Raw genomic sequence first — 57,671 nt, forward strand, 5'->3', positions numbered from 1 at the left:
TTGATTATTTGATAACAAATGTTGAAGGAGTTAGGGTAACAGAAGAGTGGATAGTTGAGACTTATTCAGAAAGAAACTGGGTAGAAGTTTTCAACCCGTGAAGCTAAGGGGTGGTTAGGATTAAGTGAATACCAAGTCCGAGAAAAAAAGAGTTTAGAAAGGCATTTTATTCTGGTCTTTTGTGCTTATACTTTTATCCTTTGGCATAAGTTAACTGGAGGATTAAGAAGGCGTTGGGCAAATAAACCGTTGGATACATTTCCTGAAGCTAAGACAGCCATTTCGTACAGCTATATCTTGAGGACACGAATTCTGAGGTCTCCTCAGAATCGTGAGATGTCCGTATCGTTTTGTCGAATGGCTGAACCAAAATCGGCACGTATTTGCAGCTTATAAAGCCAGTTGTGGCTTTGTTTGGGCTTAATTTTTGTTTAAGTCCCGTTAATTCCTGTCTGTGCCAAAACTTGTAGCAGTTTTAGCTTTAACTGAACTTGAGTAGCAGGATCGATTTTTTTACAGTGTTCGATTCTTTGCTTGCTGAGTTGAGCAGCTTCGATATAAGCAAATAAACTCAAACATCTAAGCGATCTAGGCGATCTAGGCGATCGCTAATTAAACTGCCTAAATCTCCTAAATTAGCTGTATCTCCCTCTAATAAAGCTCTTACGGTTTCTAGAGCAAATAAAGGATTGCCTCCACTATCGGTATAGATACGTTGCAGATTTTCGCTGGCTGGAACTTTTGAGGTGCTGTTGTCTTGACGAAGAAAGACTTTAATCAAATCAGCAATCTCTGAAAGTTCTAAGGGTTTTAACTCAATCCATTCGATTCTTTTATCTCGACGTAAGGCTTCAAGAGATTTTGACCCAGGTTGATTTTGTTTTAACTCATGAGGACGGGCAGTACAGATAAATTTAATTGGAGAGCGATATAGCGATCGCATAGCATAATGCAACAAAGCAATAGAAGCCTCATCGAGCCATTGCAGGTCATCAAAAATCAAGATTGGTGCGTACCCGCAGATTTTATTTCTACTCTAGAAGCATCTTCAGAGGGGATAATTCTCTATCTACATGGTGGGGGCTATCTTTTTGGCTCTCGCAATACTCATCGCCGTATATATAGCTAGCGATCTTTCGGCTGCTGCCCAAACCCAAGTTTTGCTAATTGACTATCGATTAGCTCCAGAACATCCCTTTCCTTCAGCTTTAGAAGATGGTTTAACATCCTACCGTTGGTTAATTGAGAAATGTAACTTTAATCCGACACAAATAGCTCTAGCTGGTGATTCTGCGGGAGGAAATTTAGCATTAAGCATAATGTTGTCATTAAAAAAAGACTGCCAACCTTTTCCTGCTTGTGCTTTGTTGATGTCTCCTTTCACAGATTTTGCGAGAAAAGGACGCTCTTTACAAACTCTGGCAGCACTAGATCCTTTTGTATCTCCAGAACTTCTAAAAATAGTAGTCAATTCCTATCTCCCAGAAGGAGATTGTCTCAATCCCATTGTCTCGCCAATTTATGCCGATTTATCCGCTCTGCCTCCTTTATTGATTCACGTGGGAAGTCAAGAGATTTTACTCGATGATTCTCTCAGATTGGCTAGTAAAGCAGCAGCAGACAATGTACCCATAGAATTAAAAGTTTGGCAGGATATGATTCACTGTTTCCAATTATTTGCTCCTCATCTTGCGAATGGTAGAAAAGCTATATCTGAAGCAGGAGCTTTTCTGATGGAGCATTTGCCGTTAAAAGAGGAAGACTAAAAGATAGTATCTCAACTCATTATTTATTTGGAGAACACTATAGATAGATAAATGGATATTTTTTGAGCAAGTCTCGAACACCTTGATGAGTTGTAGAAATTATTCGCTCGGCAATCGCGCAATCGCGCAATCGCGCTTATAGCTTCGCTCCTTTATTTTCAATGCTGTTTAGAAACGCTTGCTTAAAACTACACAGATAATTACCCCTACTGCAAAACTCAGCGTTGTCACCGTCAAAGGTTCACTCAACAAGATCGCCGATGCCAAAATAGTCAGAAAAGGTTGAATCAGTTGTAGCTGACTAACACGAGCAATTCCTCCCGCAGACAGACCTTGATACCAAGCCATAAAACCTAAAAACATACTAAAAACACTGACGTAAAAAAAACCCAGCCAGGCATTTAGAGAAATAGAATCAAATGAAGCAGGGGCATATTTTAAGACAACAGGTAATAAAACTGGTAGGGAAAGCACCAGCGACCAACAGATAACTTGCCATGCAGCAAAAGTACGAGCTAAAATAGCTCCTTCGGCATATCCGATAGCAGCCGTTGCAACTGCTCCAAACAGAGCTAAATCTGCTAGGTTAATCGCTCCCGTGCCAGATATCAAAGCAAAGCTAATCACCAATCCGCTTCCCATCAGTGCAAAAATCCAGAAAGCTCTAGAAACTTTTTCTCCACCTCGCCAAACACCACAAATAGCAGTACCCAATGGTAGAAGTCCCACAATAACTGCTCCGTGAGAAGCAGAAGCATCCCGCATTGCGATCGCAGATAACCAGGGAAATCCGATGACTACTCCCCCAACAACCACAGCAAATCTTGGCAAAAATCTCCAAGGAGGTATGGTTTGACGAGTTAAAATTAACAAAATCAGTGATAAACTTCCTGCGACAACTGCTCGACCAAGACCAACAAAAATTGGCTCTAATTCTGAAACGGCAAGACGAGTGGCTGGCAAGGTGAGACTAAAAATTAGTATTCCTAAAGAACCATAACCCCAACCTGTCAAATCTTTTTGAGATTTTGAAGAGAGCTTCATTTATATTTATGCTTTATCTAATACTGGTTAGCTAATAGTTATAGTTTCGATTATATGCCTATAACTATTATGTTATATTTATCTATTGAGAGAATTTTTAAAAAGCTTAGATAACTACATCTAAGAAAATAAAAATCCTCAATTATTTCGATAATTTTAGTTGTTATTTGTGCGTAAAATTTGATTTTTTAGTAATAAAAATTACTTTTTATATTTTCTTTTAGAGTGTAGACTAGCTATATATCCGCCATAATATTTACTAAATATCCAAAAAATTTTAACGAAAACAAATATTTTATCTTGCTCAATTTCTATTTTTTGACTGGCAAAACTATTTTCTTGACGAAGTGTTTTCATCTCGATCTCCTTGAAAGATAAAATTAATTTACTTTTTTCTTGTCAGATAAAATTATTTCTTAGCTATCTTAAACATAATTAGTTAATTGACTGCCATTTCAAATCTACTCTTACTATCTCTTAGATAATTAAAAATAAGAAGGTACAAAACTTTTAAAATGTAGCTAGTACAGTTAGTATAATTATCAACTGTTCTATTAAAAATCAATCAAAACCGTACCAGTAAGACTGGGAAAAGATAGCGTAATATAACCGTAGACTTAAAGAAGAAGGCAAAGTGAAATTTCCTATCGACCGTCAAGCAGTAAAACCAGTTTATTTACAAATTAGCGATCGCTTTAGTCGTTTAATTAAATCTGGAACTTTGCCAACAGGCGATCGTCTTCCCTCAATTCGAGCTTTGGCAAAAAATATTCAGGTTAATAAATTAACTGTTATTGAGGCTTACAATGTTTTAGAAGCCGATGGTTTAATTCATGCTCGTCCAGGTTCGGGATACTTTGTTAATCCAGAATCTTTAATTTCTTCTCAGATAAAATCCAATTTTGCTCCTATTCAAGAAGTAATTATTCCCGAACAGCAAAATGTTTCTTTTTTCAATGTTTATCAACTTTCAGTACAGGCAAAAAGTCAGCCAGGAGTAATTGATTTTAGCAGTGGATTTCCCATAGCTTCTGGTTTAAAAGATTTACAACGTCACGCCAGACGAGCTATGAAACAGGTGACAGAAAGTCTATTTAATTATGATTTTCCTCAAGGACAGTCTATTTTGCGCCTGCAAATTGCCAAGATGCTAATTCAATTGGGATTAGAGGTTTCTGCCGATAATTTAATTATTACCAACGGCTCAAAACAAGGGTTATCTCTAGTAATGAATCATTATCTGCAAGCAGGAGATTGGATCGTTACCGAAAGTCCTACATATTATGGAACTCTGGACATTGTTGACGATATTGGCGCGAGAATTATTGGGATTCCGATGCAGGGTTCGGGAATGAATCTAGAACTTTTAGAACAATATCTACAAAGTCATCGTCCCAAACTAATTTATACTGTTTCCACTTTACAAAACCCTACTGGTATTACCACAACACTTCAGCATCGCCAGCAATTAATAGCTTTAGCCGAAAAATATGGTTGTTTAATTTTAGAAGATAACTCCTTTGAAGGTTTAAATTTTGAACCTGTCCCTCCTCCGATTAAATCCTTAGATCGCAGTGATTCAGTTATCTATACGGGTACATTTTCTAAAACTTTGATGCCTGGTTTAAGAGTTGGTTACTTATTAGCAACAGGAAAATATTATCGCCCTTTATTAAAACAAAAACTGTTTCACGATCTTCACGTTTCCACAGTTTCCCAGGCAATTGTCAGCGAGTATCTTGCTTCTGGAGATTATCGCCGTCGTCTCAACCATTTACGGACTAGTAATTTGTGCAGTCGTAACGCTATGCTGCACGCGTTAGAACGCTATTTTCCCGAAGAAGCTACCTGGACGATACCTAATGGAGGCTTATTTCTTTGGGTACAGCTACCTTCTGAAATTTCTTTGGTGTCAATTACTTATCAGGCTCGCTCAGAAAATGTACTTATTTACCCTGGGATGTCATTTTTTCCTGGTCAAAAAGGTTACAACTCTTTGCGTCTAAACTTTTCCCTCGCTCCTGAAGTAATCGACCGAGGAATTGCCATTTTAGGCAGATTGTTAAAGCAACATCTCCAATAATTTTATAGCGTTGGTGATTTGATGTATTACCTACAAAATGTTTCTGTTCGTCTATCACGGATACCGCTTCGCACGACCGAAGGAAGTCCTTTAGGATATAGCTCTAAGCTCTAAGCTCTAAGCTTTAGGCTCTCTTTTGGTGTTGAAGGGATAGAAGATATAGATAACTCTTGCTGTGTCTGAGGTTCGGGCTGCCCTAAAAGACTAGCTTTGCGTTGCAACACCTTTACTAGACTTTCTTTTGCGATCGCCTGTTGCGCAAAAAATCCTTACTTCTTCCCGATTGTTCCTTAAAACATATAAAGCAATACAGAAAATCGAGAGGAAAATGATCGTGATGACATTTGAAAATGCGGTTAACTTCACTGTGGGAGATGCTTCACGTTCAGTAGCAATAGGCGACTTGGATGGTGATGGCAATTCCGATCTTGCTACTGCTAACGGTCTTGATGACAATGTATCAGTGCTGTTGGGAGATGGCAGTGGTGGTTTTGCGACTCAATCTACCTTTGCTGTGGGAGATACTCCAGCTTCAGTAGTAGTAGGCGACTTGGATGGTGATGGCAACTTGGACCTCGTTACTGCTAACGATATTGATGACAATGTATCAGTGCTGTTGGGAGATGGCAGTGGCGGTTTTGCGACTCAATCTACCTTCGCTGTGGGAGATACTCCAATTTCAGTAGTAGTAGGCGACTTGGATGGTGATGGCAACTTGGACCTCGTTACTGCTAACGCTATTGATAACAATGTATCAGTGCTGTTGGGAGATGGCAGTGGTGGTTTTGCGACTCAATCTACCTTCGCTGTGGGAGATGGTCCAGTTTCAGTAGCCATAGGCGACTTTGATGGTGATGGCAACTCCGATCTCGCTACTAATAGCTTTTTAGATGACACTGTATCAGTGCTGTTGGGAGATGGCAGTGGTGGTTTTGCGACTCAATCTATCTTCGCTGTGGGAGATTTTCCAATTTCAGTAGCCGTAGGCGACTTGGATGGTGATGGTAACTCCGACCTCGCTACTACTAACCAATCGGATAACAATATATCAGTGCTGTTGGGAGATGGCAGTGGTGGTTTTGCGACTCAATCTACCTTCGCTGTGGGAGATTTTCCAATTTCAGTAGCCGTAGGCGACTTGGATGGTGATGGTAACTCCGACCTCGCTACTGCTAACCGATTGGATAACAATATATCAGTGCTGTTGGGAGATGGCAGTGGTGGTTTTGCGACTCAATCTACCTTCGCTGTGGGAGATGTTCCATTTTCAGTAGCCGTAGGCGACTTGGATGGTGATGGTAACTCCGACCTCGTTACTGCTAACCTGTTTGGTGACAATGTATCAGTATTAATCAACGCTTCCAATAGCGATCCTACAGTAGCTAATCCCATCGTCGAGCGAATTGCAGATCCTTTTAATAGCTTCTCCTTCACCGTTCCCGCTAACACCTTTAATGATGTCGATGGAGACACCTTAACCTTGACTGCTAACCTCGAAAATGGAGAGCCCCTCCCAGACTTTTTGAGCTTCGACGGGATCGCGGGTACCTTCAGTGGTTTTGCCACTGGAGACGAGCTAGGCACCATCACTGTTTCCGTCAACGCTGATGATGGTCAAGGTGGCACTCCTGCCATAGATACCTTTGACCTGACAGTTGAATTTGCCAACACTCCTATTACCACCAACGAGCTCAACGGGAATGGGGCTAACAACAACATTAATGGTACCTCTGCTAACGACCTGATTCAAGGTCTGGGGGGCAATGACGTTCTCATCGGCAATGGTGGGGATGACATTCTCAATGGTGGTAGCGGTGCTGATGACCTCCGAGGCAGTAGAGGCAACGATTTGCTGAGTGGAGATAATGGTACCGATCTCTTGCGGGGAGAAGGCAACAATGATATTCTGCTGGGGGGTGGCGATCGCGATACCCTTGACGGAGGTAACGGCAACGATACTCTTGACGGAGGTAGCGGTAACGATGAACTCTTTGGCGATAGGGGGGATGACCTCCTCTTTGGTGGCAATGGCATCGATAGTCTCCGTGGTGATGGTGGTAGGGACCAGTTCCTTTTAATTCCAGACAGTGGAGAGGACAGAATTCTTGATTTTAACAATGGCACCGATACCTTAGCCTTACCAACGGGTATTACCTTCAGCGACCTCGGTATTAGCGATAATTCTTCTGGAGATGTCTCGATTAGTTTCAATGGTCAACTTTTGGCAACTGTAGAGAATACTGCTGCTGCTGCCCTCGATTCGGCAGACTTTATTAATCTTTAGTCGAGTTAATCGCCAAATGTAGAACGCAATGATAAATGATATCAGATTAGATTCATTCTCTCTTTGGGATAGCTATGTGAAATAACTAGGAAGCAAGTTGAAGTTTATCTATCAAGTCTTTTTGTGATTGAGTTACTGTTTTTTTAGTATTATTTATAACGAATTGATGTCCGCAGTTTTTACACTCATTTTTGGCTTTATTATTATTGATTGTCCCATTTTTTCTAAGAGAATTACTGCCACATTTAGGGCAAAAATCAAGAATGATTTTTAAAGAACCTTTAATTCATAAATAGAATAAAGATTTTAATAAATAAACCATCAAGCAATCGCGCCTTAAAATTAAATTTTGTGGGCATAATATCATCCACTATCAATAAATCCAAGATTTTGACCCAAAGCCGTTATCAAGTACAGAAGTATTAATATCTTAAGAGATCGCTGATTTTTCACTACATGGGAATCACTACTAAGCTTTCAATGCGCTTAATTGTTCTTTCTGGTGTCACACAAAATCTCAACCATCAAAATAGTTTTGCTACAATCCATTCTCAACTAGATTGCTCAAACATTAAAATTTTAGTCTAAACTCCAGTTAAGAAGAGTAAAATATGAAAATCAAAAAAATCATACCTTGATTCACCAACGCCCAATAATTTTATTAATTGATAATTGCCGTTATGCTCTAATTAGATAATTTGGCAATCATTTCGGTACGGGAAGAAACTTTCAACTTACGAAACATCCTTTTTAAGGCTTTTTTAACCGAATTTTCTGTAATCCAAAGATTTTTGCCAATTTCTGCATTGGTTAGTCCTTGTGCAACTAATTCAGCGATTTGTACTTCACGAGGGGTTATTAATTTGATATTGGAAGAAGTTAACTCGATCTTTTGGGATTGTATTTTGGCGAAACAAATTGATAAATGCAGACACAAAGCACTCATCTCTGCAATGTTTTGACTGTTAAAAGACTCCGAATTGCGATCGCGAGTTAGACCCAAAGCACCTATGAGATTACCATCGTTGACAATAGGGCCTACCATTACATGACCATGATCGAAACGAGGACAAAGAGTTCTCCATTTCTCTGTTGATAGTAATACTCCTTCGTGGATTGGTGCATGATGCTCCATGAGGTAACGTATCACAGGATTGCGATCTAACAACGAAGCCAATTGAAACGTCTGGGATTTTTTAATGATATAGGGAAGCCGATCTAACAAAAAAAGCTGATAGCGTTTTGCAGCAAAATATGACCCGATTTGACCAATAACATCAAGATGTAATTGTTTCTCGCTTTCCGTTTTAGCGATCGCTTCAAATAAAGATTTTAAAGAATCTTTCATCACTACTTGTCAAAAAGTGTACCCTTTCGAGGTCTATTCACCGCTACTAATGATTTTTATCATAGCCATAGTTGAATTACAGACAGATTAAAAATTATGTCTCAGTACGCACATCCCGAAACACTGGTTGATACTCAATGGTTATCAGAACATCTTGACGACCCTAATATTCGCATTATTGAAATGGCTCTCGATTCTCAACTTTATGATGATGGTCATATTCCAGGGGCGATTTTCTGGAACTTCACTACACCACTACTACCCGATTTCCGCACTAATTTTGACATTACTGCTATCGAAAAATTACTAGGAAGTTTTGGTATTAGTAATGATAATATCGTAGTCCTAGTTCATCGTGATACTCCTAGCTCTGGCTGGATATTTTGGTTATTCAAAGTTTTTGGACACGCTGATGTTCGGATTTTAAATGGTGGTAGTCAGAAGTGGCTCGAAGATGGTTATCCCTTGACTACAGAAAAAAAAGTTGTCACACCCACTGATTATCATGTGAATACTCTCGATGAAAGCTTGCGAGCATTATCCCAAGAAGTTCAAGACTCCATCGAAAAAAGCGATCGTATCTTACTAGATGTTCGTATGCCTCAAGAATATCATGGCGAATTATATCTTTTAGAACCACCCAAAGAAAATGAGCGTGCGGGACATATCCCAGGTGCAATTAATCTTTACTACGAATTGGCTCACAATGATGATGGGACTTTTAAAACTTGCAGTGAATTACAAAAAATATATCAAGAAAAGGGTATTACTCCCGATAAAACCATTATTCCTTACTGTGCAGTAGGAGGACGTTCTGGTCATACTTGGTTTATTTTAAAATATCTATTGGGCTATCCCCAGGTAAAAAATTACGACGGCTCATGGAATGAATGGAGTCGTTTGCCTAATTCACCCATAGAAAAATGATTAAAGATCGAGAGCGATACTGAGAACAATCAAGAATGTTGAATTTCGTTTCTTGGGGTAAGTTAGTCACTAATTCTACTAATCCGCGATCGCAACTCAATCCATTGATTGGCTTCTGTAATTGTAGATAGCTTGCTTACAGGATAGTTATTAGTGGTTGCTGTGGGTGTGTTATGGGTTTCAGGTAAGCGTAAATCTTGCAGTGTGGCAATATTTTTCATTATTTGGGTAAAGACCAAACTCAAAAATTAGAGCGCACTAACGGAATTGTGAGACAGCAAGCTGGACGGTGGCATCGGAGACAGAATAAATTTGCCAAAGTCTGGGAACAGACGGAAGGAACGGTAAGATTAGTAGTCAGTTATTTTAACTGGATTTGGGTTCATAGCCGAAAGAAAAATACTGCTGCGATGCGGACAGGATTAGCGAGCGCACCCTGGAGTTGGAATGACTTGATTACCTATCCCACACTTTGCTGATGCACTACCTCTATAAGCAATTCTAAATTATCATTCAGGATTTAGTAGTAAAATCAAATGTCAATTGTTTGATACAGTTTTTGATTTAAACAGTCTGGCAAAATTGCTCTTTAGTTAAGCGATCGCTTGTGAAATTGTCATATTTTTCTGATTCTTCGTTAATCTATATTAAGACCAATTATTTTTATTCTGAAATTATAATATTTTTTACAATATTTATCTTAGTCAATCCCATTAAAGATTTGCGCTGTAAAAAGTAAATGATATAAGAGATTAAGAATTGTTCACTGATAAATAGTCGCTGGTTAATAACTAATGCTTTCACAAATAGTTCGCCCCATGGTTACGACTCAAATTCGCCTATTGGCTAAAAGTAAAGCGACACGAGCAACTTTAGTGACAACTATTGCCAGATGGCTCGGTTTTTTGGGAGTCCAAGCTAAAGTTACTCAACTTAATGCTGCTGGAGACAAAATTAAAGTATCAATAACGGTTGGTCAACCTGATAGCAGTGAAGATAGTGACTGGCAACAAATTTTGCAAAATCTCAGTCGTAATACCTCAGAAACAGAAGAATCACTCATCAATTCTGCTTCAATTCCCGCGAATCAAGAAACCAAGTATCAGCGCATTTTGGCATATGCTATTCAAATGAGTAATCCCAATGATGCTACGGATTGGGAACAAATTTATCCCCATTTACAGTTACTAGGGTTAGAAGAATCAATGTTGTTAGGAGTTAAATCTGCTTTAAAAGTACCTCAATCTTTAGATCGCTTAGTTAAAGATTTAGATGCTGATGTCGCAGCAGTCGCACTTTCGCAAACCGCCAGTATTGCCTTATTAGATCGCAAAGTTAATGCCGAAGAATATCAAGTGCTACAAACTCTTTTAGAAGCAATGGTCAATAAGTTTCAATAATTTAGGGAATAGGTAACATTTGGCAACAATCAACAATCAACAAAAAAATACTTTTTTTTCGGCGTTGCCGATCTAAGTAAGGGTGTTTTCAACTTATGTATGTGCGAACTGACATTATTTCTCTTTCTTCAATGGTTCAGATAAAATTTAGTGGCTGATACGAAAGAATAAGAATTCAAGCCCAATTATGCCCTTAAACTAGTAACAGATAATCAGGCTGATTCGCAAGTTTTAATCAAAAGATGTACAGATTGTTCTTTTTCCTAAATCTGAGATTCAGTTACAGCATCTGACTTTTTTTTGAACACTTCACGGAATACACGATGTACGAGGCTTGAAGAAACATACAGCAATGTAAATCCAATTAGAGGATGAAATACCTCTAGGTGGAGAGGAGTTTTGAGATGAATGCTACAAAATTGTAGTCCCAGCAGCACTGGTAAACTGGCAGCCAGAGAGCGAATTCTGTTTGAGAAGGGCGCGATCGCAGATACTACCAGTAAGATTAAAGATAGCCCACTGTACCCCCGCACCAGCGAAACATGGATATTCCACCAGCCAGGATTGTTGAAGTAGGCAATCCCAACCGTTAACAATTGAGCAATTAAGCAGAGGTTAAAAATAACTGAAGTCGCGTAAAAGCTGATTTGTATCCAGTTGGGGGAAGTGCGATCGCCAGAGAGTTCCGAATTTATAGTCACGATAAACTGTCCTCCTTGATTTGAAACAGTGTTTGTATGGCATGTGATATTGCTTTATTTACGAAGTCGAGTCCCGCTTTCTCTGGCGAACCAACATTAAAAGGCGGGCAATTGCCAAAGGTTGCATCGGGTAAGAGCCTCATTCCATCATCAGTTGCGATCGCGTCTAGTGTTTTCCAAATTCGATGGATTTCGACATTGGGAAGCGAACTAAAAACTTGCTGCGGTCTGACAATATCAAGTGCAGTCATGCCTGGATATATTACTAAGCCAATGATGTGCTTTTGTGAGTCAGTCAGAAATTGATTCTCCTAAATATGTTTACAACCGTGGCAATCAAATCTATCCTTTATACTAGGAGGAAAAATTTACCACGCCTAGTACCCAAATGGGTACTCTTTGAGGCAAAACCATTACTTCCTTACAGCTTTTCTTCCAAAAAATTCAACAGAAGTAATTTCTCTAGCTCCTGCCAGCTTCTTCACCTCTGGTGCGTCCGCTAATTCAAAGGGTCGTAAAATTAATCTTGACGTTTGGAGTGTGGGACGAGATTTCATTGTCTGTAAATATATCCTTAACTTACATTCAGAGATTTATCAGGAAATTTTCGATTCCAGTGAAGCTTGATATGTTCTTCTATATTCATTGCTTGCCAATCAGTTTGAAAAGTCCTGAGAACCGAGCAAACATCCAAAATTGTTGAATTTGGTAATTCTTGAGGCTTAATATCCGATGATATCTGTGATAGATACTTTTTTGCGATGCCAGGAAATAGTTCTAATTCTGCTGTTGTGATTTCATCAAACAAACGCACAAAACATTCTGCTAATCTTAGTTGTTGATGCGCCTCTTTAATTACCTGTTTGCTTTTAGATTTAGCATGAGCTTTCTGGCGACCTTCTATAATGTTCATGCCTGGAAATAAAGCACCATTAGCTACACATCCCCAAAATCCTTGATGCAGATTCAATTTACTCTCAACAATAAAGTGAGATAAATCATGAGAAATGAGGAATTTTTTACCTACGCCCTGAAACTGTAGTTTAACGCGATCTCTTCCAGTAACTACAATCGAATAATCGCAGTTTTTGTGTTTGGTAAATATAACCTGCATAACTAGGAAATTGGTAGAAGATAAGACAACTTACAATTTTGGCGTTGGTGATTTTGACGATCGCCCACGGCACGAAGAAACCTTGTGTTTTCCGAACGCGCCAGAAGACATAAAATAAATAATGCATTACCAGTCCTCGTTCCTTGTTCCTCGTTCCTCGTTCCTTAGTTGACCTACAGGAGTTGCATTATGAAAGTGAGTGTAGTCTATGTAGTGATGACCTTCGGGGGTTTGATGAACAATATCTGCAAAGCGATGTGACCACAAAATTTCATTAGCACTATAACAATAAGGTGCATGGAGAGGCTGACATACGGTTTCGTCGATACCATTCAAAGAAACTACTAGCATGGCTCTTGTTTTAACCAAAGATTCTGATGTAGCTTGCCAAAGAGGGCTATTTTCATCAATGGGGTGCATTACAGTCCAACTGAGGGTAAATCTGGGTGTTTGGTTGCGTAGTAATTTCAGCAGGTAAAACCGACGCATATATTCCCCTTCGATGCTAACTTCATCTCGCATTAGATAAACGCGAACTTCTGCTTCTATAATTTGATTACGACGTTGATTGGCTGTTCTGAGTGCCAAAGTAGGAACACCGTTATAATCCGAGATAGTTGCTACCTGACTAAAGATTACTTTTGCGGTTGGCTGAGAAAACTTGGTAAAAGCCAATCCAGTCATCAAGGCAATGCCGACAATCCCCACTAAAGCTTCTGTGGTTACCAAAATATCTGCATAGGCAGTAGTAGGATACATCGCCCCATAACCAATAGAAGTTAGGGTTTGCACGCTAAAGAAAAAAGCATCACCAAAAGAGCCTGAAGTCGCATTTTCAATACAGTCTCCTCCTATTAAATAGCCCAAAGCAAAGATCCCGTTCACTGTGATGTATGATAAAACCGTCAGTACAAAAAATCCCCACCAGGGGACAGTTAGTAGTAGATAATAAGGTTCTTGCCAATAAGTATGCCAGGCATCTGCGTTAGGAATTTCAAAGCGTCCATTACGAAAATTAATCCAAAATTTGTGATTTCGGCGATCGCTTCTATTGTTCATGACCGACGAAACTCTACGCTTGGGATTGATAGAAGGTAACATAGATGTTGGTAATGTAATGTCTGAAACCGCCAATGATGATGTTCGCAGTTATCAGTTATTCATTATCCATTATTAAAGATCGACTATTAGTTATCAAGCTGTGATTTTACTATCTGCTGTTCACTGTTCCCTGTTAAAAATTATTCAGTTTTCAAAGTAAAGAAAGTTACCTTACGAGCGTAGTTAATTCGGTATTGGCACATCACTAAAGCCACTATACCTCCTCTTTTGAGAGCCAGCTAAGTAAACCCAAAGAGTTAGCACTACCAAAAAAATGCGCCCCCAAAATATTAAGCTGCGCCAAGATTAAAAGTAAATCGGCGATTTGTACTACCTGTTCGCGGTCATAAACGGCAATTCCTTGAGGACGAGCGATCGCATCGGCTACTAGAGATACCAAGCTAATTTCTGATGCGAAGAAAGCTAAAAATAGACCCAATAAACTAACAAATAAACCTAACCGCAGAATCCGAATAATCTCTTCTCTACTAGGTTGCACCTTAGAATCAAATTTTTGTAGTGTTTTTGCCAATGTGCGGTATCGTAAAGCCCAATAAACCCTAAATCCTAATGCCACTAGACTCAACACTGCGAAGACAATACCGACATTAACTCCATTACTATTAATGTTGGCTGAATTACGGCTAAAACCTACTAAAAATAAGATGACACCAGAAATAGTACCAAGTAAAAGGTGAATCCAATAGCTAATACGACTTAAAAAGCGAAAAGTATCAGCAAATCTTTGTTTACTGGGTAATTGATTTTTTGGGGTTGATTTTACTGATTCATGCATATTTTTACTTTTTTGCGATCGCAATAGAGCGGATGATCGGAAATTACTTGAGAGAAAGAAAAGAATAACTAATGAGTGCAATCTTTTTCTTTCCTTCCTCTTTTTTATGAGACGAAAGCCCTGTGAGGATTACTCTAGTAAACCGTCATCTTCAGCAGAAGTATAAATGCTATCTACAACTAAGACAGGCTTTTCACTGTATTCAGCTTCTATTTCTTCCTGTATGTCTAAGTCCCAAGTAAGATCGTAGTCTCTTTCAAATTCAGCTTTGATATAAGGACGAACTGTACCAGTAACTACTACTTTTTCATCTTCTGTAGGTATCGGCTCTCCTGTAGCATTAATAATTAACAAATCATCGCCACCAATTAGTTGGTCTTCTTTGAGGGTAAAAGTATAGTCGCTTCTAATCTCATCGACTTCCCCTTCAACAGCAACCTCTTGAGCATAGTAAAGAGTAGGGTCTTCAGAGATATCTTCTAACCCTGGAGATAAGACCATGGATTGAGCGAAAATGACTGGCTGATTTTCATAATCTACATAAAGTTCGGGGTCTAAATCTAGTCCATATTCACTTTCTACATCAGCTAAAACTAGCATTCCCGTTTCTCCTGTCACCTGTAATTCCAGATCGTCTGATGGTGCTATTGGTAATTCTTCTCCTGACACGTTAATTACTAGGACTCGATCTCCTTCCAGAAAGCCTTCTTCTTCCATTACAAAAGAAACACCTGGTTCGACTTCTTCGACTTCACCTCTGACAGTTACTTCCTCGCCAACGGTAACGTCTTCTGATTCGGAGATTTCTTCTATATTGGTATTTCCTTCTACTTCTTGAGCTCGTAGTTGAGAGGTTTCTAATGTAGTACCTATTGTGGCTAAAGATAAAAGTAAAGCACCTATTCCCAAGCTGTTAAACTTCATTTGATATCTTGACATTGTAATTTTGCTCCTCGTAACCAAAAAATCTTCAATAAAAACTGTTTTATATTTAAATAATTATCAATGTTCTAGTACTAATTACCTCTATCTAAAGAAAGAAGTCTTAGAATACAAATTTTGATAGATAATTATTAGAGTTCAAAACAGTAACTATTTAACAATAATCTCTTATTTACTAATTTTATCTATCTAACTAAAGATGTAAAAAAACAAAATAATCAGCATTAAACAATTTGAAAATTGGTATCATTTTCCAGAAATAGCGAGTGCTAAACGATGTCCAAAATGCACTTATCGAAGAAATTCAACCCATAGCCCAAAAGATTTGCTTAGACACATACCATCAACCCCCTCGCGAAGTTGATGGTTTTGAGTAGCTATCAAATTCTTTGACCAAAAATACTAATTTTTTTGGCATTATGCACCGCTTATCGAACTCACGTTTATCTAAGATTTATCTTGTAAATTATCGAGAAATCGCTTTTCAGTTGGGGTAACATTTTCTGAAGAATCGGCTTTTTCTGCTAGGTTATTAAGTTTTTGGCTGGCTTTCACTTTGGCACTATCTATCAATTGATTGCCATTGTCATTTTTGCCAAATTGCTTTTTTGCACCTGTGTCTTTGACTACTTCCTGAGCAGCCTTTTTAGTAGTATCGACATTATTTGATTTTACTGTAGCTGCAAAGACAGAATCGAGAGGAGTAAATAAGATCGTACAAAAGACAAATGCGATCGCTACAGCTCGAAATAGTCTAATTTTCATATTATTAATTAAATGCTAATGTTAGATTTTTTTGTAGCTTTTTAGCTATTTCTTGTAGTTGACGCACTCGTTCTTCTGTAGGAGGATGGGTACGAAATAGAGCTTGTAAACCACCACCAGAAAAAGGATTCATAATTAATACTGGCTCAAAAGCGGGATTACCGTTCATGGGTATTTGCTTCCCAATTGACTCCAGCTTTTGTAGCGCACTAGCTAAAGCCAAAGGATTACCAGTAATTTCGGCTGCGCCACGATCTGCGGAAAATTCGCGAGTACGAGAGATTGCCATCTGAATGATAGATGCGGAGATAGGTGCAAGAATAACTAAAATTAAAACACCAAGAGGATTGCCTCCCTGACGATTATCCCGATTTACAGGACCGTATAATGCGCCAAAACTCAGCATTCTACCCAAAAAAGTAACAGCACCGCCCAATGTACCAGCTACAGCTTGAGTTAGAGTATCGCGATTTTTGATGTGAGTTAATTCGTGAGCAATTACCCCAGCTAACTCATCTCGATCTAATGTTTGCATAATCCCCTGAGTAACCGCTACAGCAGCATGATCGGCATCTCTACCAGTAGCAAAAGCATTAGGGGTTTGAGTGGGAACAACACATAGTTTAGGCATGGGCAAATCTGCTTTGTTTGCTAAACTTGCAACCATATCGTAAAGTTCTGGTGCTTGCTCGCGGGTAATGGGTTGAGCGTTGTAAGCAGCTAAAGCAGCTTTATCGGAATAAAACCAAGAACCAAAGCTACTAATAGCAGCCAAAATTAAACCAATAAACGCACCTTGCTCGTTACCAGTTGCCCAATAACCACCTAAGACTAATATTCCACTTAGTAACCCTAGAAGGGCAGCAGTTTTTATTTGATTACCTCTAAACATAAGATTAATTAGATTCGATGCTGTAAAAATTTTCTTCAATTTGTGTTATTAAACAATAGTTTCCGATATTTATGTATCTAGCTAAAGCTATATATTCTAGAAAACAATTAAGCAAACAAAATTAACTTTTATCTATCTGTAAGTCGATCTGAGGTAGATAAAATAATAATTAAAAATATTAGTTAGAAAACAAAATGGAAGCGATCGCTATTCCCAAGGGATTTAAAGTAACTCCAGAACAGTTTGAACAGCTAGCTTACGCCGAACAATTAGCAAGATTAGAGTTAACTGCAAACGGAGAATTAATTGTCATGAGTCCTACTGGTGGTACAGCAGGTAGAAAAAATCGTCGTTTGACACAACAAATGGGAATTTGGACAGATCGAGATGGTACTGGAGAAGCTTTTGATTCTTCTACGGTGTTTGTTTTACCAAACGGTGCAAGAAGAAGTCCCGATGTCAGCTGGATTAGTTTAGACAAATGGAATCAATTAACTCCACAACAACAAGATGGTTTTCCTCCCATTGCGCCTGATTTTGCTATCGAACTTGTTAGTCCCAGCGATATTAAGAATCAAAGATATGAGGATCTGCAAGCCAAGATGCAAGAGTATTTAGATAACGGAGTTAGACTAGGCTGGCTAATTGAACCAGAAGCTAAAATAGTAGAAATATATCGTCCAGGACAAGCTGTAGAAATATTAAACAGTCCTCAAACACTATCGGGAGAAGATATATTACCTGGATTTACTTTAGATTTAACTGAAATTTTTGCCGTTTAATAACAAAATAAAAACTCAGAACTATCTAAAACTATTTAAATTGCAAACTAAGTATTAGAGTGTGCATAAAGAAGACGAAACCGCTCACAATTCAAAAGCATATTCTCGCTTACCTCATAATCTTCTTTTTCTGCTTCACGGGAAAAGAAATCCCAGTGAGCCTTTCGCCAATACTCTAAGCTCAAATCCCCTTCACCCTCTGCTGTGGCAAATTCTTCGTCAACATCTTGGTAGCGTCGAATCGTAATTTCGTAAGTTTCGATGATACAAATCGGATTTCCGTCGCCATCTAAAATAATGCTCAACCCCGCCTCATCCAAGATATTTTCCCCAAGATAGCGACTACAGGTTGCTGTTTTAATCCCATTTAGTACTAATTTGCCTAATCGATCGGCTATTTGAGGACTGTCACCAAAGCTCCAAGCATCAGGTAAAAGACTAAATCGATGAGAGTGATTTTTAGGCAATGTTGTTAAATATGCTTGCCATAATAGCTGAAGTTTTTGTTGGTCTGGCATCTAAAACTGGAAGATAACGAATCGTACAATATAGTTCAAGTCGATTGATTCATAATAATAAAAAAGACATTAGTTCAAGAATCATGGAAGCGTTCACCGAAGATGCGATTGTACCACTCACTATTCCCAAGGGATTTAAAGTAACTCCAGAACAGTTTGAACAGCTAGCTTACGCTGAACAAGTAGCACGATTAGAGTTAACTGCAAACGGAGAATTAATTGTCATGAGTCCTACTGGTGGAACAGCAGGTAAAAAAAATAGTAGACTAACCCAAAGGTTGAGAAATTGGGCAGATCGAGACGGTACTGGAGAAGTCTTCGATTCTTCTACGGTGTTTGTTTTATCCAGTGGCGCAAGAAGAAGTCCTGACGTTAGCTGGATTAAACTGGACAGATGGAATCAATTGACTCAACAACAACAAGATGGGTTTCCGCCTATTTGCCCAGATTTTGTTATCGAACTTGTTAGTCCCAGTGATATTAAGAATCAAAGATATGAGGATCTGCAAGCTAAGATGCGCGAGTATCTAGACAATGGAGTTAGACTAGGCTGGCTCATTGAACCATCAGCTAAGATAGTAGAAATATATCGTCCAGGACAAGCTGTAGAAATATTAAACAATCCTCAAACACTATCAGGAAAAGATATATTACCTGGATTTACTTTAGATTTGACTGAAATTTTTGCTGCTTAATTTTAAAGAATCATGTCACTAAAATTCTTGCAAGTAGAAGACTTATTTCACCTCGAACAAATCGGACGCTATTTTGGTGGGGCGTATAGTTTTTCTCCAGATGGCAAAATATTAGCTTATGTAGTCCAAAGAGCCAAAGCAACCACTAAAAATCACAAACAAGATTTTCTGTGGGGAAACGATCGCGCTGATATTTGGTTATTAGATTTAGCCACATTTGAGCCTGTTAATCTTACCAAAGGAATAGAAGAAGATGTTGGTTATTGGTCGCCAGCTTGGTCGCCCGATGGCAAACGATTAGCGATGTTATCTACCAAGGGAGGCAATGTTACTCTTTGGGTTTGGGATAAAGCTACGGGTAATTTACAACAGCTTACTCAAAGAGGAATTAATTTTGAAGATGTGGGCGATCGCCCTTATGCTTGGATTGACAATGAAGAGATTATCTGTACTGTTTTGCCCGAAAATGAAAAACCCTTGGGAATGATTATCGAAACAGATGCACCACAAAAAGCATGGCAAGGATCGCAAAAAACTAACAGAGGAGAAGAAGTAACCGTTAGCGTTTTACAAAGTGGTGTTGCTGTGGATGTAGCTAAGCGCGATCGCAAAACTACTATAGTAATTAATGTAACTAAAAATGCTACAAAAACTCTAATTACAGCTAATACCCAAGAATATACCCTCTCACCTCATAAAGATTGGCTGGCTTGTTTGGAAACAGTAGATATTCGTCAACCACAAGCACATTTACCCCTCAACTTTGAGCTAGCTTTTAGATATGCCGTTAAGCTTATTTCTTGGCAAGAGCGATCGCAAAAAAGATTAGAAGTCAACAATGATGTATCGGCTGGTTCTTTGTGTTGGTCACAGAATAGCGAACAGCTAGCTTTTATCGGCTATGAGTCAGAACGAGCAAGCCCGCCCCAGATTTATATTTACAATTGCAACGATAATACGGTACAAACTTGGGGAAGTAAAAAACTCAATGCTGCGCCTTTAATTAGAAATAAACCCCGTTTACTTTGGACGGTAGAAGGTAAATTACTGGTTTATGCTGCACAGACAGAAGAGGCTCAACCCAGTCCCCAAGATCGCTATGATTGGTGGTTAATAGCATCTGATGGCGAAGAAACTTGCTTAACCGCAGATATGAAAACATCCCCAACAGAATTATTGTCAGAAATAGGAAGTAAATCTTTTGTCGGACTTGCTGAAGGTAATCTGTGGCGCATAAGTTTTGAAGGTAATGCTCCAGAAAATATTACCACTGAACTAGAAGCATCCATTACTGCAATTGTATATCCAGGAGATACTAGAAGGGGCGATACTCAAGTAGTTTCTACGAAACAAGAATTTACCAAGATTATAGTTAGTGCTGAGGTAGAGGAACAAACCGAATTTTATCAAATCGACTTGGTAGAAGACACTTGGAAACTTTTAGAGAAACCCGCAGCAAAAGCCCAGGTAGCAGCTTATGAATCCCAAACAGATACAGTAATTTTTACCGCTAACGATGACACGGGTACTTATCTTTGGTCTTCTTGTAACTCTAAAAGCAATTGTTTTTTAGAAACTAATACCTTTCTCCGTGAGATTAAGCCAGGTATACTACGTCAAATCGAATATATCAGCTTAGATGGGGAAAAACTCCAGGCACAGCTAATTTTACCGCCAGACTATGACTCAGAACGCACTTATCCTGTAATAACAGAAGTTTATCCAGGTTGGGTTATTAGCCCTACCACTCATCCTTCTCACGAACTGAACTTTCCTAGTCCCTACAATTTTCAACTAGCAGCAGCCCAAGGTTATGTATTTCTTCAACCAAGTATTCCCCTCAAACCAGAAGGAGAAGCAGACGATCCGATGCTGAAATTACTCAATGGAGTATTACCCGCAGTGGAAAAAGCGATCGCTCTGGGAATTGCCGATCCCGAAAGACTTTATTTAATGGGTCAAAGTTTTGGTGGTTACGCTGTTTATGGTCTAATTACCCAAACCCATCGCTTCAAAGCAGCAGTATCCTTAGCTGGGCTTGCAAATCTGGTAAGTTTATATGGCGCATTCGATCCTAGATTTCGCTATCGGGAAGATGCCCACGAAGATTTCTTTGCAGGCGTAATCATAGAATCCGCTCAAGTAGCTATGGGTAATCCACCTTGGAAGGATTTGGGGCGTTACCTCCGCAACAGCCCAATTTTTGCCGTAGATCGCGTTGAAACTCCCTTGATGATTATTCAAGGGGATATGGATCATGTCCCCATCCAGCAAGGAGAAGAATTTTTTGCCAGCCTCTATCGTCAGGGGAAAAGAGCCGAATTTGTCCGTTATTGGGGTGAAGGTCATGCTATTGCCAGTCCCGCCAATATTAAAGATATGTGGGAGCGTATTTTTGCCTGGTTTAAATAGTTTTCACCAAATAACATAAATTCAAAGGGAACAGGGAATAGATAATACAATTTTGTCGCTCTTCAAACTCTGATTACAAAAATGCTGTTGACTTTTTCCTTTTTCCTTTTTCCTCCTTCTCTAATTCCTCATTCCTCTAAAGTTGCCATTGGAAGAAATTGACCATATTACCTAAGATGCGATGTCTAATAAGAGAGCGTTTTTGCCAGTCTTGATAGGTAACACGTTGACTCTGGGCGAAACCTGCTTCAAAAGTATTTTTAATTCCCTTGACTAGTTCTGGCTGTGCGCTGCATAGATCTAACTCTTCGTTGTGACAGAAGCTACGAGGATCGAAGTTGGCACTTCCTGTAGTTGCCCAGCGATCGTCTATTAACAGTAATTTAGCATGGGTCATACTGGGTTGAAACTCAAAAATTTCCACCCCACCTTTCAATAATTTACCGTAGTGTTCGTAGGAAGCATAGTACACGGGTTTTTTATCACTGCGCTTGCTGGTAGTCAGAATGCGAACATCCACACCATTTTGTTTTGCTGCTACTAATAAGTCTATAGAGTTATCGTCAGGTAAAAAATAGGGGCTGGCTAGCCAAATTCGCTTACGGGCAGCAATAATACTATTGTATTTAAAAGCTCTAATAGGAGAAAAGCGAATTCTGGGATTTGCTCCTGGTATGACTAACATCAAATTTTGCTCTTTATTTTCATCTTGAGAAGTCTGAAATTTAGGCTTGCTTAAATTAGCGATACCATCGCCAAAAGTCCAGTGTTGAGAAAATACCCCTTCTAAAATGCTGATAATTTCTCCTTCTAGACGCATTTCCACATCTAACCAAGGCTGAGTATCATCGTCTTTTTCTTTACCATCCCAAAGATCGGAAATACCTGCACCACCTACTAAACCAAACTTACTATCTATTAAGATTAGTTTACGGTGGGTACATCTGGCTATGGCAATATATTTTGAAGTGATAGATTAAAAGCCAAAATTTATCAGAAAAAATTAAGAGTAATTATTTTGAATAGTAGTCACAATAAAAAAGAAGCAAGACAATTACATTCAAGAATAAAACTATGGTTGCTACTGAACTAGCTGCTCGCGATCTTTCATCATTACTGGGTAAAGAAGCGGAAGATTTATTGACATATAAAGCTAAAGTACCAAAAGATACCTTACATCTACCAGGAAAAGATTTTGTAGAACGCATTTTTGTCTATAGCGATCGCAAATAGTTCCTAAATTCTCTTCTTGGTGCGCGTTCCCTTGCGCGATGCGTAGCGAGTCCTTTAGGGCCTGTCGCCGACGCGGGGTCGCACCGCTTTTCTGGGCTTTTGTCCTTAACAAATCATCAAACTTTTTACACCATCTATTCTTTGCACGGAGGCATAGCTGCGGGAGTAGTTTCTCTCCTAGTAGCGATCGCACCAAAAAAATAACGCTCAAATCAATCAGCAACAGCATTTTATCTTATTTCGACCGTTTAAAATGTTTAAGTACCGCTAAAAGCAATCATAGACTGAGTTTCACGGCATCAAAAAAAATGGACAAATAATTTGTCAAACATCTAAAATTGGACACTAAATTTGTCAATAACGCTTTTAGAGGAATTTTAGAGGAAAAATGGCATATAATCTTTATTACTAGAAGAATTCAGCGATTCACAATTAGAGTCAAATAATTTGTCAAGACGACAAATAATGTGGCAATCGACATCTACTTGTACAATAACGAATTATTTGTTAATGATGGCAAATTGTTAGTTAATGTCTTCAACTTGAGGAATGGCGATCGCGCTAACTCGATATTGTTGAGCATATTCCACAATTGCCTTGGCTATTAATCGGTCTACATATTCACCTAAATTGGACTCACCTTTTTGATTATTGGCAGAGCATTTTTGGGCTTTATGGCGTAGGTGCGATCGAGTCTGCTTTTGTTGTCTTTGGCGGTTGAGTAATCTGTAGTCTTTGCCTAGTAGTTGTTTAATACTGCGAAATGCGATCGCTTATCTCTAGCAAAAAACTCATCAAGTTATTAGGATTAGCGGTTTCTACATCTTGAACGGAAAGATCTGAGTTACAAACTACTCTAATCGTTCCATATATTGTGAATCTCTTGGCGAAATGCGAGATCGGCTTCTAGTTCCGCTTTTATTGTCAGGATTGCCCTACGCTGTCTTGCTTGCTTGACGATTCGCTCCATTGTTTCGGTGGTAGCATCTGCGCTAATCTATCTACATCTATCCCTATCTTAATTATCAGTCACCACATCTAAAGCTTGATAGTCAAAGAAATCGTTTACAATAAGACTGCGGTTAGGAGTGGTTTCATGGCAAATGTAGAGCATCTGACAAAGCTCAAACAAGGTTTAGAATCTTGGCAAAAGTGGCGGAGGGAAAAGAGTAACATTGAATTAGATTTTCAAGACGCAAACCTTAGTGGTTTAGACATTCAAGCTGCTAGTCTGACAAAAGCTAATTTAGTCAAAGCCGATTTAACCGATGCTGAATTAACCGCAGTAGATTTAGCGGGAGCAAATCTAGAGCAAGCAGAATTGATTAACGCTTGTTTGAGTGATGCTAATTTGAGCAATAGTATTCTACGCCAGGCTTATTTAATAGATGCAGAGCTAACTCATGCTAATTTGATCGGTGCTGACTTACGTGAAGCTAGTTGTCAGCGAGTCAATTTTAGTGATGCTAATTTGATTGGAACTTCGATGAGAAAAGCTAATCTAAATCAAGCTAATTTAATTGGTGCAAAATTACATCGAACAAACTTGAGCGAAGCTGAATTGATTGAAGCTCATGGGAATGAAGCCGATTTTAGTTATGCTAACTTGTATGATACTGAATTATTGGGATTTGTTGGTTACAAAGCTAATTTTTATCGAGTAAAAGCAATTTTTAGTCATTTTTATAAAGCTTACTTGTGTCAGGCTAATTTTTCAGAAGCGCAATTAAAACAAGCTGATTTACGTTGGGTAAATTTAGATGGTGCCAATCTGAGCCATAGTAATTTAGAACAAGCTAAACTGCGAGGGACAAACTTTACTAATGCTGACTTAAAACACGCTAACTTAGCAGGGGCGAACTTAAGAGGAGCAAATCTGACAAAAGCGGATTTGAGAGGAGCTAATTTAACTGATGCAGATATCGAAGATACCATTTTTCATCGAGCAAGGTTACAGGGTACGATTATGCCTGATGGTAGTAAACATAATTAATACCTCATTAAATAGGTAACTAAATCTAATTAAGCCAGATTACAACAATAAAATCAGATTAGAGGCTTTTGAGCCGAATTGATAGCAAATTATCGAAATGATTGAGCAACAGCAAGCTAATCAAACTCTGGGAGAATGGGCGTATATTGCGATCGCAAACCAGTATAATAGATATAATCAGTACGAAAAGGAAGTCTTAAAAGATAAAGATCCAGAACATTTACATAAAATGAGGGTAGGAATGCGCCGTTTACGGAGTATTATTGCTTGTTTTGCTCTTGCTGTTGATTTACCGACTAATGTTACTCCGACAAGTATTGGTAAAGTAGCAAAAATTTTAGGCAAATTAAGAGATATCGATGTTTTACAAGAAACTTTAGTTACCCAATATCAACCCCATATACCTAAAAGCGAACAAAAAAGCTTAGAAATTGTGTTCAAAAAGCTCAAGAAACAGCGCAAATCTGCTTTCAAAGCTGTGAGTAAAACTCTCAAGGGTAAAAGCTATTCAAAGCTTCAGAATAACTTTCAGTTATGGTTAGACAATCCTAAATATCAGTCAATAGCAGCACTCGATGTTAAGCAAATTTTACCCGATCTTTTATTACCTCAAATAAGTTATCTACTATTGCATCCTGGTTGGTTAATTGGTTTAGATATAACTGATGGAGCGATCGCTTTTTTTGATATTAAAAAGATTACTATGGAGAACGATATTTCTTTAACTCAGGAAAAAATATTGCATGATTTACGCAAAGTTGCTAAACAAACTCGCTACAACATGGAGCTTTTTCAAGAGCTTTATTGCCCAACCTACAGCAACTATTTAGAAGAAATCAAAGAAATTCAAATTGTCTTGGGCATGATTCAAGACTATTTTATTTTAGAACAATTTTTACAACAAATACTGAAGCAAAAGATCGCGCAAACTATGCCTACTTTAAATGAAATATTAAGAGAAAAGCGTCAACAACAATGGCAAAAATGGCAGACAAAACAAGAGGATTTTTTAAATATTTTTAAACGTCAAGATTTAAGAACAGTGGTTCAATATCCTCTAAATGGTATGTATTTTTAATTTTAAGATACTTTAGTAGTTCACTGACTGCGATCGCATTTCTGATATTTAAGGCGATCGCATTTTGATTTAAGAGCGCAATTTTCCAGATATTGTTTTAATTTTAAAATCAATCTTCATCCCCAAAATGTTCTTGTAATTTATTAATTAATTCCAAACCACGCTCTACTGAACCACGATTTGCTCTTAACTTGAACCTAGTTTCTGCATCATATTCTGTCAAAGCAATAGTAGCTAATTCTTCCATTAACTTATTAACACTAATATTTTTTGATTTAGCTAATTCTTTTAAGCGTTCGTGTTTTTCATCGGTTAATCTGACATTGATTGCAGCCATACTTAAATAATCTCCTGTGGTTTTTTAATCTGAATTTTAGGGAATTTTAATTGACTTCGCTGAAAATCTTTAACATTATGCGTAACAATAAATTTGGCATTACCTGCAACAGCTAATTCTACTAAATAGTTATCTTTTTCATCTTGTAAATTCGGTCGCCATAGATAATAAATTTTAACCCACTGACAAATACTTAATAAAGCGTCTAAGAGTTCATTAATTTCTGATTCTGTATAGATTGACTTATCTAAAATTTCTTTCCTACTAATAACATCTTCGTATTCAGTAAATAGAGTGTTGTTTATCAAAGGATAAAATTCTTTCTTTAAGCATAACTCTATTAATTTACGGTTAGCACTATACTGTTTAGCAATCAGTGCGCCGATCAGAACATTAGTATCTATTACTATTTTAGTTTTCATTTATTATCCATATAAAATGGCATAATAGTATTATATATGGTATCACTTACTTGGTTTGTGATTATTCTTTATCGATCGTGTAAGTGCGATCGCTTTTATTGAAGAGTTTGATTGGTTAACGCGACCTCATTTTTATACCTCATAATCAACAAAGTCCCCCTTATTAAGGGGGATTTAGGGGGATCGAACAATGAATATTAGAGCAATCATAGAATGGGATGAAGAATCACAAGCCTATTCCGCAACTTGTCCAGAATTAAATTTTGTTTCCTCTTTTGGCGAGACTAAACAAGAAGCAATAAGAAATAGTTTAGAAAATAGCATTGTATAAAGTTTTACTAAATCATAGTCACCTTTTAAAAATCCCTTATAGTATTTAACTACTAAATAATAAATCATCATTATCTAAACCGAATGAGTAGACAAGAGTATTTTTTTGTGAATCATCAAGGTGAGTGTTCAAAACCAAGCTGGAGTGAGGTTAAAAACTTAGATTCGACCAATAAACCATATATGTTAGTACCTGATAATAATGTATGTATTCACGTATCTGATTTTAATATTTCTAAGAAACAAGACAAAACCAAAAGAATTAAAGCTAGAAATTTTAAAAATTATGTATTTCAATCGAATATTACTGTAAATCCAACTTGGGGTTTATTGGAAAGAGCTAGTAAACCAGGAACACTGAATTTGAATATTGAAAAGCTAAATGACTTTGAAGATGCTTTCTGGAGACAGATGAACCACTATACTGGCAATCAAACAATTTCATCCATATCTAAATCAATAGACGTTTTAAAATTTGTACTTTATCCTTTGTATGCTTATTTGCTAAAGATCAAGCTAATTCTTCTTGAAAGAGGAGATAGCTCGAAAAAAAATGCAGAAACAAGTTTAAATGAGCTTTATGATTTTATAGAAGAAATGAAAATATATTTATTAATTCCGTGGCAATTCGCTGTTGCAATATTTGGGGGACATAACCAACTTAATAAGTTTATAAAACCTCGTAAAGGTCAAGATATATTCCAAGCTATATGGGGAGCAGCTTGGGACTTGTTTTATTTACAAACGATTCACGAATACAACGGAACTAGAAAAATAAAAGAGACTTATCCTCAGTATATCTTTGCTACAGATGACGAACGTTGTGCAACTATAGGTAAAACATTAAAAGTAATAGCAGCTATTCATTATGGTGATGTAACGTATAATCAGACTCTAATAAGTTATGATTTTCCTCACTGGAGACAAAAAGATAGTTTTTTACTTGAAATGTCTCAGGAAATTAACAAAGGTATATTGAAGAGAATTGTAAGAAGAAATAATTTATCAGAAAAGGACTTTCAACTTGAATTAAATACTATCATTAATAACTCAAGTCAGCAGATTTCCGAACTCACACAAGAAATAAAAGCTGTAGCAAAAAAAGGATTTGGCTGAAAATGATAATCTTAATCTGGAAACTTCAAATATTTTAGTGTCTTTACTTTGCGCCTTTGCGTCTCTGCGCGAGATCAACTCTAAATTTCGGTTATCCCAACCCACCAAAACCTACACTCTCCATCCATAAAGCGTTACAGTCGAAAGATACGATATAAACTGAAATATCTTCATATATGACTAACGCAACCATTACAGAAAATCCCCTATTAATCGGTAAAGGCTTACCTCCTTTCGATAAAGTGAAGCCCTCCCATGTAGTTCCTGCGATAACTGAAATACTGAAGCAATTAGAAACAGATTTAACTAACCTCGAAAAAGATGTAACTCCCACTTGGGATGGTTTAGTTGAACCCCTAACAGCAATGGAAGAGAAGTTAGGCTGGAGTTGGGGGATAGTAGGGCATTTAATGGGTGTAAAAAATAGTCCCGAACTCAGAGAAGCTTATGAGACAATGCAGCCTGAGATAGTGAAATTTTACAATCAGCTTTCCCAAAGTAAACCTCTTTACGAAGCATTTAAAGCATTACGCAATAGTGCAGACTGGGATAAGTTTGAACCAGCACAACAACGTATTATCGAATCTTCCCTCAGAGACTTTGAATTGTCTGGAGTGGGTTTAGAAGGAGAAACCAAAGAGAAATTTAACCAGATACAGTTAGAGTTAGCAGAGTTATCCACTAAGTTTTCTAATAATGTCCTTGATGCGACAAAAGCTTTTAAATTAAAACTAACCGATAAAAAGGATGTTGAGGGTTTACCTGAAAGTGCGTTGGGTTTAATGGCGCAAACTGCAAAAGCCGAGGGAAAAGAAACTGCGACTCTTGAAGATGGCCCTTGGGTAGTTACTTTAGATTATCCTAGTTACATTCCCTTTATGAAGTATGCAACCAGTAGTGAGTTAAGGGAAAAACTCTACAAAGCTTTTCTCTCTCGTGCTTCTAGTGGAGAATTAGATAACAAACCTAACATAGATCGTATTTTAGAATTAAGAAAGGAAAAAGCCAACATTCTCGGTTTCGATACCTTTGCCGAACTCAGTTTAGCTCGTAAAATGGCACCTAGCGTCGAAGCAGTAGATAAACTCTCTGAAGAATTGCGGGTTGCTTCTTACGATGCTGCGATGAAAGAGTTTGCAGAATTAAAAACTTTTTCTGGCAAAAAAGATCTCAAACATTGGGATACTACCTATTGGGCAGAGAAGCAAAAAGAAGCTAAATTTGACTTTAAAGCCGAAGAATTGCGCCCCTATTTCCCATTACCTCAAGTTTTAGAAGGTTTATTTGGTTTAGCTAAACGCATCTTTGGAGTTACAATTACTGCTGCTGATGGCGAAGCACCAGTATGGCATGAAGACGTACGCTTCTTCCAAATTAAAGATGAACAGGATGAAGTGATTGCCAACTTCTACCTCGATCCCTATTCTCGCCCCGCAGAAAAACGCGGTGGCGCATGGATGAATGATTGTGTAGGTAGAGCGAAAATGACTGTGGAAGGTAAAACTACTACTCGTCTTCCTGTAGCTTATCTCATTTGTAACCAAACCCCTCCTGTAGATGAGAAACCTAGCCTAATGACTTTTGGTGAAGTAACTACTCTTTTCCATGAATTCGGTCACGGTTTACAACATATGCTGACTACAATCGACCATGTAGGAGCAGCAGGGATTAACAATGTGGAATGGGATGCGGTAGAATTACCAAGTCAGTTTATGGAAAACTGGTGTTACGATCGCTCTACTCTTTTCGGTATGGCAAAACACTACGAAACTGGGGAAACTTTACCCGAAGAGTATTATCAAAAACTGGTAGCAGCGAAAAACTATATGAGTGGCTCTGCAACTCTGCGTCAGTTACACTTTGGCATAGTAGATATAGAGTTGCATCATAACTATCAACCAGGAGGTGATGAAACTCCTAACGATCTTCGCAACCGAATTGCTGAGAATACCACTGTTCTAAAACCTTTACCTGAAGATAACTTCTTATGTGCTTTTGGACATATCTTTGCAGGTGGTTACGCAGCAGGTTACTACAGCTATAAATGGGCAGAAGTCTTAAGCGCGGATGCGTTTGCAGCCTTTGAAGAAGTAGGCTTAGAAAATGAATCTGCCGTGGCTACTGTAGGTAGAAAATATCGCAACACAATTCTTTCTTTAGGTGGTAGTTTGCACCCTATGGAAGTATTTAAACAATTCCGAGGACGCGAACCTCAAACCGAACCATTATTGAGACATAGTGGGTTAGTAGCTACTGCATCTTAAAACAGCAATCATTTCTTTAATAAGAGGGGATTTCCTTAATTTTTTAAACTCCCCTCACTGGCTACAATTACTCTGAGGCTTTCTAAAGCAGTTTTGAGGCGAGATCGTATATATGTTTTTAGGAGATCGCGCACCGCGTCATCCCAGTTAATTTATGAGTGGGATGCAATACTGTTCGATAAGCCTTATTTGCTTATTAGTAGGGAGATAATTACTCCTCACTTTCCCACTTAAAGAGTAATAATCGTTAACCGAACAGTATTAAGACTCTTATGTCCTCCTAACTGGCTAAAGGAGCAAGCTTATCTTTAAATCTGTATCAATTATTAGCTTATATGACTAAAGAAATTATGGAAGAAGGAATAAAAATCTGGAAAAAGATTACTAGAGTTAATGTGTCTAATTAAGGGTAAGAGAGCTATTTATCCTGGATAATTCTAACTCTTGCTTTTTCTGTTCCCTTAACCTGACAATAATAATTCATAACTGAATTATCTTGTTTCTTTGTACAAAAGCTTGAAAAACCAGAAATCCTAACATCAGTATCCAAATTGTTACTTGTCCACTTACAAATAAAGCTATCCCAGGAGAATTTAGGAAGAGCAATCTATCAAAAAATAAAATTGAAAAAGTTGCGATTCCTAATAAGATGCCACTCAGAGTCCTAGATGTTCGATCTAGAGTAGTTTGTTTAGTAAGGCGAAATAACGTCACCATTGGCAATATAATCAGTATGTCATCGTACATTCTATGGTATGCCCAAAATCTAGATACTAATGAAGCAATTCCAATCAAGAGCCACAAATCAACAAAACGATGAAAATACAACCAGACAGCAAAAATCGCCAAGATTAGAATTGAAGACTCGAAGTTGAATTCCGACATTCCTACCGAATCCAAAAAACTATGAATATCACCATATCCGCCCATCATACCTGCACTGTCTTTCGAGCCTAATACAGCTCCGATTGTTCCACGTTCTAACCATTCTAAATGAAGCATCACAATATTGGAGTCTTGAAAAGCTGTCGCCAACAAAGCCAATAAAGTATAAATAATAACAGTAATAATAGCTATCAACCGACCTTGAGGAACAAACATCGGAATTAACAAAAATGGGACAGTTATTGTTGGCTTGACCAGTGCAACTGCAATTAGAAAACCTGCTAGGAGGCTCAATTGCCATCTATTTTGTTGCTTTTGTGAGTATTCACCAATAAGCACTAATCCCGAAACTAAGAAGGCTAAAGTGTGGATAGTAAGCTGACCTTTAAGAATATTAATGTGGGTAGCATTGGTGGCTAAAATCATCAATCCCACAAATGCCTTTTCTTTAAAATCGTATGCTTTACTAGCTCCTACTAGCAGATATACTAAACCAACTAGCCCAGCCAGGCTAGTAATTACCCACAAGCAGCGAACAAATACCCACGATGAATAGGTTAAAAAAGGCCACAGAATTACATGGCTAGCAGGTGGATAGACTCCCCCCTTTGGTAACTGACTATAACTGTATACGTTTCCTCCAGAAAACCAAAGCTGAACCTCATTGTAACGTAGCATCAAGTCAATCCCAGGGTTATGACCTTTAAGTAATAACAAACATGCAAATACGTAAGGAAGGCTAAAAATTGCTTTTTCAGCCATCTCAGCGATCAATATCCAAAGGATGGGCTTATCCCATCTTATCCATAGCTTTGAAGCTAACTGAATTGGCTTGTTAAAAATCACGATAAAAATCTCATTCGAGGACAGTTTGATAGAGGAATAGTAATGCGATCTCGCCTTGTGAATTCCCAGTTGGATTAGGGAAGCAGCAATTTTATCAGGAATTTGACGAAATTACGAATAGTTATATTTTCAGTTACATGAAATAAGGGGATTTTCACCTGAGATTACCTATCTCTTTAATTTCTCGGTTGCACCACTCCCAAAATTCAGTTAGTTTAAGAAAGCGATTTCACCATTTACTTATATTTGCTGACGCTGCTTGTTCCCAAAATGTCCCCAATAAATTAATTATTTTCATTTCCTTAAAGCGATCGCAAAATATGATAACTTAATTAAAACTCCGTGAGGAAATTAGCATTTTTTCCGCTCACAGCATCATCTCAAACCAATCTTAAATGATAGTATTATCTATTGGCAGTCATGGATAAAAAATTATGGCAGAAACTTTAATGTTTAACGCTCTGCGGGAAGCCACAGACGAAGAGATGGCAAGAGATAACACCGTATTCGTCTTGGGAGAAGATGTCGGACATTATGGTGGCTCTTATAAAGTTACTAAAGGCTTATACGAAAAATATGGTGAATTTAGAGTTTTAGATACTCCTATCGCGGAAAATAGTTTTAGTGGCTTGGCAGTAGGAGCAGCTATGACAGGTTTACGCCCAATCATAGAAGGGATGAATATGGGCTTTTTACTGCTTGCTTTTAATCAAATCGCCAATAATGCAGGAATGTTACGTTACACCTCTGGCGGAAACTTTAAAATCCCGATGGTTATTCGAGGACCTGGTGGTGTTGGTAGACAGTTGGGCGCAGAACACTCTCAAAGATTAGAAGCTTATTTTCATGCTGTACCTGGGCTAAAAATTGTGGCTTGCTCCACAGCTTATAATGCCAAAGGTCTTTTAAAAGCAGCAATTAGAGATGAAAATCCCGTACTCTTTTTTGAACACGTCTTACTCTACAACTTAAAAGACGATTTACCAGAAGAGGAATACATCTTACCCCTAGATAAAGCTGAAGTAGTCCGCAAAGGAAAAGATGTCACTGTTTTGACCTATTCTCGGATGCGTCACCATTGCACTCAAGCAGCAAAAAATCTCGAAAAACAAGGCTACGATCCAGAAATTATCGATCTGATTTCTTTAAAACCCTTTGATATGGAAACTATTAGAGAGTCGGTAAAGAAAACTCACCGTGTAATTATTGTGGAAGAATGTATGAAAACAGGCGGTATTGGGGCAGAATTAGTGGCTTTAGTTAGCGAACAGCTATTTGATGAATTGGATGCTCCTGTAGTGCGTTTATCTTCTCAAGATATTCCCACTCCTTACAACGGAAAATTAGAAGCTTTAACTATTGTGCAGCCTCAACAAATTGTCGAAGCAATACACAAAGTAGTTGATTCTCAAATTTGAGAACTTGAAATAGGTGCTAAGTTAAACAATTGAGAGGAGACAAGAAAGTAAGTTTCTTAGTCTTCTTTTTTGATTTATTATCTTTGTCACCATTATCCAATTGAATAATCAGCCACTCATCTTGGAATCGAAATTAAGTTCTAGTAATTCCCAATAGAAACCACAAATTACTTAGTACTACTTTTCATCCCTCATCCTTACAGTCAGAATTAATATTAGCTTTACGGTAGCTGATTCAGATTTTTCAACTACGCTAAGAATAAAAAACTGCTCTCACTGATACAAATACGACAGTGTGTCTTTTGATTCTCAAATTTGTTAATGATAGGTTTCTATATTGATTGGAAAACGACGCAATAAGCTCTTGAGCCGATTGTATGTGGTCAATTATTTAACCTGAAAAATAACAAGCTGATAGTGAAGCAACAATTACAAACTGGAATTATTTGTAGCCTCTTGGTTTCATCGTTGTTCACAAATGTTGGTAGCAAAGCCTGCGCCGTAGAAAACAAAACATTATCCGATGAATTCCCTGCAACTACGGTGAGAGAATGGCGAGAAAGGGAAAGCTTACCATATCAGCGATCGCAATTACCACAGTTAAATAATAATTCTCTTGTTATCAATCAAATCGAAGTCAGATCGATAACAGAAGGAATCGAAATTATCTTAAACACCTCCGATGGTGCGATACCTCAAAGTATTACTTCCACAACAGACAATAGCCTGATTATCGACATTCCTAATGCTCAATTAGAGTTACCAGAAAAAGAATTCGTCCAAGAAAATCCTGTTGATGGCATTGCTTCAATTACAGCCACGAATCTGGATATCAGTACGGTTCGGGTCATTATAACAGGCATTACAGCAACACCTACAGGAGAAATAAGACAAACTTCTCAAGGTCTAACTATCAACGCGACACCACCTGCAACCGTAGCAGATACTGTAACCCCAGCAGACCAAGTAATTGATATTATTGTCACGGCAGAAAAAAAGCCAGAAAACTTACAGGATGTTCCTATCAGTGTTACCGCTATTACTGAACAGGAAGCAGAAGACGGAGATATTACCTCTTTTAGAGACGTTGCCGAAAACACCCCCAATTTTACTACCTATACTCCCAGTCGAAACTTTGTTAATTACAGTATTCGAGGTTCGAGCAATTTTAACTTTTTCGCCCGCGACCCCGTAGCTTTTTACATAGATGATGTTCCTTATGATTACGTTAACTTTTTGGGAGTAGAAGTATTTGATATCGAGCGAGTAGAAACATTACGGGGTCCTCAATCTACTTTATACGGTAAAAACGCCAGAGCAGGGGTAGTTAATGTTATTACCAAACCACCAAGCGACGAATTTGAATTTAATGGAAATATTGGCTATGGTAATTTCGATAATTTCGACGTACAAGCTAGATTAAGTAGTCCTATCGTCGAAGATAAACTAGCTTTTTCCCTTTCAGGGAGCTATGAAAACAGAGATGGTTATACCGAAAACACTTTTCTCGATACAGATATTGATTCTCAGTCAGGATTTACTACCAGAGGTAAATTACTTTGGACTCCTACGGATAATTTAAGTATTGCTTTTAACGCTTCTGTAGATGGTTATGATGATGGAGCGCAACCTTTTGTTATTTTACAATCAGACGATCCTTTTGAAACAGAGCAAGACTTTCAAGGTTTTAACGATCTTAATAACGATACTCAATCAATTAGAGTCGATTACGAACATTCCGCCTTTCGTTTGACTTCAATTACTGCAAGACGTTTTTCCGATAGTAATTTTGAGTATGACTCTGATGGCGGTATTTCAGCTATAGCAGCCGTTTTTGCTGTAGATGTAAATTCAACAGTGCTTAGCCAAGAGATTCGCTTACAATCTCCTGAAGAAAGTGAAAGGTTTGAGTGGATTTTTGGTGGATACTACGAATCTAGAGATTTTAATGTGGATGAATTTCGTTTTATTACCTCCTCTAGTGGGGATTTTACCGAAGCAGAAATTGATGAAGATACTTTTGCACTTTTTGGTCAGGCTAGTTACAAACCAGTCGATGCTTTAACCTTAACTGTAGGATTGCGTTACGAACTTTTTGATTCGATCTTAGATAAGAGGGATGCTAACGAATTTCTAGGAACTGCTACTAACCTAAGTTTTGAAGATGTAGAACAAGATGATGAGATTTTGTTACCTCGTTTCACTGCCCAATATGATTTTAATCCTAACTTAATGGTTTATGGCTCGATCGCCAGAGGTTATAATCCCGCAGGGGTAAATTATCAAGCAACGGTAGAAGAGGTATTGAGGTACGATACGGAAACTTCTACTAACTACGAAATCGGTTTAAAGTCTTCTTGGTTTAGCGATCGCATAAATCTCAATTTAGCTGCTTTTTATAGTCCTGTTGAAGATTTTCAGTTACTCGTCTCTGATGATTCTGGGTTTTCTCGTCAAATTGGCAATGCTGATGCTGATATTACTGGTTTTGAAGTAGAGTTGAGAGCAACTCCTTTTGATGGATTTGATGTAATTGCTGGTTTCGGTTATGTGGATGCTACTTTCGATGAATTTGAAAACCCTTTCCGCAATGAACAAATTGATGGTAATCGTCTGCCTTATTCCCCAGACTATACTTATAACTTAGCCCTACAGTATCGTGCTAATCCTGGTATTTTCACTAGACTAGAATTACAGGGATTTGGTACGACGGTTTTTGATAATGCCAATGACTTTGAACAAGAACCTTTTGTCTTGGTAAATGCTCGTCTTGGCTACGAACGAGATAATTATGGCATTTACTTTTTTGCCAATAATATTTTTGATGTGGAGTATCTGGCAACTGCATTTAATTTTGGTGCTTTAGGAGACATTGCTAGTTTTGGCGCGCCTGCTACAGTAGGTTTTCAAGTGAGGAGTAAATTTTAATTCAAAATTATCAAGAAAAATCAAAGTACGACAATCAGTCTTTTGATTTCCCGATTTTCAAATGATAAATTCTTATTTGTCAAATTTAGCATTGATACAGCTACGAAATTTCTCTAAAGGTTCAGCAATATCAATTGGAGCAGGTGAATAACTTATTCATTGAACTGGTGGTAAAAAAACTCTAACGAAAGTCGTACTTTTGGCGTTCAGGTGAAATCAAAATTCTGATTATGAATAAATGGGGATTACTCGCTAGCTTATATGTTGCTCAATTTTTACCCATAGCTTTCTTTGGACAAACTTTACCCATATTTTTGCGACAACAGGGCATTTCTTTAGAATTGATTGGCTTAACCAGTTTACTTAGTTTACCCTGGACATTCAAAGTCCTCTGGTCGCCGTTGATAGACCGCTATGGCTGGACGAAGTGGGGACATTATAAGTTTTGGATTGTCCTGATGCAAAGCCTAATGGGAATAGCAATTATAGTTTGTGCTTTTCTCGATCTAGAAACAAATTTTATACTTTTACTTGCAGGAATGCTAATTGCCATTACCTTTGCTGCAACTCAAGACATCGCTACCGATGCTTTGGCGATTGAAATACTCAAACCTTCAGAAAGAGGGTTAGGCAATAGTATTCAAGGTGCTGGTGGTTATTTAGGTTCAATTTTAGGCGGTGGTGTAATTCTCATCTTGTTAGATACTTGGGGCTGGACTAAAAGCTTGTTAGTTATGGCGTTGGTAGTTTTCTTGTTGATTTTTCCAGTCCTGTTTCATCGAGAAAACCTTAGCATCCCCAAAACAGATTATAAAATTAATTTTTCTACCCTAGGAGGCTTTTTTAAGCAATCTGGAATGATGGGATGGATAATAATTCTACTTGTTTATATGATGGGCGTTACCATTACTAGCACCATGTCTCGTCCCTTACTGGTAGATTTAGGAATGTCTATGACAGAAATTGGTGTAATGAATGGCATTGTCTCTTTTAGTGGAGGTTTTGTTGGCTCTATTTTAGGGGGATTTTTACTTAAACCTTTGGGCAGAAAAAGAGGTTTAATTGTATTTGGTATTTTGATGGCAATTGCGATCGCTTTTTGGATACTCCCCACTCTAGGATTTACCAGTTTACCGCTTCTCTATATCGTATCCTGTAGCCTACATTTCACTTACAGTATGTCTTGTGTTCCGATGTTTGCAATTTCTATGGATAATAGCAGACCAGGAAATTCAGGATTTGACTATACCCTTCAAGTTACCATCATTTTTATCGGTAGTTTACTGGCTGGTAGCTATAGTGGTTTTATTGCCGAATCTCTGGGTTACGCTGGAGCATTTGCGATCGCTTCTGCTATATCCTTGTTAGGAGTATTGTTAGTGATTACTTTATTCAATAATAAGTAATAAAATTTTTAGGAAAGAAAGAATCGGCTATTTACTGTTACCCAAACCAAAGTTAATTACTAAAAAAGCCCTTAAAAAATAAAATTAAGGACTTCTGTGTCATGATAAAAAACTACTTTTAACCAATCACTAAAGGTTGATTCATTATTAATTTTTATAATTTAACTTCAATATCTACCCCAGCAGGTAAATCTAGTTTCATTAATGCATCAATAGTTTTAGAGGAAGGCTGATAAATATCAATAATGCGACGATGAGTACGAGTTTCAAAATGCTCGCGAGAATCTTTATCTACATGAGGAGAACGCAAAACACAATAAATTTTACGCTTGGTGGGTAAAGGAATAGGGCCAACAGGAGTAGCATTGGTACGACCTGCGGTATCGACTATTTTCTCACAAGATGTATCGAGTAAACGGCGGTCAAAAGCTTTGAGACGAATGCGGATTTTTTGTTCTTGAATAGTTGCCATGATGTTTAATTGTCAAGGTACAGAAAAATTAAATATAAGATCGGTCTTTTTTGAGACAAATTTTAAGGCAGACTGAAAAGCTAAAGGTTTATATCAGCTTTTTATCTCAATCTGCCTTGTTTTAGTTCATCCCCAGGGCTACTTAATAATCTTGGAGACTACACCCGCACCAATGGTACGACCACCTTCACGAATTGCAAAACGCATTCCGTCTTCAATTGCGATGGGGTTAATTAGTTGCACTGTCATTTTGATGCGATCGCCAGGCATGACCATTTCTACTGCACTACCATCATCAGCAGTGTAGTCAGTGATGGTACCAGTTACATCAGTAGTACGTACATAGAACTGAGGGCGATAGTTCTTAAAGAAAGGAGTGTGACGACCACCTTCTTCTTTTGTAAGAACGTAAACTTCACCTTCAAATTCGGTGTGAGGAGTGATAGATTTGGGTTTAGCAAGAACCATACCGCGCTGGATAGCTTCTTTCTCTACACCACGAAGTAATAGACCTACGTTATCACCAGCCATACCTTGGTCTAATGTTTTTTGGAACATTTCAACACCAGTTACAGTGGAAGTTGTAGTGTCTTTAATCCCAATGATTTCGATAGTTTCGCCAACTTTAACAATACCACGTTCAATACGACCAGTAGCAACAGTACCACGACCAGTAATTGAGAATACGTCCTCTACAGCCATCAAGAAAGGCTTATCTACTTCACGCTCAGGAGTGGGAATGTAAGAGTCAACATTTTCCATCAACTCAAGAATTTTATCTACCCACTCGTTTTCGCCCTGTTTAATCTTGGGATTCTCCGCAAGTGCTTCTACAGCTTTTAGGGCAGAACCAGAAACGATGGGAATATCATCTCCTGGAAAATCATATTCACTCAATAATTCGCGAATTTCCAATTCAACAAGTTCTAACAGTTCTTCATCATCTACTTGGTCTTGTTTGTTCATGAAAACTACCAAGCTAGGAACACCGACTTGTTTTGCTAGTAGAATGTGTTCGCGAGTCTGAGGCATAGGCCCATCAGCAGCAGATACTACTAGGATACCACCGTCCATTTGCGCTGCACCAGTAATCATGTTTTTTACATAGTCAGCGTGACCAGGACAGTCTACGTGAGCATAATGACGATTATCAGTTTCGTATTCTACGTGAGCCGTATTGATAGTGATACCACGTGCTTTCTCTTCAGGAGCAGCGTCAATATCTTCATAGTTTCTTGCTTTAGCTTTACCTTGAGCAGCTAGGGACAAAGTAATTGCTGCGGTCAAAGTAGTTTTACCGTGGTCTACATGACCAACAGTGCCAATATTGGCGTGTTCTTTATTACGTTCAAACTTTTCGCGTGCCATAATTATTTATTCCTTAGTATATTTGTGCGTTCCCTACGTTTTTGGTGATAATTTCCTCAGCAACATTGCGAGGTATCTCACTGTATTCGCTGAACTCCATAGAAAAGATTCCGCGTCCTTGGGTTTTGGAGCGAATATCTGTGGCGTAACCAAACATAGTGGCTAAAGGTACTTTAGCGACAACTATTGATTGTCCATTTCCCGAGTTCATCCCTTCGATGTTACCGCGACGAGAGTTGAGATCGCCCATGACATCACCAAGGAACTCTTCGGGTACTTCAACCTCGACTTTCATCATCGGTTCTAGCAATATAGGAGAAGCTTTTTGAACTGCTGCTCTAATTGCCATTATGCCAGCGAGTTTAAATGCCATTTCGTTGGAGTCAACGTCATGGTAAGAGCCATCCACCAGAGATACTTTAACATCTATTAAAGGATAACCTGCGATGATTCCCGTTTCACAGGCTTCTTTGACTCCCTGCTCTACAGCAGGTATGTATTCTCTAGGAATTACTCCACCCACAATTTTGGAGACGAATTCAAAGCCACTACCAGGCTCGCCAGGCTCTAACTGTATGACAGCATGACCATATTGACCTTTACCACCGCTTTGCTTAATCCATTTTCCTTCAGCATCGCTCGGCTTGCGGATTGTCTCTCTGTAAGCAACTTGCGGTGTTCCTACTGTAGCTTCTACGTTAAACTCTCTCAGCATTCTATCCACCAGAATTTCTAAGTGAAGTTCTCCCATGCCAGCAATTACTGTTTGGTTGGTTTCAGGATTAGTGCTAACACGAAACGTGGGGTCTTCATCAGAGAGAGCCTGTAGAGCCTTAGAAAGCTTTTCGACATCACTCTTGGTTTCGGGTTCAACCGCAACAGAAATCACTGGCTCTGGAACAAATAAAGATTCCAAAATAATTGGCTTATTTTTATCACATAGAGTATCACCTGTGGTGGCAAATTTTAAGCCTACCGCAGCACCCAAATCTCCTGCTCTGAGTTCTTCTACTTCAATGCGTTCGTTAGACTTTAAAACTACCAAACGAGAAATACGTTCTTTTTTATCTTTGGTGGCGTTGTAGATATAACTCCCTTTGGATAAAACCCCAGAGTAGACTCTCATGAAGGTTAAGCGACCAAATTGATCGGTAGCTATTTTAAACGCCAAGGCAGAAAAAGGTTCATCATCTGATGAGTTTCTGACTGCTTCTTCTCCGTTGGGTAAAGTACCTTGAATTGCTGGGACATCAATGGGTGCGGGTAAGTAATCTACCACTGAATCTAGCAAAAGCTGGACACCTTTGTTTTTAAATGCAGAGCCACACAACATAGGCATGATAGTACCGTCTATAGTGCCTTGACGTAGAGCTTGCTTAATTTCCGTTTCCGAAAAATCCTCTTCCATCATGAACTTTTCTAGAAGTTGCTCATCTACTTCGGCGATCGCTTCTATGAGTTTTCCACGATATTCTTGAGCTATTTCTTCTAATTCGGCAGGAATTTCTGTATCCTCGATATCTTCGCCCAAATCATCCTTGTATATTTTGGCACGCATTCTTACCAAGTCGATAATGCCTTGGAAATTAGCTTCACTACCAATAGGAATTTGAATCGGTACTGCATTCGCTTTTAAACGCTCTTTGATTTGCTCATAGACTCGATCGAAGTTAGCACCAGTACGATCCATTTTGTTGACAAAGGCAATCCGAGGCACGTTATAGCGGTCTGCTTGTCGCCACACTGTTTCTGACTGAGGCTGCACGCCACCAACAGAGCAGAACACAGCTATAACACCATCTAATACTCTCATGGAACGTTCTACTTCAATAGTAAAGTCAACGTGTCCAGGAGTATCAATAATGTTAATTTTGTGATCTCTCCAACTGGTACTAATGGCTGCTGCTGTAATTGTGATACCTCTTTCTTTTTCTTGAGGCATCCAATCAGTTACGGCTGCTCCATCATGAACTTCACCCATTTTATGAGCGATTCCAGTATAGAAGAGAATACGCTCGGTTGTTGTTGTTTTACCTGCGTCTATGTGCGCTGCGATACCAATATTGCGTACCCTTTCTAGCGGGACACTACGTACCACGAATATCTACCTCCTGATGTGTTGCTCCAAATCAAGCTGTCACGACTCGCGCTACCCAGAGCACCTGTCGTCGGCGCGGGGTCGCTCGTCAAGCTTTTGTTACACTACTTACAATTTTATCCTTATTGGGCGAAAAAAAAACCAAGCCAATCACGGAGGTTTTTTGGTGCTAAAGTTTAAATCTAACCATTATTTAGCCAGTGCTTTTTTCTTGATTAAATTTTAGCCAGTTATTTAATAGCGGTAGTGAGCAAAAGCTTTGTTTGCTTCAGCCATACGATGAGTTTCTTCTCGTTTTTTCATAGCTGCTCCTGTTTCATTGGCTGCATCCATGATCTCATTGGCTAGTTTTCCTGACATAGTGCGACCACCTCTGGAACGCGAAAACTGAATCAGCCATCTTAATGCCAAAGTTGTCCCACGAGAAGGTTTTACTTCCATAGGTACTTGATAAGTAGCACCACCTACACGACGGGCTTTAACTTCTACCAAGGGAGTCAAGTTTTTCATTGCTTGCTCAAACACTTCTAAAGCTTCTTTTCCCGTTCTCTCAGCAACAACTGCAAATGCATCATAAACAATACGAGATGCTAAGGAATTTTTCCCCGATCTCATGACTCTTCTAATAGTCATGTTTACCAAACGGCTATTATAAACGGGATCTGGAGGAACTGTACGTTTTTTTCTTGTCGATCTACGAGACATGATTTGTTCTTGCTATAAGTTAGTTGAATATATCTGAGAAATACAATAACTATGTAGTTGTTTTCTCTAGTTCACATGAAATAGTTACTTAAAAAAGCCAGCTATTTTATAGCTTTGGTAACTATTGATTGATGAGTATGTTGCTAAGGTCACAGAAGTCACAAAAACACTTTTTTCCTGCTTCTTAAAACTATAGGTTATTACAATAATAGAATTAGTTATGATGTAAATTCCACATTAAACACCTTTGAAAAACGCTTTAAACTCTGTAAACAAAGCTTTCATTAAACCTAAGACATTAATTATTCCAATTACTTTTTGGGACGTTTGGTGCCATACTTAGAACGTCCTTGTTTTCTGTCTTTTACCCCTGTAGTATCAAGAGTTCCTCTAACAATATGGTACCTTACTCCAGGTAAGTCTTTAACCCTACCACCTCGGATAAGTACTACGGAGTGTTCCTGTAGATTATGACCTATTCCAGGGATATAAGCTGTTACCTCAAAGCCAGATGTCAGGCGAACCCTAGCTACTTTCCTCAGAGCAGAATTAGGTTTTTTGGGCGTAGTAGTGTAAACTCTTGTGCAAACACCGCGACGTTGAGGACATTCTTTAAGAGCGGGCGATTTTGTTTTCTTTTTTAATTTGGAACGTTCGCTACGAATAAGTTGCTGGATAGTAGGCATAATCTATGTATTATATTAAGTACAATTAATCCTCTTTTGTTAGAAAGTCAATTAATCGATAGGCAGACAAATTCTAATAGTATGCAATTAATCTCTAGTATGTCAAGTATATAATGGTTATTTGCCAAAATTTTCATCCTGGTGTGTGTTTTTTTTCCGAGAAAGATATTCCACAACCACAGGTCTTAGCAGCATTGGGATTTTGAAAACGAAAACCACCACCCATCAAGTCTTCTGCATAGTCTAGCTTTGTGCCGTCTAGATAGATATAAGATTGAGGGTCAATTACGACGGAGATGCCATTACTATCAAAGCAACGGTCTTGTTGATTTGCTTGAGATTCTAGGTCTAAACAGTAAAATAAGCCAGAACAGCCACCTTGCTCTACTTTGAGTCTTAGTTTGCTGTCAGGCTTATGACGAGTCGATTGAATTCTAGCTATTTCTTGTGCAGCAGCTTGACTGATTTCGATCATTAAATATCAACTAGATAATAATTTTTTGTCACTTCAGCCAATGCTACTACAAATTGCTTTGGAATTAATTAATTGACCAGCTATTTATTTGCTAGTACGAGAATAATCGTCTTGGAAACGAACAATATCATCTTCTCCAAGATATTGACCATTTTGCACCTCTATAAGCACTAATTTGATAACTCCAGGGTTTTCTAAGCGATGGTTGGTGCATTGAGGAACATAGGTGGATTGATTGCTGCTGAGAATTTTTTCTTCATCACCACAGACTACTCTAGCCGTACCAGAAACTACTATCCAGTGTTCACTACGATGATGGTGCATTTGTAGACTCAAGCGATGACCAGGATTAACCTCAATACGCTTAATTTTGTAGCCATTACCTTCTTCTAGGGTCGTAAAAGAACCCCAAGGACGAATTTCTGTAGCAGCTATTCCTGGCTGATTGAGAGATTCTGGTAAATTGAGTTCTTTTTCTTGATTTGGCTTGGTTTTGGTAGATTGGGACATGGTTTTTAGGAATATAAATTACTCTTTAAATCTTTTGGGTGTGATAAGAATTTTTCCGTCTAGTTATACTCACGGATACTTGATTGTTCCCTATGGCAAAGATAACAATAAAATCTCCAAAAGAAAATATTAATAGCTTCGATTAACTGAATTTACATCTAATCTTTACAAATCTACTGTGTTAATTGTGCGGAAGTTTACATTTCATTGGTGAGTGTATGAGGTATTTACGTAGTGGAGCTAAAGTGAATTTCTTAGCAGGTCATTTAACTGCAAGGTTTTGTATCGGTTTGAGTTTTTATTACGTTTTGAGATGTGGATTTCCATCTACTTATAATAATTATTTATGTCTCCAAAATAAAAGCGATCGCTTTTATTTTGGCAAGCGATCTGTTTATTATAAGTTAAGTATTATTAGGTATTTTAGCAACTTCTTAAATATTACAGAGTAAAGCAGTTTCCAGGTCCAATAAAAGTTAAGTTGAAGTATTTGTCGCTCGCAAGAATGTCTTCTGAATGCAACACACTATGTAATCAAAAATGTGGTGTTTCTCTGACTAAATTTGCACTCTCATCTCAAGATAGCTCAAAATTATAGTAAATCAGATCACACAGATGAGGGAGTAATAGGGTACTATTCTAAAACCCCTTGAGGTTAATAGCGATCGCATACAATCAAGTATCTATACTAAATTTTAAGAAGTATCGCAGTCAACAAAATTTTCGCAGTCTACTGACATCAATGCTATAGAACCTACGGGGCTTACAAGTTGCGGACGCAGGTTTCGCACACAGCCCCTCCCAATTTATACAACTAAATACGTTTTATAACTGAGCAAAAAATGAGTAAAATACCATCTACAAAAAATGTAAATATCAATCACAAACACAATCAAACTTTGCAAGATAAACCTTTCGGCGGACAACGTTGGTTAGTAGAAGAAAGAGATGCTTGTGGTGTTGGCTTTATTGCTTATCAAGATGGGAGAGCAAACCATAAGATTATTGAACAGGCTCTTGTGGGTTTGGGGTGTATGGAACATCGAGGAGGATGTAGCGCGGACTGCGATTCTGGGGATGGTGCAGGAGTAATGACAGCACTTCCTCACAAAGTATTCAAGTCATGGTTTGAAGAGCAAGGTATAGCTGTACCCAGCCCAGAAAGTTATGGTGTGGGGATGGTATTTTTACCCCAGGATGAGGCACAGCAAGTAAAGCGCAAAAGCTTTATTGAAGAGGTTGTAAAAAAAGAAGGTTTAGCTGTTTTAGGTTGGCGTGAAGTACCAGTTAAGCCAGAGGTGCTAGGAGTTCAAGCTAAAGAATACCAGCCTGATATAGAACAGATTGTGGTGACTTCTACCGCAGGGTTGACAGGAGATGAGCTTGACCGTAGACTGTATGTTGCGCGATCGCACGTAGGTAAAAAGTTAACCGATGACTTTTATATTTGTTCTTTCTCTTGTCGCACTATTGTGTACAAGGGAATGGTGCGTTCAGAGATTTTGGGACAGTTTTATACTGATTTGACCAATCCCAATTACGAAACTACTTTCGCAGTTTACCACCGTCGTTTTAGTACTAATACCATGCCTAAATGGCCCTTTGCTCAACCGATGCGTTTGCTGGGGCATAACGGCGAAATTAACACCCTGATAGGTAATATTAACTGGATGTCAACTAGGGAACAGAATTTAAAAGTTCCTGGCTGGAGTGAAGAAGAGTTAGAAGCCCTGACTCCTGTAGTAAATGTCGAGAATAGTGACTCCTACAATTTAGATAGTGCGATGGAGTTGCTGGTGAGAACAGGGCGAAGCTTGCCTGAAGCAGCAATGATATTAGTGCCAGAAGCTTACAAAAATCAGCCCGATCTAGAGCAATATCCTGAAATTACTGATTTTTACGAATACTATAGCGGTTTAAAAGAACCTTGGGATGGCCCAGCGTTGCTTGTATACAGTGATGGAAAAACTGTAGGTGCAAGTTTAGATCGTAATGGTTTACGTCCTGCTCGTTACACTATCACTAAAGACGGCTATATTATTGTGGCTTCGGAAACGGGTGTAGTAGAGCTACCTGATAGTGAAGTGATAGAAAAAGGTAGACTAGGACCTGGACAAACTATTGTTGTTGATTTACAAACTAAAGAAATACTGCGTAATTGGGATATTAAACAGCGTATAGCAGAACAAAATCCCTATGGAGAATGGGTAAAGCAACACCGTCAAACAATTACTCCTCAAGATTATGCTGGTGATGTGCAACTCGATACTGATGAATTATTACGTCAACAAACTGCTTTTGGTTACACCGCAGAAGACGTAGAAATGATCATTCAGTCGATGGCAATTCAAGGGAAAGAGCCTACTTACTGTATGGGAGATGATATTCCTTTAGCAGTACTTTCTGATAAGGCACATTTACTTTATAACTACTTCAAACAGAGATTTGCTCAGGTAACTAACCCCCCTATCGATCCCCTCAGAGAAAGTTTGGTTATGTCCCTTTCGATGCAGTTGGGGGCGAAGGGTAACATATTGGATGTGAAGCCTGAAGATGCTCGCTTATTGAAGTTAGAAAGTCCCTTACTTAATGATGCTGAGTTGGAATTGGTAAAAAATGCGTCCCTAAAAAGTAAGACTTTATCAACTATCTATGAAATTGCTACAGGTCCTCAAGGCTTAGAAGTAGCTATTAAGCAATTGTGTGAGCAAGCAACAATAGCAGTTAGTGAAGGTGCAGAGATTCTCATTTTGAGCGACCGCGCTCAGCAAAAAATCGGCACAAAATACAGCTACATTCCTCCTTTGGCTGCGGTGGGTGCAGTACATCACCATCTAATTAGCAAAGGTTTACGCCTCAAAACTTCTTTAGTGGTAGATACCGCCCAATGTTGGAACACTCACCACTATGCTTGCTTAGTCGGTTATGGTGCGTCTGCGGTATGTCCTTATCTGGCTTGGGAAAGTGTACGACAGTGGTGGAGTAACCCGAAAACTCAGAAATTGATGGCAAATGAGAAAATTGAGCAAATTTCTCTTTCTCGGGCGCAGAAAAACTATCGCAAAGCAGTAGAAGCGGGATTATTAAAAATTCTCTCTAAAATGGGCATTTCTCTACTGGCTTCCTATCATGGCGCACAAATCTTTGAAGCTGTGGGCTTGGGTATGGATTTGGTAAGTCTCTGCTTTGTGGGAACAACTTCTCGCTTGGGTGGTTTAACCATTGAAGAATTGGCTCAAGAAGTGATTACAATTCATCAAAGAGCCTTTCCAGAGTTACAAAATAAGAAACTAGAAAACTTCGGCTTTATTGCTTACAGACGAGGCGGTGAGTATCATATGAATACCCCCGAAATGTCCAAAGCATTGCACCAAGCAGTTAAAACCAAGCAATACGACCATTACGAACTCTATAAACAGTATTTACAAGGTCGTCCTGCAACTGCATTAAGAGATTTACTCGATTTTAATAGCGATCGCAATTCCCTACCTTTAGATTCAGTAGAATCTGTAGAAACCATTGTCCAACGCTTTTGTACTGGCGGAATGTCCCTCGGCTCACTCTCTAGGGAAGCTCACGAAACTCTAGCAGTAGCAATGAATCGCATCGGTGGTAAATCCAACTCTGGGGAAGGGGGAGAAGATAAAATCCGCTTTAAAGCTCTCAATGACGTGGATGAATCAGGAAATTCACCTACATTACCCCACCTCAAAGGTTTAAGAAATAGTGATACTGCTAATTCTGCCATCAAACAAGTAGCTTCTGGGCGTTTTGGGGTAACACCTGAATACCTAATCAATGCCAAACAGCTAGAAATTAAAATGGCACAAGGAGCTAAACCAGGAGAGGGGGGACAATTACCAGGGAAGAAAGTAAGTGAGTATATTGCCTCTCTGCGTCGTTCAAAACCTGGCGTTACTCTAATTTCTCCTCCTCCTCACCACGATATCTATTCCATTGAAGACTTGGCACAGCTAATCTACGATTTACACCAAATTAATCCTCAAGCTGGCGTATCAGTAAAATTGGTAGCGGAAATTGGGATCGGTACAATTGCAGCAGGAGTAGCTAAAGCTAACGCCGATGTCATCCAAATTTCAGGACATGATGGTGGTACTGGTGCATCTCCTCTAAGCTCCATCAAACACGCTGGCGCACCCTGGGAATTAGGCTTAACCGAAGTCCACAGAGTATTGAGGGAAAACCAATTACGAGATCGCGTTTTACTACGGACTGACGGTGGTTTAAAAACTGGTTGGGATGTTATCATGGCTGCGCTGATGGGTGCAGAAGAATACGGTTTCGGCTCAATTGCCATGATCGCAGAAGGTTGTCGCATGGCGCGAGTTTGCCACATGAATACTTGTCCTGTAGGGGTAGCAACCCAACAAGAAGCTTTAAGAGCAAGATTCACAGGTATTCCCGAACACGTGGTTAACTTCTTCTACTTTGTTGCCGAGGAAGTACGCTCTTTACTGGCTAGATTGGGTTATACCTCTCTTAAAGATATTATCGGACGTGCCGATCTGTTAGTACAAAGAAAAGACGCACAGTTAACCAAAACTCAGGGAATGAATCTTGATTGTTTGATTAATCTACCTGACGTAAAAAGCGATCGCTCTTGGTTAGAGCATGGTGATATTCATACTAACGGTGCTGTCCTCGATGATGAAATCTTAGCCGATGCTGCCATCACTGAAGCTATTAATAGCCAGAGTGCAGTCAGTAAAGAGATTAAAATTGTCAACACAGATCGTTCTGTCGGTGCTAGAGTATCTGGTGCGATCGCATCTTTATACGGTGATGATGGTTTTGAAGGAGAAATCACTCTCAACTTCCAAGGTTACGCAGGACAAAGTTTCGCAGCTTTTAATCACCCTGGAGTGAAAATGATTCTTACAGGAGAAGCCAACGATTATGTCGGCAAAGGAATGCATGGCGGAGAAATTGTTATTCAACCTCCCGCTACAGCAACCTATAACACCTCGGAAAGTGCGATCGTGGGGAATACCTGCTTATATGGTGCAACAGGAGGTACGCTCTACGCTAATGGACGTGCGGGTGAACGCTTTGCAGTCCGTAACTCTTTGGGTAAAGCAGTCATCGAAGGCGCGGGCGATCACTGCTGTGAATACATGACTGGTGGTTTAGTAGTTGTTTTAGGAAAAGTAGGGCGTAACGTAGGTGCAGGAATGACTGGTGGTATTGGTTATTTTCTCGATGAAGATGATTCTTTTGCTCAAAAAGTTAACCCCGAAATTGTCAAGATTCAGCGCATTGTTTCCGAAGCTGGCAAACAGCAACTAAAAGAGATGATTACTACTCATGTAGAGAAAACTGGTAGTAAGAAAGGTCAGGATATCTTAGATCGCTGGGATAGTTATGTAGGCAAATTCTGGCAAGTTGTGCCACCTTCTGAAGCAGATAATCCTGTTGTGGATGTTGCGGAAGAGAAGCCTTTAACTTCTGTTTAAGATCGATTCTGTAGGGGTGAATAGTATTCGCCCTTTTATTTTTTTGTTGTTTTGATACTTATCCGCAGATGAACACAGATAAACGCAGATGGGGTTAATGATTTGTGCTTAAGAATTGTAGATGATTCTTTTAATTTCTACTTTTGGCTTACCAAAGTTGATTAGTAAGCAAAGGTTTAACTTGCTGGCTTTGAGGTAGTTTAAGCATTGAGCTTTATGATTATTGTCTAGGTAATTTAAGGCTTTGAGTTCTACTAATATGCGTTGCTCTACTAAAATATCAGCAAAAAAATTACCTACTGTTTTTCCTTTGTAAACAACTGTGATGGGATATTGAGCCTGAACTTTTAATCCTGCTGCAATTAATTCTTCTACTAAAGCTCTTTCATAAACCTTTTCCAAAAAACCACAACCCAAAACATTACTCACCTCAAAAGCAGAACCGATGATTTTTTCAGTCAAATAATTCAAATTAGTATTATTGTTGTTGACCATTTATCACAAATACTACATTCAAAAATACCCAATAACCATATCCTGACATCTCTTAAAACTAACCATCAACTCCATCTGCGTTTATCTGCGTTTATCTGTGGACTATTTTTTATCTCGCTCAAAGACGCAAAGGCGCAGAGAGTACTTATGTTTGTTTACTATCTTCTAAAAGATGTTTATGAGTAATATAAGGATTGCCCAGTTTCAGTAATTTTGGAAAGCCATTGTCCCATTGTAAATGAGCAATATCTGCTTGATATTTAACACAATAAGTAAGAAGATTTTCATTGTAGACTTCAGAAACACTTTCTCCGACGACAATAGCTTCTAAAGAATCGCCAAAATCTATACATATAGGATGTTCATTTTCATCAAAATATACCCACCTATATTCTTCTTCATTACTCCAATCTTTCAATTTAGTGAAAAATAAACTCGGCATCCACAGATTAAGATGATTCTGAAGAATTTTTATAAAATGTTGTTTTGATTGTGAGTTAGTTAAATTTATCGAAAAAGGAGCATTTGATATTTGGTTTATACCTCCATCATCTGAATATTTCACAGTATTAGAAATAAGTCGCTTTTCATCAAGTTTTTTTTTGAAGCTTATGTCTAACTTGTCTTTATCGAATACAAGACATACTCCATTATGTCCATTTGCATAGTGATGCCACATACTCGGTTTTGCGAAGCCTCTGTCAATTGGGTCTCTTATTTGCCATTGATTAACAGCACTAACTCTATCTTTACAAAAGCAAATAAGTTTAACATTTTGCTTCAATACATCTGAAACAGATTTTGATAGTGCATCCCAATCTTCTAATTTTAAATTCAAATCACTTCTGACTGTAGTTGTCATTGTCCAGCTTTTACTTTCTCTTGGATCGTTAACTTTTGAAAATGAATTAAGTCTCAAAGTTCCAGTTTTTAAGATATGTTTTAATGCCGTATCAATTTTAGTGTAGTGATATACGTATTTTTCTGAAGACTGTAAAGGATTAACCAAAAGCATAAATTTCTGAAGTTAAGGTAGCTTTATTGATTACAAAATAATTGTAACAAAGTACTTATTATAATTTAAAATTTATTTAATATATAAATATTATATTGTAGTAAAAATCAATACTCAACCTCTATTTACTAACAGCATAGCCAAAGCGATCGCTTTGGCTAATTAATTCCTCATCAACTGCTACAATCTGTAAGTTTGAGATCGTTGAACAATAAAGTATATGGATAAATTTCGAGTTGAAGTAATCGCAGCTACCCCTAACCCTCAACAATTGGTGTGGGCTGCAATGCATCAAGATTATAGTGAAGATTTTGTTTGGGATCAGAAAGATAGCTTTCCTGATGAAGCTAAAGCAGGAGAACTAATAATTAAATATCTTTTAGCAGGAAATAGAGGACATTGGGGACCGATAGAACATCCACAAATTACTTTTAACGTTGGTTATTTCCCTCACTCAATGATGCAGCAAATACGTACTCATAGGGTAGGAATTTCTTTCGATGTGCAATCTTTTCGCTATACGGGTTCGAGAATAACTGATGTGGTTGAAGGCAAAAGAGATGTTGAGGATGTTTTTTATTTACGTCCCGTAGATAACTATACTAATCGCCAAGGTAAGCGTTATTTATATTCAGAAGAACAAAGAAAAAAAGATTTACAATGGTGTCTTGATGCTTGTAAATTGTATCAACAAAGAATTAATGAGGGATTATCAGAAGAACACGCTAGAAGCTTGATTCCTTTTGATGCTAGACAGAATTTTGTGATGAGTTGTAATGCGCGAAGTCTGATGCATTTGTTAGATTTGCGTTGGAAAAAAGATGCACAATTAGAAGCACAAAAACTCTGTGAATTACTTTACATTCATTTTGAAGAATGGATGCCCGCTTTAGCACACTGGTATCTAGAAAATCGCGCTAAAAAAGCCAGATTATCCCCATAATTTTAAGAAGTAGCAGAAGTAGAAGAATAGGGAGAAGTGAAAAAAGTTTTTTGAGTAATAAGACAGTAATCAGATGATTAGTAAAACTATTACCTATCTATTATCTATTAGCTGTTACTTCATCCTTCATCCCTCATCCCTTATAAAGAGACATTTTGTAACAGTTGAACTACTTCGGGATACTGATTATATTCAGCTAACATCAGAGCAGTATAACCTTGATGATTACGAAGATTGGGATTAACTTTTTTTGTCTCTAATAGTATTTTTACTGCATCTGTATAACCCCGATGACTAGCCCACATCAAAGCTGTAGCATCAGCATCATCTTGAAGGTTAACATCCGCACCAGCTTTTAAAATAACTTGCATCAGGGGAATATTTCCTCGATCGCAAGCTTGCATTAAAATAGTTTTTCCTTTATCTAGTCTAGTGTCGGGATCGACTCCTACAGATAACAAAAGACGAACCATCTGAAAGTTATCATGGGAAATTGCCAATTTTAACGGGGTTTCTTTCTCATTCTCTGCATTAGGATTAGCACCGTGGTAAATTAACCTCATAGCGATCGCTGTATAGTCATGTAAGGCTGCTACCATAAGTGGAGTATCTCCCAACTCGTTTTTGCGTTCTACCTTCGCGCCTTTTTCTAGTAAAGCCTTGGCTATCTCTTGATAGTTTTCTACCGTTGCTAAATGAAGGGGTGTATCACCACTAGAGTCAGCCACGTCAATATCTGCACCGACTTCTAACAGATAATCAACCAGATCGCGATAGCCATTAGCAGCAGCGATTGCAATTACTGTTTCTCCTTCCGTTGTCGCTAAATTAACGTCTGCACCAGCTTCAACTAACATTTTAACTACAGCTAAATTACCTAAATCCGTAGCTAAAGTCAGAGGTGTTTCTGATACAGGTTCTTGAGGATTGAGAATCGCACCAGAATCTATCAATTGTTTTGCTATGTCAAGATGATTATTTTTAATTGCTAGCTTAAGGGGAGTATCACCATCGCGATCGCATATACTAGCATCAGCATTCGCAGCTAACAACACCTTGACAATTTCCGAAAAACCTCTGTAAACAGCGATCGCTAAAGCTGGACTACCATCATCATTAGCCAGATTAACCTCTGCACCAGCATTGATTAAAGCCTGTACCACTCCCAGATGGTTATTGGCAGCAGCTACCATTAGAGGCGTAATGCGATGAGGTTTATTTTGATAATTAATCTCAGCACCATTGTCGATTAATAAATTGACAATCTCAATATTTCCTTTTTGACTAGCATAAGTTAACGCAGTTGTCTCTGTTTCATCGCGTATATTAGGGTTTATACCCTGTTGAAGCAATTGCAAGACTAAATTGCGATCGCTTTTAATAACCGCTTGTAAAAGTTCTAGATCCTGATTCACAATCATTTTTTAAGGAAGCCACATTACCACTCTGTAAGTATGGTAAAGCCATTATGGAATAACTTTTAGGAAATTTTAGATACTATACTTATTTTTATGGTTTTTGCATTTAATTAATATTATGTCTCAATTAGAACGTTTGCTCTTAATGGCAGAAGATGAATTAACTCAATACAGCACAGATGCACGAAAAATTGAAAAACTAAGACGTAAAATTGGTATTTCAGTACCACGTAGAGAGCAACAGGAAGTTAAAGAAGCTTTATTGGCTCAAATGCCAGAGGATCAGTTAAGTAAAATGGTAGAAGAGCAGCGTCAAACTGTAGCACTTCCTTTTTGGGGTATTGCAGGATTGGGCTTATTATTGGGTATTGCTATGTTGCAACCTCTGGACTTAATCGCCACAGTGATTGGAGGTATTGCAGCGATTAGAATTCAACGTTGGGGTTGGCAATTACAAGCGAAACGATTGTTATTAAATACGTTAGAAGATATCGAACAAAAAATGCAAAATCCTCAATAGTTAATCTTGGTGTTGGTAAATCAAGGTATGATTTTAACAAATAGCGATCGCAAATTACCCAAAAAACAAGATCAAAGGCAATTATGGTTAATACTTCTCGTAATGTTTTAGGACAAGAATTGCAAATTTGCTGTACTTCTCCCATGACAGGTTACTTTCGTAATGGCAAATGTGAGATCTCTGCTCAAGATTATGGTGTTCATGCAGTTTGCGCCCACTTAACAAAAGAGTTTTTAGAGTTTACTAAAGCTCAAGGTAATGATTTGAGTACCCCTTTACCTGCTTATGGCTTTCCAGGATTAAAAAAAGGCGATCGCTGGTGTCTCTGTGCTGCTCGTTGGAAAGAAGCTCTCGATGCGGGTTACGCACCTCCTATAGTCTTAGAATCAACCCACGAAGCAGTATTGAGTTATGTTCCTTTAGAAGTATTACAAGAACATTCGATTGTTAAGGATCAAGGAAATGGTAGCAGGTAATAAATAGAGAAGAAAAACCTCTTATCTATTACTGTAGTCTAAAAGTCAGAATTTGAGGATTAACAGCGATCGCATAATCCATGAACAATTATTTCATAAGTTGTTACCTTAAGATCTGGACGCAATTTATCTAAGTTCAAATCCTCAATTCGATCTGATGGGATGTCTTCAATCGCACCACAACTGGAGCAGCGAAAATGATGGTGTTTTTCCATATTGGCATCATAACGGGAGACTCCCTCCTCCAACAAAACCTCTTGCACTAATCCAACTTCTCTCAGAACTTGCAAAGAACTATAAATTGTTGCCAGAGAAGAAATAGGAAAATTCTGGTTCAGCTCTTCTAAAATTTGCTCTACAGTTGGATGATCCGAACGAGATAAAAGATTTGAATATACGGCAAATCTCTGGGGTGTCACTCTAAGACCTTTTGATTTGAGGGTTGCAGTAATACTCTCTGCAGAATAATTCATAGACTTACGTTTTAATTTTTTTGCTTCCACCTGCATTTTAATATTTCTTTGCATTAAGTCAATCAATGTTCGGAATTTTCATCAAAAGTTTATTATTCTGAGTTTGATTTTAGGGCAAAATTTTAGCTTTTATCGTCAATGAGTATTTATCACCATTGATTTATTCCTAAATAAGAATTATTCTAATCTAAATATTATTCTATCAAACTTAAATCTTCATCTTGTTGGTTCTCACAAGTCGAACGTAATTGTCTACAAATAGACTTTTGCTAGTTACTGATGCTTTTAACCCCTGATGTTGCTATTTAATCCCAAGCTAAAGCTATGAAGTTACCCAAGTTATACAAAGGTTTTTCTGTATCGTTGACCATATTGGCAATAGCATCAATCGTTATATTTGCCAATGTCTCCCATGCACAGTCACCTGTCGAAAGTACATCAACAACAATCTTGACTCGTGATAATGGCGCACCAGTGGGAGACAATCAAAACTCCCAAGTTGCTGGAGATAGTGGTCCCGTTCTATTGCAAGATACCCATTTAGTAGAAAAACTAGCTCGATTCGATCGCGAGCGCATTCCTGAACGAGTCGTACACGCTCGTGGTATTGGCGTACATGGAGAGTTTGTTAGCTCTGCCGATCTTTCTGACATTACAGTTGCTGCACCCTTCGAGCAAGCTGGGAAAGAAACACCCGTGTTTGTCCGCTTTTCTTCCGTAATTAATTCTAAAGGCTCACCTGAAACCATCCGCGATCCTAGAGGATTTGCTACTAAGTTTTACACAGAGCAAGGCAACTGGGATATAGTCGGCAATAATCTACCTGTCTTCTTTATCCGAGATGCTATTAAATTTCCCGACCTAATTCACTCTTTAAAACCATCTCCCATTACCCACAAACAAGATCCTAACCGCTTCTTCGACTTCTTTTCTAACGTTCCTGAAAGTACTCATATGCTTACCCGTCTCTATTCGGATTTCGGCACTCCCAAAAATTACCGTGAGATGAATGGTTCTAGCGTTAATGTTCACAAGTTTGTTAACGACCGAGGCGAATTCAAGTATGTCAAGTTTACCTGGAAATCTAACCAGGGAGAACATAACTACACGGCTCAAGAAGCTCAAGATATGCAGGCAACAGATTTTAATGCCTATACTACCGATCTTTACGACAACATTGCCCAAGGCAATTACCCTTCTTGGGATCTTTATATTCAAACAATCGACCCCAGCGATATAAATAATTTTGCTTTTAATCCTCTAGACGATACTAAGGATTGGTATCCAGAAGAAATCCCAGAACAGAAAGTAGGCACGATGACTCTCAATCGTATACCAGATAACTTTTTCCAAGAGACAGAACAGTCAGCTTTTGCTCCTAGCAATATGATTCCTGGAGTCGAAGCTTCAGAAGACAGAATGTTGCAAGGAAGACTCTTTTCTTATGCCGATACCCACAGACATCGTCTTGGTGTTAATAATCAAATGCTTCCTATTAATCGTCCCCGTATTGACGTTGTCAACGGCAATCAAGATGGTTTTGGCAATATTTTCAATACTACTTCGGACGTAAACTATCAACCTAGTCGTCGTGAAGGCTCATTCTCTGAGATGGAAGCAGCCAGAGCTTCACAGTTACCAGTCTCAGGGACAACACAACAACAAGCCATTGAAAAAACTCTCAATTTTCAACAAGCTGGAGATTTTTATCGTAAGCTCGACGAAGTCAATCGCGAACATTTAATTTCCAATTTGGCTGGTGATTTAGGTAAAGTAGAGGACAAGGAAATCCGAACTGAAATGGCTGCTTTCTTTTATAAAGCCGATCGAGACTATGGAACTAAACTAGCTCAAGCTGTCGATCTCAATCTAGGAGAAGTTCAGCAACGTGCTGCGGAGCTAGAAGAATAGACATTTTCAGAAACCCCGATTTTTGAACGGTATCATCAGGGTTTTAGCATAATTATGGGAACTTAGACAAAAAACAACAAGAAAATAGCCTCAAACCCAGGTGATGCAAAGGTTCTACACCAAATTCCCCAAAATCGCCAAAATCCAAGTATATCGAGAAAACTATTTATACGAAGTCAAACAATTGCTGTATAGAACCCATTTGGGATATTTTTAAGCATTAGCTAATCTTTTGAGCATCAGTCTGACAAAACAAAGGTTAATCTTGGTGGTGGCATTCTCAAGAGTTCGTTCAACAGCGCGATTATACAAGCGGAGGAAACCTCCGCGTATCTCGCGCTCAAAATTCTTGACTAAACTTTTGCACCTTTCCATCCAGGAATTGGTTCTTTCTATGACCCACCTCGCTTTTACTGGGACAAAGCCTGTTTTTCCTTCCTTTTCCTTTTGAGCTTTCGACGGTTTGGGCGACAGTTTAAACTTAATCTTGTTCATTATCTGAGGATAAATTTTTTTCAACTCTTCCATCAGTTTTTCAGGGTGATATCCGTTGTCAAGAAGGATGGTGATTTTGGGAATGTTGACGGGTTGAGATTTAAAGTAATCGATGTTGTCTGATAACATTTCAATCAATCCTCGATCGTCGGACACATTGGTGCGAGTGCAGTGACTAAAAAAAGGAAACCCCAAAGTATCTACAGCTAAGTGTCTCTTGATTCCGTTCGTGGCTTTGTAAAAACAAAATCCCTTTGACTCTACACTGGCATTACAAGTATTTTTTACAGCTTGTGAATCGATAATGATTA

General features: G+C 38.4%; 55 protein-coding genes and 4 pseudogenes (1 of these 59 running past the window's edge). 25 read left to right on the top strand and 34 right to left on the bottom strand.

Translation table 11 applies throughout. The annotated features are described in order from the left end of the window. Positions 1-424 (top strand): annotated as a pseudogene (locus H1P_RS03230) (hypothetical protein); the annotation flags it as partial. 7 nt (positions 425-431) lie between these two features. On the opposite strand, the gene H1P_RS35710 reads toward H1P_RS03230, so the two are convergent. Both H1P_RS35710 and H1P_RS03235 read right to left on the bottom strand, forming a co-directional pair. Further along, a complete protein-coding gene (locus H1P_RS35710; protein WP_186375813.1) occupies positions 432-575 on the bottom strand; it encodes a hypothetical protein in 144 nt (47 codons plus the stop codon). Then, on the bottom strand, positions 572-1,003 hold the full coding sequence (locus H1P_RS03235; protein WP_186375817.1) for a hypothetical protein: 432 nt from the start codon (positions 1,001-1,003) through the stop codon (positions 572-574). The genes H1P_RS35710 and H1P_RS03235 overlap by 4 nt, the downstream gene beginning before the upstream one ends. An 88-nt stretch (positions 1,004-1,091) precedes the next feature. On the opposite strand from H1P_RS03235, the gene H1P_RS03240 reads away from it, so the two are divergent. After that, positions 1,092-1,766, top strand: a complete 675-nt coding sequence (locus H1P_RS03240) for an alpha/beta hydrolase (RefSeq protein ID WP_222426904.1) — start codon at positions 1,092-1,094, stop codon at positions 1,764-1,766. Between the two features lie 168 nt (positions 1,767-1,934). Here the strand turns inward: H1P_RS03240 and H1P_RS03245 are convergent, their stop codons facing one another. Together H1P_RS03245 and H1P_RS35715 are read right to left on the bottom strand one after the other, a co-directional pair. Then, positions 1,935-2,810: a DMT family transporter gene (locus H1P_RS03245; protein ID WP_144864101.1), complete on the bottom strand. Its 876-nt coding sequence runs from the start codon at positions 2,808-2,810 to the stop codon at positions 1,935-1,937. A 201-nt stretch (positions 2,811-3,011) separates the two neighbouring features. Next, positions 3,012-3,167: a hypothetical protein gene (locus H1P_RS35715; RefSeq protein WP_186375814.1), complete on the bottom strand. Its 156-nt coding sequence runs from the start codon at positions 3,165-3,167 to the stop codon at positions 3,012-3,014. 277 nt (positions 3,168-3,444) lie between these two features. Between H1P_RS35715 and H1P_RS03250 the strand changes: the two genes are divergently transcribed. Both H1P_RS03250 and H1P_RS03255 read left to right on the top strand, forming a co-directional pair. Continuing rightward, entirely contained in the window at positions 3,445-4,893 is a 1,449-nt protein-coding gene (locus tag H1P_RS03250; RefSeq protein ID WP_144864103.1) for an aminotransferase-like domain-containing protein, read from the top strand. A 337-nt stretch (positions 4,894-5,230) separates the two neighbouring features. Beyond that, positions 5,231-7,177, top strand: a complete 1,947-nt coding sequence (locus tag H1P_RS03255) for an FG-GAP-like repeat-containing protein (protein ID WP_144864107.1) — start codon at positions 5,231-5,233, stop codon at positions 7,175-7,177. An 85-nt stretch (positions 7,178-7,262) separates the two neighbouring features. Here H1P_RS03255 and H1P_RS39765 read toward each other — a convergent pair whose 3' ends face one another. Continuing rightward, entirely contained in the window at positions 7,263-7,463 is a 201-nt protein-coding gene (locus H1P_RS39765) for an IS1/IS1595 family N-terminal zinc-binding domain-containing protein (RefSeq protein ID WP_425461521.1), read from the bottom strand. Positions 7,464-7,862: 399 nt separating this feature from the next. Then, positions 7,863-8,525 (bottom strand): LuxR C-terminal-related transcriptional regulator, encoded by a 663-nt coding sequence (locus tag H1P_RS03260; RefSeq protein WP_144864109.1) that lies wholly within the window; start codon positions 8,523-8,525, stop codon positions 7,863-7,865. A gap of 96 nt (positions 8,526-8,621) precedes the next feature. Between H1P_RS03260 and H1P_RS03265 the strand changes: the two genes are divergently transcribed. Continuing rightward, positions 8,622-9,452, top strand: a complete 831-nt coding sequence (locus tag H1P_RS03265) for a sulfurtransferase (RefSeq protein WP_144864112.1) — start codon at positions 8,622-8,624, stop codon at positions 9,450-9,452. Positions 9,453-9,514: 62 nt separating this feature from the next. Here H1P_RS03265 and H1P_RS35720 read toward each other — a convergent pair whose 3' ends face one another. After that, positions 9,515-9,673, bottom strand: coding sequence for a hypothetical protein (locus tag H1P_RS35720; RefSeq protein ID WP_186375815.1), 159 nt, complete (start codon positions 9,671-9,673; stop codon positions 9,515-9,517). A 9-nt stretch (positions 9,674-9,682) separates the two neighbouring features. Here H1P_RS35720 and H1P_RS03270 point away from each other — a divergent pair. Together H1P_RS03270 and H1P_RS03275 are read left to right on the top strand one after the other, a co-directional pair. Further along, positions 9,683-9,931 (top strand): annotated as a pseudogene (locus H1P_RS03270) (IS1 family transposase); the annotation flags it as partial. 339 nt (positions 9,932-10,270) lie between these two features. Further along, on the top strand, positions 10,271-10,852 hold the full coding sequence (locus tag H1P_RS03275; protein ID WP_144864114.1) for a hypothetical protein: 582 nt from the start codon (positions 10,271-10,273) through the stop codon (positions 10,850-10,852). 263 nt (positions 10,853-11,115) lie between these two features. Here H1P_RS03275 and H1P_RS03280 read toward each other — a convergent pair whose 3' ends face one another. The 9 genes and pseudogenes from H1P_RS03280 to H1P_RS03320 all read right to left on the bottom strand — a co-directional run bounded on the left by H1P_RS03280 (position 11,116) and on the right by H1P_RS03320 (position 17,163). Beyond that, positions 11,116-11,553, bottom strand: coding sequence for a DUF6220 domain-containing protein (locus H1P_RS03280; protein WP_144864116.1), 438 nt, complete (start codon positions 11,551-11,553; stop codon positions 11,116-11,118). 92 nt (positions 11,554-11,645) lie between these two features. Next, positions 11,646-11,852: pseudogene (locus tag H1P_RS39230) on the bottom strand (DJ-1/PfpI family protein); the annotation flags it as partial. Positions 11,853-11,966: 114 nt separating this feature from the next. Continuing rightward, positions 11,967-12,110, bottom strand: a complete 144-nt coding sequence (locus H1P_RS37210) for a hypothetical protein (RefSeq protein WP_222426906.1) — start codon at positions 12,108-12,110, stop codon at positions 11,967-11,969. A 17-nt stretch (positions 12,111-12,127) separates the two neighbouring features. Continuing rightward, positions 12,128-12,667, bottom strand: coding sequence for a hypothetical protein (locus H1P_RS03295; RefSeq protein ID WP_144864118.1), 540 nt, complete (start codon positions 12,665-12,667; stop codon positions 12,128-12,130). A gap of 126 nt (positions 12,668-12,793) precedes the next feature. Next, the gene (locus H1P_RS03300; RefSeq protein ID WP_144864119.1) at positions 12,794-13,726 is read right to left on the bottom strand and encodes an ion channel; all 933 of its coding nucleotides are present in this window, start codon (positions 13,724-13,726) and stop codon (positions 12,794-12,796) included. Positions 13,727-13,982: 256 nt separating this feature from the next. After that, positions 13,983-14,564, bottom strand: coding sequence for a DUF3611 family protein (locus H1P_RS03305; RefSeq protein WP_144864121.1), 582 nt, complete (start codon positions 14,562-14,564; stop codon positions 13,983-13,985). A gap of 129 nt (positions 14,565-14,693) precedes the next feature. Next, positions 14,694-15,503, bottom strand: a complete 810-nt coding sequence (locus H1P_RS03310; RefSeq protein WP_144864123.1) for a hypothetical protein — start codon at positions 15,501-15,503, stop codon at positions 14,694-14,696. A 450-nt stretch (positions 15,504-15,953) separates the two neighbouring features. After that, positions 15,954-16,271 carry a hypothetical protein gene (locus H1P_RS03315; RefSeq protein ID WP_144864125.1) on the bottom strand — a complete coding sequence of 106 codons (318 nt, stop codon included), beginning with the start codon at positions 16,269-16,271 and terminating at the stop codon, positions 15,954-15,956. Between the two features lie 4 nt (positions 16,272-16,275). Next, on the bottom strand, positions 16,276-17,163 hold the full coding sequence (locus tag H1P_RS03320) for a zinc metalloprotease HtpX (protein WP_144864127.1): 888 nt from the start codon (positions 17,161-17,163) through the stop codon (positions 16,276-16,278). A 194-nt stretch (positions 17,164-17,357) separates the two neighbouring features. On the opposite strand from H1P_RS03320, the gene H1P_RS03325 reads away from it, so the two are divergent. Beyond that, positions 17,358-17,945, top strand: coding sequence for a Uma2 family endonuclease (locus tag H1P_RS03325; protein WP_144864129.1), 588 nt, complete (start codon positions 17,358-17,360; stop codon positions 17,943-17,945). Between the two features lie 47 nt (positions 17,946-17,992). Here the strand turns inward: H1P_RS03325 and H1P_RS03330 are convergent, their stop codons facing one another. After that, positions 17,993-18,463 carry an ASCH domain-containing protein gene (locus tag H1P_RS03330; protein ID WP_144864131.1) on the bottom strand — a complete coding sequence of 157 codons (471 nt, stop codon included), beginning with the start codon at positions 18,461-18,463 and terminating at the stop codon, positions 17,993-17,995. A gap of 83 nt (positions 18,464-18,546) precedes the next feature. On the opposite strand from H1P_RS03330, the gene H1P_RS03335 reads away from it, so the two are divergent. Continuing rightward, positions 18,547-19,158 (top strand): Uma2 family endonuclease, encoded by a 612-nt coding sequence (locus H1P_RS03335; RefSeq protein WP_425461520.1) that lies wholly within the window; start codon positions 18,547-18,549, stop codon positions 19,156-19,158. Positions 19,159-19,170: 12 nt separating this feature from the next. After that, positions 19,171-21,570, top strand: a complete 2,400-nt coding sequence (locus H1P_RS03340) for a S9 family peptidase (protein WP_144864134.1) — start codon at positions 19,171-19,173, stop codon at positions 21,568-21,570. 136 nt (positions 21,571-21,706) lie between these two features. Here H1P_RS03340 and H1P_RS03345 read toward each other — a convergent pair whose 3' ends face one another. After that, entirely contained in the window at positions 21,707-22,390 is a 684-nt protein-coding gene (locus tag H1P_RS03345) for a phospholipase D-like domain-containing protein (protein ID WP_246141452.1), read from the bottom strand. A gap of 254 nt (positions 22,391-22,644) precedes the next feature. On the opposite strand from H1P_RS03345, the pseudogene H1P_RS03350 reads away from it, so the two are divergent. The 4 genes and pseudogenes from H1P_RS03350 to H1P_RS03360 form a co-directional block, all read left to right on the top strand. After that, a pseudogene (locus H1P_RS03350) lies at positions 22,645-22,797 on the top strand (class I fructose-bisphosphate aldolase); the annotation flags it as partial. A 598-nt stretch (positions 22,798-23,395) separates the two neighbouring features. Continuing rightward, on the top strand, positions 23,396-23,524 hold the full coding sequence (locus H1P_RS38780) for a hypothetical protein (RefSeq protein WP_281291079.1): 129 nt from the start codon (positions 23,396-23,398) through the stop codon (positions 23,522-23,524). A 375-nt stretch (positions 23,525-23,899) separates the two neighbouring features. Next, entirely contained in the window at positions 23,900-24,796 is an 897-nt protein-coding gene (locus tag H1P_RS03355; protein ID WP_144864136.1) for a pentapeptide repeat-containing protein, read from the top strand. Between the two features lie 97 nt (positions 24,797-24,893). Further along, positions 24,894-25,874, top strand: coding sequence for a CHAD domain-containing protein (locus H1P_RS03360; protein WP_246141450.1), 981 nt, complete (start codon positions 24,894-24,896; stop codon positions 25,872-25,874). 109 nt (positions 25,875-25,983) lie between these two features. On the opposite strand, the gene H1P_RS03365 is transcribed toward H1P_RS03360, so the two are convergent. Both H1P_RS03365 and H1P_RS03370 read right to left on the bottom strand, forming a co-directional pair. Further along, positions 25,984-26,211: a toxin-antitoxin system HicB family antitoxin gene (locus H1P_RS03365; RefSeq protein WP_144864138.1), complete on the bottom strand. Its 228-nt coding sequence runs from the start codon at positions 26,209-26,211 to the stop codon at positions 25,984-25,986. A gap of 2 nt (positions 26,212-26,213) precedes the next feature. Further along, on the bottom strand, positions 26,214-26,633 hold the full coding sequence (locus H1P_RS03370) for a putative toxin-antitoxin system toxin component, PIN family (protein ID WP_144864141.1): 420 nt from the start codon (positions 26,631-26,633) through the stop codon (positions 26,214-26,216). Positions 26,634-26,823: 190 nt separating this feature from the next. Between H1P_RS03370 and H1P_RS03375 the strand changes: the two genes are divergently transcribed. From H1P_RS03375 to H1P_RS03385, 3 genes are all read left to right on the top strand, one after another. Continuing rightward, a complete protein-coding gene (locus H1P_RS03375) occupies positions 26,824-26,964 on the top strand; it encodes a type II toxin-antitoxin system HicB family antitoxin (protein WP_144864143.1) in 141 nt (46 codons plus the stop codon). 107 nt (positions 26,965-27,071) lie between these two features. Continuing rightward, positions 27,072-28,079, top strand: coding sequence for a hypothetical protein (locus H1P_RS03380; RefSeq protein ID WP_144864145.1), 1,008 nt, complete (start codon positions 27,072-27,074; stop codon positions 28,077-28,079). Positions 28,080-28,255: 176 nt separating this feature from the next. Further along, on the top strand, positions 28,256-30,343 hold the full coding sequence (locus tag H1P_RS03385) for a M3 family metallopeptidase (protein WP_144864147.1): 2,088 nt from the start codon (positions 28,256-28,258) through the stop codon (positions 30,341-30,343). Between the two features lie 480 nt (positions 30,344-30,823). On the opposite strand, the gene H1P_RS03390 is transcribed toward H1P_RS03385, so the two are convergent. Continuing rightward, positions 30,824-31,990 carry a glycosyltransferase family 87 protein gene (locus H1P_RS03390; RefSeq protein ID WP_144864149.1) on the bottom strand — a complete coding sequence of 389 codons (1,167 nt, stop codon included), beginning with the start codon at positions 31,988-31,990 and terminating at the stop codon, positions 30,824-30,826. Between the two features lie 518 nt (positions 31,991-32,508). Here H1P_RS03390 and H1P_RS03395 point away from each other — a divergent pair. From H1P_RS03395 to H1P_RS03405, 3 genes are all read left to right on the top strand, one after another. Then, positions 32,509-33,492 carry an alpha-ketoacid dehydrogenase subunit beta gene (locus H1P_RS03395; protein WP_144864151.1) on the top strand — a complete coding sequence of 328 codons (984 nt, stop codon included), beginning with the start codon at positions 32,509-32,511 and terminating at the stop codon, positions 33,490-33,492. Positions 33,493-33,909: 417 nt separating this feature from the next. Further along, entirely contained in the window at positions 33,910-36,420 is a 2,511-nt protein-coding gene (locus tag H1P_RS03400) for a TonB-dependent receptor domain-containing protein (RefSeq protein WP_144864153.1), read from the top strand. Positions 36,421-36,650: 230 nt separating this feature from the next. Further along, positions 36,651-37,826, top strand: a complete 1,176-nt coding sequence (locus H1P_RS03405; RefSeq protein ID WP_144864155.1) for an MFS transporter — start codon at positions 36,651-36,653, stop codon at positions 37,824-37,826. Positions 37,827-37,980: 154 nt separating this feature from the next. On the opposite strand, the gene rpsJ is transcribed toward H1P_RS03405, so the two are convergent. From rpsJ to H1P_RS03440, 7 genes are all read right to left on the bottom strand, one after another. After that, positions 37,981-38,298, bottom strand: coding sequence for a 30S ribosomal protein S10 (rpsJ, locus tag H1P_RS03410; protein WP_144864157.1), 318 nt, complete (start codon positions 38,296-38,298; stop codon positions 37,981-37,983). A gap of 138 nt (positions 38,299-38,436) precedes the next feature. Then, positions 38,437-39,666 carry an elongation factor Tu gene (gene tuf, locus H1P_RS03415; RefSeq protein ID WP_144864159.1) on the bottom strand — a complete coding sequence of 410 codons (1,230 nt, stop codon included), beginning with the start codon at positions 39,664-39,666 and terminating at the stop codon, positions 38,437-38,439. Positions 39,667-39,679: 13 nt separating this feature from the next. Next, on the bottom strand, positions 39,680-41,764 hold the full coding sequence (gene fusA / locus H1P_RS03420; RefSeq protein ID WP_144864161.1) for an elongation factor G: 2,085 nt from the start codon (positions 41,762-41,764) through the stop codon (positions 39,680-39,682). 234 nt (positions 41,765-41,998) lie between these two features. Then, positions 41,999-42,469: a 30S ribosomal protein S7 gene (rpsG, locus tag H1P_RS03425; RefSeq protein WP_144864163.1), complete on the bottom strand. Its 471-nt coding sequence runs from the start codon at positions 42,467-42,469 to the stop codon at positions 41,999-42,001. A 311-nt stretch (positions 42,470-42,780) separates the two neighbouring features. Next, positions 42,781-43,155, bottom strand: a complete 375-nt coding sequence (gene rpsL, locus H1P_RS03430) for a 30S ribosomal protein S12 (RefSeq protein WP_144864165.1) — start codon at positions 43,153-43,155, stop codon at positions 42,781-42,783. Positions 43,156-43,288: 133 nt separating this feature from the next. Continuing rightward, positions 43,289-43,630 (bottom strand): HesB/IscA family protein, encoded by a 342-nt coding sequence (locus tag H1P_RS03435; RefSeq protein ID WP_144864167.1) that lies wholly within the window; start codon positions 43,628-43,630, stop codon positions 43,289-43,291. 84 nt (positions 43,631-43,714) lie between these two features. Beyond that, positions 43,715-44,140, bottom strand: coding sequence for a cupin domain-containing protein (locus tag H1P_RS03440; protein WP_144864169.1), 426 nt, complete (start codon positions 44,138-44,140; stop codon positions 43,715-43,717). A gap of 842 nt (positions 44,141-44,982) precedes the next feature. Here H1P_RS03440 and gltB point away from each other — a divergent pair. Next, positions 44,983-49,614: a glutamate synthase large subunit gene (gltB, locus tag H1P_RS03445; RefSeq protein ID WP_144864171.1), complete on the top strand. Its 4,632-nt coding sequence runs from the start codon at positions 44,983-44,985 to the stop codon at positions 49,612-49,614. Positions 49,615-49,722: 108 nt separating this feature from the next. Here the strand turns inward: gltB and H1P_RS03450 are convergent, their stop codons facing one another. Further along, entirely contained in the window at positions 49,723-50,109 is a 387-nt protein-coding gene (locus H1P_RS03450) for a GxxExxY protein (protein WP_144864174.1), read from the bottom strand. A 145-nt stretch (positions 50,110-50,254) separates the two neighbouring features. Then, the gene (locus tag H1P_RS03455; protein ID WP_186375816.1) at positions 50,255-51,118 is read right to left on the bottom strand and encodes a DUF2971 domain-containing protein; all 864 of its coding nucleotides are present in this window, start codon (positions 51,116-51,118) and stop codon (positions 50,255-50,257) included. A gap of 226 nt (positions 51,119-51,344) precedes the next feature. Here H1P_RS03455 and thyX point away from each other — a divergent pair, with 226 nt between their 5' ends. Further along, positions 51,345-52,067, top strand: coding sequence for an FAD-dependent thymidylate synthase (gene thyX, locus H1P_RS03460; protein WP_144864178.1), 723 nt, complete (start codon positions 51,345-51,347; stop codon positions 52,065-52,067). Positions 52,068-52,207: 140 nt separating this feature from the next. On the opposite strand, the gene H1P_RS03465 is transcribed toward thyX, so the two are convergent. Beyond that, entirely contained in the window at positions 52,208-53,488 is a 1,281-nt protein-coding gene (locus tag H1P_RS03465; RefSeq protein WP_144864180.1) for an ankyrin repeat domain-containing protein, read from the bottom strand. Between the two features lie 115 nt (positions 53,489-53,603). On the opposite strand from H1P_RS03465, the gene H1P_RS03470 reads away from it, so the two are divergent. Then, entirely contained in the window at positions 53,604-54,005 is a 402-nt protein-coding gene (locus H1P_RS03470; RefSeq protein WP_144864182.1) for a hypothetical protein, read from the top strand. Between the two features lie 83 nt (positions 54,006-54,088). Then, complete coding sequence (locus H1P_RS03475) at positions 54,089-54,481, top strand: DUF2237 family protein (protein ID WP_144864184.1); 393 nt, start codon at positions 54,089-54,091, stop codon at positions 54,479-54,481. Between the two features lie 59 nt (positions 54,482-54,540). On the opposite strand, the gene H1P_RS03480 is transcribed toward H1P_RS03475, so the two are convergent. Beyond that, positions 54,541-54,954, bottom strand: coding sequence for a Fur family transcriptional regulator (locus tag H1P_RS03480; RefSeq protein ID WP_144864186.1), 414 nt, complete (start codon positions 54,952-54,954; stop codon positions 54,541-54,543). Between the two features lie 324 nt (positions 54,955-55,278). Here H1P_RS03480 and H1P_RS03485 point away from each other — a divergent pair, with 324 nt between their 5' ends. Then, the gene (locus H1P_RS03485; RefSeq protein WP_144864189.1) at positions 55,279-56,865 is read left to right on the top strand and encodes a catalase; all 1,587 of its coding nucleotides are present in this window, start codon (positions 55,279-55,281) and stop codon (positions 56,863-56,865) included. Between the two features lie 213 nt (positions 56,866-57,078). Here H1P_RS03485 and H1P_RS03490 read toward each other — a convergent pair whose 3' ends face one another. Further along, a complete protein-coding gene (locus tag H1P_RS03490) occupies positions 57,079-57,666 on the bottom strand; it encodes a transposase (RefSeq protein ID WP_144864191.1) in 588 nt (195 codons plus the stop codon). Positions 57,667-57,668: 2 nt separating this feature from the next. Continuing rightward, positions 57,669-57,671 carry the end of a transposase gene (locus tag H1P_RS03495; RefSeq protein ID WP_222426909.1) on the bottom strand. The gene runs 294 nt beyond the window's last position, so 3 of the gene's 297 nt are visible here — the last part of the coding sequence; its start codon lies off the right edge, out of view — the gene reads right to left on this strand; the stop codon is at positions 57,669-57,671.

Origin of the sequence: Hyella patelloides LEGE 07179 (genome assembly GCF_900659865.1) — a bacterium.
In the GTDB taxonomy this organism is placed as follows: Bacteria; Cyanobacteriota; Cyanobacteriia; order Cyanobacteriales; family Xenococcaceae; genus Hyella; species Hyella patelloides.

Coding starts and splice junctions, on each gene's coding strand:
- H1P_RS35720 (WP_186375815.1), bottom strand. CDS start 9,673: ATGAAAAATATTGCCACACTGCAAGATTTACGCTTACCTGAAACCCAT.
- H1P_RS03325 (WP_144864129.1), top strand. CDS start 17,358: ATGGAAGCGATCGCTATTCCCAAGGGATTTAAAGTAACTCCAGAACAG.
- H1P_RS03340 (WP_144864134.1), top strand. CDS start 19,171: ATGTCACTAAAATTCTTGCAAGTAGAAGACTTATTTCACCTCGAACAA.
- rpsJ (WP_144864157.1), bottom strand. CDS start 38,298: ATGGCAACTATTCAAGAACAAAAAATCCGCATTCGTCTCAAAGCTTTT.
- H1P_RS03365 (WP_144864138.1), bottom strand. CDS start 26,211: ATGGCTGCAATCAATGTCAGATTAACCGATGAAAAACACGAACGCTTA.
- H1P_RS03320 (WP_144864127.1), bottom strand. CDS start 17,163: ATGTTTAGAGGTAATCAAATAAAAACTGCTGCCCTTCTAGGGTTACTA.
- H1P_RS03360 (WP_246141450.1), top strand. CDS start 24,894: ATGATTGAGCAACAGCAAGCTAATCAAACTCTGGGAGAATGGGCGTAT.
- H1P_RS03470 (WP_144864182.1), top strand. CDS start 53,604: ATGTCTCAATTAGAACGTTTGCTCTTAATGGCAGAAGATGAATTAACT.
- H1P_RS03310 (WP_144864123.1), bottom strand. CDS start 15,503: ATGTCAAGATATCAAATGAAGTTTAACAGCTTGGGAATAGGTGCTTTA.
- H1P_RS03440 (WP_144864169.1), bottom strand. CDS start 44,140: ATGTCCCAATCTACCAAAACCAAGCCAAATCAAGAAAAAGAACTCAAT.
- H1P_RS03345 (WP_246141452.1), bottom strand. CDS start 22,390: ATGCGTCTAGAAGGAGAAATTATCAGCATTTTAGAAGGGGTATTTTCT.
- H1P_RS03385 (WP_144864147.1), top strand. CDS start 28,256: ATGACTAACGCAACCATTACAGAAAATCCCCTATTAATCGGTAAAGGC.
- H1P_RS03255 (WP_144864107.1), top strand. CDS start 5,231: ATGACATTTGAAAATGCGGTTAACTTCACTGTGGGAGATGCTTCACGT.
- H1P_RS03295 (WP_144864118.1), bottom strand. CDS start 12,667: ATGCAGGTTATATTTACCAAACACAAAAACTGCGATTATTCGATTGTA.
- H1P_RS03300 (WP_144864119.1), bottom strand. CDS start 13,726: ATGAACAATAGAAGCGATCGCCGAAATCACAAATTTTGGATTAATTTT.
- thyX (WP_144864178.1), top strand. CDS start 51,345: ATGGATAAATTTCGAGTTGAAGTAATCGCAGCTACCCCTAACCCTCAA.
- H1P_RS03480 (WP_144864186.1), bottom strand. CDS start 54,954: ATGAATTATTCTGCAGAGAGTATTACTGCAACCCTCAAATCAAAAGGT.
- H1P_RS03245 (WP_144864101.1), bottom strand. CDS start 2,810: ATGAAGCTCTCTTCAAAATCTCAAAAAGATTTGACAGGTTGGGGTTAT.
- H1P_RS03260 (WP_144864109.1), bottom strand. CDS start 8,525: ATGAAAGATTCTTTAAAATCTTTATTTGAAGCGATCGCTAAAACGGAA.
- rpsL (WP_144864165.1), bottom strand. CDS start 43,155: ATGCCTACTATCCAGCAACTTATTCGTAGCGAACGTTCCAAATTAAAA.
- rpsG (WP_144864163.1), bottom strand. CDS start 42,469: ATGTCTCGTAGATCGACAAGAAAAAAACGTACAGTTCCTCCAGATCCC.
- H1P_RS03370 (WP_144864141.1), bottom strand. CDS start 26,633: ATGAAAACTAAAATAGTAATAGATACTAATGTTCTGATCGGCGCACTG.
- H1P_RS03330 (WP_144864131.1), bottom strand. CDS start 18,463: ATGCCAGACCAACAAAAACTTCAGCTATTATGGCAAGCATATTTAACA.
- H1P_RS35715 (WP_186375814.1), bottom strand. CDS start 3,167: ATGAAAACACTTCGTCAAGAAAATAGTTTTGCCAGTCAAAAAATAGAA.
- H1P_RS03355 (WP_144864136.1), top strand. CDS start 23,900: ATGGCAAATGTAGAGCATCTGACAAAGCTCAAACAAGGTTTAGAATCT.
- H1P_RS03335 (WP_425461520.1), top strand. CDS start 18,547: ATGGAAGCGTTCACCGAAGATGCGATTGTACCACTCACTATTCCCAAG.
- H1P_RS03475 (WP_144864184.1), top strand. CDS start 54,089: ATGGTTAATACTTCTCGTAATGTTTTAGGACAAGAATTGCAAATTTGC.
- H1P_RS03375 (WP_144864143.1), top strand. CDS start 26,824: ATGAATATTAGAGCAATCATAGAATGGGATGAAGAATCACAAGCCTAT.
- H1P_RS03275 (WP_144864114.1), top strand. CDS start 10,271: ATGGTTACGACTCAAATTCGCCTATTGGCTAAAAGTAAAGCGACACGA.
- H1P_RS03305 (WP_144864121.1), bottom strand. CDS start 14,564: ATGCATGAATCAGTAAAATCAACCCCAAAAAATCAATTACCCAGTAAA.
- H1P_RS03465 (WP_144864180.1), bottom strand. CDS start 53,488: ATGATTGTGAATCAGGATCTAGAACTTTTACAAGCGGTTATTAAAAGC.
- H1P_RS03395 (WP_144864151.1), top strand. CDS start 32,509: ATGGCAGAAACTTTAATGTTTAACGCTCTGCGGGAAGCCACAGACGAA.
- H1P_RS03315 (WP_144864125.1), bottom strand. CDS start 16,271: ATGAAAATTAGACTATTTCGAGCTGTAGCGATCGCATTTGTCTTTTGT.
- H1P_RS37210 (WP_222426906.1), bottom strand. CDS start 12,110: ATGAAATCTCGTCCCACACTCCAAACGTCAAGATTAATTTTACGACCC.
- H1P_RS03390 (WP_144864149.1), bottom strand. CDS start 31,990: ATGGCTGAAAAAGCAATTTTTAGCCTTCCTTACGTATTTGCATGTTTG.
- gltB (WP_144864171.1), top strand. CDS start 44,983: ATGAGTAAAATACCATCTACAAAAAATGTAAATATCAATCACAAACAC.
- H1P_RS03485 (WP_144864189.1), top strand. CDS start 55,279: ATGAAGTTACCCAAGTTATACAAAGGTTTTTCTGTATCGTTGACCATA.
- H1P_RS03435 (WP_144864167.1), bottom strand. CDS start 43,630: ATGATCGAAATCAGTCAAGCTGCTGCACAAGAAATAGCTAGAATTCAA.
- H1P_RS03265 (WP_144864112.1), top strand. CDS start 8,622: ATGTCTCAGTACGCACATCCCGAAACACTGGTTGATACTCAATGGTTA.
- tuf (WP_144864159.1), bottom strand. CDS start 39,666: ATGGCACGCGAAAAGTTTGAACGTAATAAAGAACACGCCAATATTGGC.
- H1P_RS03450 (WP_144864174.1), bottom strand. CDS start 50,109: ATGGTCAACAACAATAATACTAATTTGAATTATTTGACTGAAAAAATC.
- H1P_RS03405 (WP_144864155.1), top strand. CDS start 36,651: ATGAATAAATGGGGATTACTCGCTAGCTTATATGTTGCTCAATTTTTA.